The organism is Acetobacter sp. DmW_043 (assembly GCF_002153485.1).
GTDB lineage: Bacteria > Pseudomonadota > Alphaproteobacteria > Acetobacterales > Acetobacteraceae > Acetobacter > Acetobacter thailandicus.
Genome location: NZ_JOMN01000036.1, coordinates 1 through 56,981, shown reverse-complemented (window position 1 = coordinate 56,981; position 56,981 = coordinate 1). Strand labels below are relative to the sequence as shown.

Sequence of the window (56,981 nt, the reverse complement as noted above, 5' to 3'; positions counted from 1 at the left end):
GGGTATCATCCGCCACGTGTCTGTTAACGATCTGTCAGTTGGTCGTAACCCACAGGAAATCGTGCGTATTCTTGATGGCCTGCAGAGCGATGAGCTGTGCCCATGTAACTGGAACAAAGGCGACGACTTTATTAAAGTCTGATCTTCTTTGTGCGTCAGGGGGTGTTATGCTGCTCAGGCAGCATAGCATGCCTCTGGCATCCCTTCCTGTTGTGGTGGGGTTTTGATGGCAGAAGCGCCCTGCGCTGCCATTGTGCGTTTTCTGATTTCAGACAAAGCGCCCGTTTTTCTTTTTTATAACTGAGTCTGCTGCTGTCTGTTTCAGTGCAATGAAACAGTGTTTGATGTTGCCTGCTTTATTTTCCTGATAAGGATGGATCTGATGTCTATTGATGCTCTGAAAAATCGTATTCCTGATTATGCAAAAGACCTGCGTCTTAACCTTAGCTCTCTGGCAAACGATGTTACGCTGACACCGCAGCAGCTGGCTGGTACCTTTGTTGCCTCAGCCCTTGCGTCGCGTAATGACGAAGTGATTAAAGCTGTTACGGCTGAGTTTTCTGACCGTCTTTCTCCTGAAGCGCTGAATGCAGCAAAATCTGCTGCCGCGATTATGGGTATGAATAATATTTATTATCGCTTTGTTCATATGGCTGGTGATGAATATGCTAAAATGCCTGCACAGCTGCGTATGAGTGTTATTGGCCGCCCCGGGGTCGAAAAAGAAGATTTTGAACTGTGGTCTCTGGCTGTTTCAGCGATTAATGGCTGTGAGCTGTGCATTACGAGCCACGAAAAAATTGTGAGAGAAGCTCTGGGTGCTCAGGCTGTGCAGACTGCTGCACGTATTGCGGCTACCGTACACGGCGTTGCTGTAACGCTTGACGGTGTAAGCGCTCTTGAAAGCTGAGTAATAGTTTGTAGCGATTAAATGTGATCAGAGGCAGGCACCGCAGAGCGGGTCTGCCTTAAGTCATATGCTGATATGAAGTTACAGGCCAGGATACAACTCTGTGTCACATGGTGCGCTCATTCTGATAAAATTTTTAAGAGAATGGCGCGAGTGACGGGGCTCGAACCCGCGACCTCCGGCGTGACAGGCCGGCGCTCTAACCAACTGAGCTACACCCGCATTTTCTGACGCTCACTGTCGTTTCGTGTGCGTCGGTATGTCGCGTTTTATAGCGTTGTTTTTTTCTTTGGCAATATGCTTTTTTCAAAAAAATACGTTTTTGTGCATTTTTTTAAATTTATCGTTTTGAGGTGTTGTTACAATATGTCCATTTTGTTGCCTGAAAAGCAACATTCAGCATTTTATCGTTGCTAAAATGAAATTTTATTTATCTTTTGTGCTATTCTCTGTAATAATAAAGACTGTGCCTGTTTCTCTGTTAATGAAGCAGAATGACTGGCAAAAAAGCTGAAAAAGATGCAGTCAGAGGGAGGGCGCAGAATTGATCAGATATAGAGCACGTTATGCAGTAAAGTTTTTAACAACATTTACCGTTTCGCTCTGTTTCAGCTCTTATTCTTCTGTCCTGGCATCTGAGACTGAACATGCTTTAACTGCTCCTCCTGAAGTACAGGCTGTTACGAAGCCGCAATGGTATACGGGTTCTCTTGTCTCTCCTTCCGGCGCCATGACGCAAAAGGGCATCCTCGCGATCGAGCCTTATGTGACCTACAATCAGTCTGTGGGGTATATTGATAGTAACGGGAATATCTGGCCGTTACATCCGCGCACAAAAAATATCACTAATTTTACAATGATTAAATATTCTATCACGGACAACGTCAGTGTGCAGACATTGCCGACGTTCAGTTATCGCTGGGGCGGTCACGGGAACCAGACAAGCAGCGGGGTCAAGTTTTCTGATCTGCCGGTTGATGTGATGTGGCGTTATCTGGATGCGAATCCTGATCGTTTTATTCCGGCTCTGAGTGCTTTTGTGGGTATGGCATTTCCGACCGGAGATTATCAGAGAATCGACCGCACTCAGGATGGTGTAGGGTCAGGAACATATACTCTGCGCCTGGCTCTGACTGAGCAGTCCACTTACACATTGCCCGGTAACCATGCGTTGCGCCTGCGTATGTGGGCAACGCTGCGTAAGCCCCTGAACAAAGCGCAGTTGCATGGTATGAGCAGTTACGGCACAGAGCCCGGATTTCGTGGCAACGCCCGCGCCGGCCTTTTTGGTTCTGCAGGTTTCTCTCTCGAATATGGCATTAATCAGAAGTGGGTGCTGGCAATGGATATTGCCCGTGACTGGAGCAATGGCAGCCGTGTGCGTGGCGTCATGAAGGATGGTAGTATCATTGACAATATGGGCAGCCCGTCAGGTGACTGGCTGGCTGCACCGGCAGTTGAGTTCAGCTGGAGCCCCAATTTTGGCGTCATCTGTGGGTCATCAGTTTACTTTGCTGGCCACAATACCAGTCTTGTGGTGTCGCCCCAGTGTGCTTTGAATACAGTGTTCTGATTGATCTGTTCTGTGAGGGGTGAGGCCTGCGTTAGAGCAGGCCCCCGAGATTATCCGAAGCGGAAACCCGAGAGAGCTTTGCCAAGAACTGTGTCGCTATAAATACGCTCCCCCTGATCAGCTCCGGCTGCGCCGGCTGCGACCATCAGCGGGAGCAGATGTTCTTCACGCGGATGAATGACGCGTGCAGCGGGGGCTTCCTCCCAGTGTATCAGGGCGTTGTTGCGCTCTGCTTCGGGCAGGCAGGCTGCTTTATCAAGCCATGTGTCAAATGCTACCGCGTCCTGATCTGTCTTTGGGTTGGCTGTCATAAAGTGACGCAGATTATGGTAGCTCATGCCTGTGCTGACAATGAGTACATTCTGGTCTCTGAGCGGAGCGAGCGCCTTACCAGCCTGAATATGAAAGGCCGGGTCAAGGTCCTGGCGTAAGGAGAGCTCAACAACCGGGATGTCTGCATCAGGGAAAGCCAGCATGAAGGGAATGAAAACACCGTGGTCCAGGCCGCGATCAGGGTCAGATGTTGCGCTAATCCCCGCATTTTTGAGAAGCGAACAGATTTGTGTGGCCAGTGCCGGGTTGCCCGGAGCGGGGTAGCGTAAGGAATAGGTATGCTCAGGAAAGCCGTAATAGTCATAGATCAGCTCAGGTTTTTCTGACGCTGTTACTGTGAGTGTTTCCGTCTCCCAGTGTCCTGAAACGACCAGAAGAGCATCTGGCTTCTGAGGGAGTGTATGGCTGAACCCGCGCAGGAACTCTGCCATTTTGTCCCATACATCAGGCCAGTCCATAAAAAAGCAGGGGCCGCCCCCATGGGGTATAAAAACTGCTGGCTGGCGCTTATGCGTGGTTGCAGGAGAGGTGCTGCTCATGCGCGGCAATTCCTTTGTCGGATGGCGGCCTGCTATGTCAGGCCAGGATATCATGACAGATGGGGATGCCGTATGTTTATGAAAACAGTTCTTTGCAAAAAAGAATTAAAAAACCGGAGGGGCCCGATGTCAGGCCGCCTCCGGTTTCTCTGTTTATATCAGGCGTGACAGTACGTCAGGCTTATTTTTTTGCAGCTTCGAGAGCACTGGTAATGAAAGCACCTGCTTCATTGCGGTCACCCCAGCCGGTCACTTTAACCCATTTGCCGGGCTCAAGGTCTTTGTAGTGAGTGAAGAAATGTTCGATTTCTTTCACTGTCAGTTCCGGCAGGTCGGCAATGCTCTGCACTTTGCTGAAGATGGGGGAGATTTTATCATGTGGTACGCAGATGATTTTTTCGTCCTGACCTGATTCGTCTTCCATTTTCAGTACACCAATCGGGCGCGCACGAATAACAGAACCGGGCACAACATTAGACGGTGTTAGCACCAGGGCATCGGTCGGGTCACCATCAGCCGCCAGTGTGCCGGGAATGAAACCATAAGCTGTCGGGTAAGCCATTGGTGTGAAAAGGAAGCGGTCAACAATAACTGCGCCGCTGTCTTTGTCGACTTCGTATTTGACAGATGATCCCTGAGGAATTTCGATCACGACGTTAATGTCGTTGGGAACATCTTTGCCAGGGGAAAGTTTAGAAATATCCATTACTCAGGGTACTCCGGTTTTATCAGTCAGTAGAGAGGGCAGACCCTATCCGGCGCAAGGCTTCTTGCCAAGGCAGAACAGAAAAGATGACTTTTTATCGAAAATTCGCTCATCAGCTCTTGCCAAATGGCTCAGGTTGCGTAAATCAGAGAACACCTGCGCGCCCGTAGCTCAACTGGTTAGAGCGGGCCGCTCATAACGGCTAGGTTGCGGGTTCAAGTCCTGCCGGGCGCAGGTTTCTCTATAACCTCACGTCCCTTACCAGACGGCCTAAATTTATTATTCCATTGTGAGGAGTCTCATCTCGTGGCAGCTTATCAATACGTCTATGTGATGAAAGACCTGACCAAGGCTTATCCTGGTGGGCGTGAAGTATTTAAAGGCATTACGCTTTCCTTCCTTCCCGGCGTAAAAATCGGTGTTCTCGGCGTTAACGGTGCGGGTAAATCGACCCTGCTGAAAATTATGGCCGGCATTGATAAAGAATATGGTGGTGAGGCCTGGGCTGCTGAAGGTGTTAAAGTCGGGTATCTTGAGCAGGAGCCACAGCTCGATCCGACTCTCACAGTTGGCGAAAACGTTGCTCAGGGTTTCGGTGACCTGAAAAAAGCTGTTGATCGCTTTAACGAGATTTCCATGCGCTTTGCCGAGCCCATGGAAGATGATGAAATGACAGCCTTGCTGGCTGAACAGGCAGAGCTGCAGGAAAAAATTGATGCAGGCGATGGCTGGGAGCTCGACCGTAAGCTCGATATGGCGCTTGATGCACTGCGTTGCCCATCTGCCGACAGCCCGGTTGATAAACTTTCAGGTGGTGAGCGCCGTCGTGTGGCACTGTGCCGTCTGCTGCTTGAGAAACCTGACATTCTTCTGCTTGACGAACCAACCAACCATCTTGACGCTGAGAGCGTTGCATGGCTGGAAAAAACACTTCAGGATTACAGCGGCACAGTTATGGTCATCACCCATGACCGTTACTTCCTTGATAATGTGACCAACTGGATCCTTGAGATCGAGCGTGGCCGTGGCATCCCCTTCGAGGGCAATTATTCTTCATGGCTTGAGCAGAAACGCAAACGTCTTGCTCAGGAAGAGAAAGAAGAAAGTGCCCGTCAGCGCGCTCTTGCTGCTGAGCAGGAGTGGATTGGATCAAGCCCTAAAGCGCGTCAGGCTAAAAGTAAGTCACGTATTGCCCGCTATGAAGAAATGCTGGCGCAGAGTGCTGAGAAGCAGAACGGCGTTGCAGATATCGTTATTGCGCCCGGTCCGCGCCTGGGCAGTACCGTTATTGAGGCCGAAGACCTGAGCAAAGGCTTTGGTGAGCGTCTGCTTATTGATAACCTTAACTTCAAGTTGCCACCAGGCGGCATTGTTGGGGTGATCGGGCCAAACGGTGCGGGTAAATCGACCCTGTTTAAAATGATTATTGGCGCAGAAAAGCCAGATGCGGGTTCGCTGAAAATTGGTGAAACTGTTAAGCTTGGTTATGTTGACCAGTCTCGCGATGATCTGGACCCTGAAAAAACAGTGTGGGAAGAGATCTCCGGCGGCACTGATGTGATTTATCTGGGTAAACGGGCTGTGCCATCGCGTGCTTATACCGGTGCCTTTAACTTTAAAGGCTCAGACCAGCAGAAGAAGGTCGGCATCCTTTCAGGTGGTGAGCGTAACCGCGTGCATATGGCTAAAATGCTGCGCCAGGAAAGTAACGTTCTGCTGCTTGACGAACCTACCAACGATCTTGACGTTGATACCCTGCGTGCACTTGAGGAGGCTCTGGCTGAGTTCCCCGGCTGTGCTGTGGTGATCACCCATGACCGCTGGTTCCTCGACCGTCTGGCTACGCATATTCTTGCGTTTGAAGGTGATTCTCACGTTGAGTGGTTCGAAGGAAACTTCGAAGCCTATGAAGAAGATAAACGCCGCCGCCTGGGGCCAAATGCAACAGAGCCCAGCCGTATCAGATATCGCCCTATAGCGCGCTGATCAGGCTGAAAGCACTGGCGCTCTTGTGTCAGTGCTTTTTTTTTAGCTACGGTTGCTCGCTCGTGTTCTTTAGTATTGATGCCGGAGAGGCTTTTCTGAAAAGAGGGCTTGCCCAATGACTGATGCGCGTACCGTGCGCACAGGCCGACTTCTGCTAAAGCCTGTCAGCTGGTCTGATATGGAAGATATGGTGCGCCTGAAGCAGGATGGCAGTGCTTTTGGGCAGATGCTCGGTGGTGTACGGACACGGCAGCAGGCTGAGCAGGATATGGCTGACGATATTGCCTTCTGGGCATGTCACAAGGTTGGTATTTTTACTATTCATGAAGAAAACCGGTTTGTTGGTATGACCGGTGTGCACGACCGTCCGGATGGTCGTGGCTTTAGTTTGCGTTTTTCGCTTTACCCCTGGGCAAGCGGGCGAGGAATCGCACGTGAGGCGGCGAGTGCTGCGCTTAATTTTTCACATGATGCCGGTGTTGAACGTCTTATCGCCGTTGCTAAGGAAAGTAATCTTTCCTCATGCAGCATTCTTAAAGGGATAGGGATGCGGCAGTGTGATACGTTTGAACGTGATGGCCAGCGTATGCTGGTTTATGAAAGCTTCCGGCCAGCGCCGCGCCTGCCAGCGTTTTCTGACAGAAGAAGAGCGCGCCTGATACGTTAAATGAAAAATATCAGGCGTCGCTGTTTTACAAGATTACTGCTGCGCTGCGCTGTGGTTGGCAATCTGGCGTTTTAGTGCGCTGATTAGTGCGCTGACCTTGCCGCCGTTTCGGGCAATGTAAGAGGCATAATCCTGGCGTTGGGTCATGCGCAGGCTGGCGCCTTCGCCAATGACGTCAACGACTTTCTCTGAGCCCGATGCCCGGCTTACAATCCATTGCATTTTAGCAGGTGGCTGTTGCGGGCGGACGAGAGTAGTTTCTACGGAGTCTTCATTTCCTGATGAGGTCACCGCACCGATTGAGAAACTGACGCCGCGGTAATCACCAAGTTTATCGGTAATGGCACCGACCAGAGTCTGATGAAAAAGCTGCAGATATTCTTTTTGCTCTTCCGGGGTGGCGACTTTCCAGTAGCGACCGAGGCAGTAACGGGCAATGGCATCAATATCGACATTTTTTTGTAGCAGTGGCAGCACTTTCTCTCTCTTTTCAGGGAGAGAAATAGGACTATTAACGATTGTCACCAGTTGTGTGCCCAGGCTGTTAACAAAGTCCTTTGCGCTCTGGGCTGCCCATGCCGGTGCAACAAAAAGGCTGCATGCCATAAAGAGACTGGCAGATCTGAGAACAAATCGGCGGCCAGGCAAAAATTTCATCTTTGTTTTATCCCTGCTGTCGGTTCTTAACATGGTACCACAAAGGCACGGTGGCACGGTGGTCGTTTTTAATAGCTTCAGCCTGTGCTTTGCGCTGCTGCTGGTAAGCACTGCGAATAGTTGCATAAGGGTCGAGAGCGTCACGCTGGAGCGCGTCAAGGTCATCCAGATGTTCTGAACGACTATGGACGATACCCATCATGTTATAGGCCCAGTTAAAGCTTACAAGACCATATCCACGCGGGACATAATTCCACGGTGACAGGCCCTGATCAATACCATAGCCAATGCCATCACGGAAAGAGGAGGGGCCCATTGGCAGGAAAAGATAAGGCCCTGAAGCGATGCCCCAGTTAGCCATTGTAATGCCACCATCGTTATTATGATGGGGGTAGCCGGCCATTTTAGCGACGTCAATCAACCCGCCCAGCCCGGCTGACATATTAATGCACCAGCGTACAAACGCATCGCCTGCCAGGCGCGGTTTGCCTGCCCCGACATCGTTGAAGAAGACGGATGGTTCATTCATTGTTGTGATCATATTGCCGATGGCATTACGAACAGGGTGCGGAACAGACCAGACATAGGCTTTAGCAACCGGGTGAAGAACCCATTTATCGACCTTCATAGTGACGGTGAAGATCTTACGGTTCAGCGGCTCATACGGGTCGTTAGCCTGCTTATAGTCAGCCAGAGCGTCAGGGTCTGTTGGCACAGGTGCTTTAATGCTGCTGCATCCTGCCAGCACCATGAAAGAGCACGCCACGACAGCACTTCGTATGGCGAAACGGCCACGAGCCTGTGTGTGTGTCTGGTTCTGTCTGTTGCTTCTCTGAGCGTGAGAGCAGACCCTCGCACCGTTTCGTCCGGAATTCATTGTTACCTGTCACCTTTACTCTGCCATATCGCCATGAAAGACGAGATGCCGTAGTTAGAATACGGTCAGATCGTGTTGTAGTTCCCGTCTGGTACGCAACTTATCTAGCACGAGAACGGAGCCATGCAACGCAAAACACCCCTGCACTGAGAGCAGGGTATAAAAAAAGCAATATGGACTGAACAGATCATACGCTTTGCAGGTAAAATTTTACAGTCTTTGTTGCTTCATTACATCAGATCACAGAGCATTTTCTCCGGGTAGCGTTCTTGTTACCTGGTATCAGATGCCCCGTTCTTTTTTTACAATATCCCATGCTGCGTTGATTCGTGAAATTTTAGCCGAAGCTACTTCGATTTCTGCGGCAGATGCATTGCGTGCGGCCATAACATCAGGATGATATTGCCTTACGAGCATCTTCCAGTGCGCACGAATTTCTTCGTTTGAAGCAGACGACTCGATACCCATGATCATGTAAGCATCGTTTTCAGCCATTGCAGGGCTGGCCATGCCCTGATCTGCCCTGTCCCATGCGCCTTTTCCCAGACCAAACAGCGAATGGACCTGTCTGAGAAAGCGTAACTCTTCAGGGGCGAGAGGTTCACCGGCTTTCAGGTCAGCGCGGGCGATGGCAAATAAAACAGCCAGCAGGTTTTCAAGGGCCTGTTTATCATCAGCGTAGGTTTGCCCCAGTTCGCGGGCAAATTTATCATAATCATCCGTGCGCTGGCGTGACATATCAAACAGGCGCCCCAGTTCGCGCATATTTTCCTGAGGAACGCGAAAGCGGGCTTTGAAAGCATTAATTTCATGGCGGTTCACAGGGGCATCACATTTCGCGAGCTTGGCACATAAAATGACGCTGCACAGGCCGTAGAGCTGTTCTTTTTTACCCATAGCTGCGGCCAGCTTTGCAGCCATAAAGGTCGCTGCTCCACCAGGGTCAGGGTTGGTTCGTGCGGCAAAGCGGTCGCTCCATCCGCTCTCTGGCTGAAGCAGAGCACCGGTATCAGCCGCATGCCCCAGTGCGACTCCTAATGCCGCGCCTGCGGGTCCCCCAACAGCAAAGCCGGTAACACCCCCGAAAATTTTGCCCCAGATAGCCATCCTGTTTGTCTCAGTCCTCTGTTGCGTTTGCGAAGGCACACGGCCATGCCCGCTGGTAGCAAGTTATAGCAGTATAAAAAGGAGAGGAGAAGAAAAGCACCCTGTCAGGGAGAATTTTCCTGCAAAGCCGTCTGTGATGCATGGCGGCTGATGACTGTTGTCAGAGCATGCACGCGTAATGCGGAGGCCAGAGACTGGGGTGGTGTACGCTTTGCATCAATGGTGGCAACAAGCACAGGAACAGATTGTCTGTTGTCTGCAGCAATATCGTCAAGAACATCCCAGAACTCAGGCTCAAGAGCGACGCTGGTATCGTGTCCTGATAAAATAAGCGTGCGCTTACGCAAATGGGCACTCATGGCAGGGTCTCCTTAAGGCGAGTCTCTGCCCAGTCCGCAGCTTCTGCTACGATTGGGTCAGAATCATGCCGCAAGGGCTGTATAACAGAGCGCAGGTCGGTCTGGCCACTATTACCGATTGCAATGAGTACATTGCGAATAAAGCGATTGCGGCCGATGCGCTTAACGGGTGAGCCTGCGAATAATTTACGAAAAGCTGCGTCGTCAAGCTGAACCAGGTCTTTGAGGGCAGGTGCTGTCAGGTCAGGGCGCGCCTGAAGCTTGATATGTCGTGAGGTCCGGGCGAAGCGGTTCCAGGGGCAGGCGGCCAGGCAGTCATCACAACCGTAAATATGTGTGCCTATGGCAGGGCGTAAATCGTGCGGTATAGGACCGGCATGTTCGATAGTCAGGTAAGAGATACAGCGCCGGGCGTCCATTTTATAAGGCTCGGGAAAGGCCTGTGTCGGGCAGGCTTCAAGGCAGCGTGTACAGCTGCCGCACTGCCCCCCTGAAGGAGGTGATGTGGGGAGAGCAAGGGTGGTATAAATTTCTCCCAGAAAAAGCCAGCTGCCTTCTGTGCGTGAAACGAGGTTTGTGTGTTTACCCTGCCAGCCAAGGCCTGCCTGTTCGGCCAGGGGTTTTTCAGCAACTGGTGCTGTATCCACAAATACCTTGACCTCAGGGGGGATCTGGTCGTGCAGGTTTTGCCTGCTCAGGGTTGCTTTACCTTCGTTGACGACAAACTGTGCCAGATGTTTGAGCATGCCCTTAACAACATCATGATAATCACGGTGCCTGGCATAAACAGAAATATTACCGCATTCGGGCCGGGCCAGTGTTGCCAGCGGGTCACCTTCAGGGGCGTAAGACAGGCCCAGTGCAATGACGCTTCTGGCTTCGGGCCACAGGCTTTGAGGGTCAGCACGTTCGTCAGTGCGGGTTGTCAGCCAGCCCATTTCGCCATGATACCCCTGTGCCAGAAAATCTTTCAGGCGGTGGCGTACCTCAGGGCCAAGATGTGCCGGGCAAAAGCCTACAGCATTAAAACCGAGGGTGAGGGCTTTGTGTCTGATCCGCTCTGCCAGTCTGGTCAGAGCCGCTGGCGCAGTGTGGTCGGGCGCCGGCACCAGGTCAGGGTACCGGTGGTATTATCGGGCGAGGCATTTCATCTTCGCTCCAGTCATCCATAGCCCATTCTGCCCTGAGCCTGCTCGCCAGAGCATCAAGGCGTTTTTCAGTAATTGCTTCGCGGATCTGGCGCATCAGGCGCTGATAATAGGCAATGTTATGCCATGTCAGCAGCATGGGGCCAAGAATCTCGCGGGCGCGGAATAGATGATGCAGGTAGGCCCGGCTATGGCGTGAACAGGCCAGACAGTCACAATGAGGAGAAATAGGACGTGGGTCGTCAGCGTGGCGGGCGTTGCGCAGGTTGAGGGTGCCGCGCTCGGTATAGGCTCGTGCAGTACGACCGGCGCGGGTTGGCATCACGCAGTCAAACATATCGACACCGCGCATAACGCTTCCCAGCAGGTCATCAGGTGTGCCAACACCCATGAGATAACGCGGAGTATTTTCAGGCATTAGTGGCACGGTGCTGTCGAGGGTAGAGAACATCAGTTCCTGACCTTCCCCCACGGCGAGGCCGCCAATAGCATAGCCTTCAAAGCCGATATCGGTCAGAGCTTTTACACTTTCTGCGCGCAGGTCAGCTTCGGTGCCTCCCTGGACAATGCCAAACTGGCCGTAACCCGGGCGGGCGACAAAGGCCTCACGTGAGCGTGCAGCCCAGCGCATGGAAAGACGCATAGAGGCGGCAATGCTCTCTGTCGGTGCCGGCAGGGCAGGGCATTCGTCAAAGCACATTGTAATGGTTGCATCGAGCTTATGCTGAATGTCTGTCGAGCTTTCAGGGGTCAGGCGGTGGTATGACCCGTCAATGTGCGAGCGGAAGGTGACGCCGTCCTGGTCGAGCTTGCGCAAAGCTCCCAGCGACATGACCTGAAACCCGCCTGAATCGGTGAGAATCGGGCCTGGCCAGTCCATAAATTTATGTAGCCCGCCCAGACGCTGAACCTGGTCTGCACCCGGGCGCAGCATAAGGTGGTAGGTATTGCCCAGAACAATACCTGCTCCGGTTGAACGCACAGAATCCATCGTCATGGCTTTGACTGTGCCTGCCGTTCCCACAGGCATGAAAACGGGTGTGGCAACAGGGCCGTGGGCCGTGTGGAGTGTGCCGGCACGGGCTGCGCCATCAGTGCTTTCGCAGGTCCAGTGAAAACGGGTCATAGTCAGCCTCTATGATGACTGTGCGGGGGAGGGAGCTGTGTGTACAGAGCTGGCGCAGCGCAGCAGGCAGGCATCGCCATAGGAATAAAAGCGATAACCTGTCTCTACAGCATGGGCATATGCCTGGCGCATGCGTTCATGGCCGGCAAAGGCACTCACCAGCATAAAGAGAGTGGAGCGCGGTAAATGGAAGTTAGTCAGTAGCATATCTGCAGCACGGAAACGATAGCCCGGCCGGATAAAAATAGAGGTTTCCTGGTTGAAAGGATGAACAACTCCATGTTCATCAGCTGCACTTTCAAGCAGGCGCAGGCTTGTGGTGCCAACAGCAATAATGCGGCCGCCAGCCTGACGTGTCGCGTTGATACGCTCAGCAGTTTCGGGTGTAATAATGCCATGCTCGGCATGCATATGGTGTGAAGAAATATCATCACTGCGCACTGGCAGGAAGGTACCCGCCCCGACATGGAGCGTCAGAGTGCAGCGGCCTGCCCCTGTGGCATCAATGGCGCTGAGCAGAGCCGGCGTAAAGTGTAGCCCGGCTGTGGGGGCTGCAACGGCCCCTTTATGCTGTGCGAAGATGGTGGCGTAGTCGTGGGCATCCTGTTCAGTCGGGCCGTCAGGGCGGTGAATATAAGGAGGCAGGGCCAGTGTGCCTGCTTCGCTCAGGAAGGTATCAAAATCACTGCCCTCGGCTGAAAAGCGCAGGATGGCACCACCGCCTTCTTCACGAGCCAGCACCGTTGCTGTGTGGGCTGAGGTCGGGAAAGTCAGTGTATCTCCTGCTTTGACCCGACGGGCGTTGCGCAGCAGCACATGCCATGATGTATCTGGCAGAATGCGGTCAAGGGTAATGCCAATACGGGCTTCACCCCGGCAGGCCTGAATGCTGGCACGGATAACACGGGTATCATTTGCAACAAGCAGGTCGCCCGGTTTCAGAAAGCCAGGGAAGTCAGACATGTGTTTGTCAGAAAACGCACCATGCAGAGGCACATCCAGCAGACGTGCGCTCTCACGCGGGCGGGCGGGTTCCTGTGCGATGAGGGCATCGGGCAGGTGAAAATCAAAATCTTCGGTACGGTTGCTCATGACAGCTTGGGTTTACGCAATCGTGCGGGTGCGCGCCAGAGGGGTTGAATAAAAACTGTTTAATAGCCAGATTCCCGGAGCGTTTTATTTATATCTACAGGAGTGTGAAAACGATGTCTTATGCTTTGCTTGATGCTGCCCGCGTTGCCCGTGCAGCTAAAACATCACTTGGTGTGCTGCAGTCTGTCACAGAAAAAACTGAAGCCCATCAGCGTAAAGTGATTATGATTGAGCGTATTGAGGCACTGGCGCAGGCTGCATCAGAGTCTGATGCAGGAAAAGCGGTTACGCTGACATCTGAAGAATTCTGGCTCATCAGTCAGAACTGGTAAGATATTTAAGGAGCGCAGCTCATGACATTTGTTCTGACAAGCCCGGCTTTTACCGAAGGGCAGATTATGCCCCAGGCACAGGTTTATAACGGCATGGGGCAGAGCGGGGGTAACCTGTCTCCGGCTTTGTCCTGGAAGGGTGCACCGGAGGGCACCAAAAGCTTTGTTGTCACGGTTTATGATCCTGATGCCCCGACAGGTTCAGGCTGGTGGCACTGGGTCGTTGCAAATATTCCCGCTGATGTAACCAGCCTGCCTGAAGGGGCAGGTTCAGGCAAAGGGGGGCTGCCACCCGCTGCCGCTCAGGTCAGAACAGACTTCGGGGTACCAGGTTACGGTGGCGCAGCTCCGCCGCCAGGTAAACCACATCGCTATATTTTTCGTGTGGATGCGCTCGATATCCCCGTTATTGATGTCAGTGAGCAGACCAGCGCTGCCGCTGTTGGGTTTTATGTGCACCACCACACATTAGGGCATGCCACTCTGACAGCATTATATGGCGGAGAATAATTAAAAAATCACCCTTACTGCATCATAAAGTAAGGGTGATTTAATGATAAAAGCTGAAATTTTCAGGATGAGTTCTGAAAATTTATTTTGAATAAAGTAGTTCATAAACTGCCCTGTTATTAAAATAATGAGACAGTTTATGAAAGTTTTAGTTCAGAGCCTCAAGAAGCGGTGGCAGATAGTTTTCCAGCTTAACGCGCAGAGGCATCAGGTAGGCCCGCCCTTCTGTTTGTGACAGGGTACGTAATACCGCCTGTGCAAACCGGATATTTTCTTCAAGCGTTGGTATAAAATTATTAGGAAAAATCACATGGTTTGTCGTTTCCCAGTAAGAGCGTGAGCGTGGGCCAATAACCGGTGACAGACCCCAGAATACAGTTTCACCTTCAAGCCACTCCTGGCAGAGGTCAAACAGTTTAAGGTCAAATACAGGTTGTGTAAAAAAACCCTGTGCTCCGGCTTCTTTTTTACGGGCAATATCTTCAAGCTCCTGCCATGGTGCCCGACGATACGGGTCAAAGGCAGCATAAACTTTCAGATGCGGCGCTTCTTTGCGATACCGACGTATAATGGTCTCTGTGCTGTTTGGATATGTGCGGTAAGACAGATCAGGTGGCGGATCACCATGAATGATCAGTACTTCGCTCAGACCTTCCTGTTCAGCACCGGGCAGGGGAGCGTCAGGTGCGATATCAATGGCACGAATATGCGGAATAGCCTGTGCAAACAGCGGGCGAACGAGATCAGTCGCCTGGTAGCTGCGGAGCGCAAATCGCCGCAGATCAGGAATATTCAGTGTGTCAGCAGCAGGAAGCAGAGCTTTAACCTGAGCAACATCTTCCAGCAGATGTTCGGGACTGCGGGGGATCAGTTCAACAGACAGGCGTGACAGGCTCATTCTGCCTGTCCTGTGACCAGAAGCTGCGCTGCTGTTAGTGTGTTTTTCAACAGACAGGCAATCGTCATAGGGCCAACACCGCCTGGAACAGGCGTAATGCGCCCGGCTGTCCTGACGGCCTCATCAAACACAACATCTCCGGCAAGGCGTGTTTTGCCGTTATCAAGTGTGATGCGGGTAATGCCGACATCAATGACCGTAGCACCCGGTTTAATCCAGTCCCCTTTTACCAGACCCTGCACGCCGGTCGCGACAACCAGAATATCAGCCTGCTGTGCCAGTTCTTCAGGGTTTTTAGTGTGAATATGTGCGACAGAGACCGTACAGCCTTCTTCGAGCAGCAGCAGCGCGAGGGGTTTGCCTACCAGGTTTGAGCAGCCAATGACAACAGCATGTTTGCCCTTCATGTCGCCCAGCTCATGCCTGAGCAGCATAAGGCAGCCCAGCGGTGTGCAGGGGATCAGGCCTGGCTTACCCGATGCCAGGCGGCCTGCATTAATCTCACCCAGACCATCAACATCTTTTTCAGGCAAAATGGCATTTGTCACGGTGCGCGCATCCAGCCCGGCAGGCAGGGGCAGCTGTACCAGAATACCATGAATTTCAGGGTCAGTATTCAGGCGCTTAATCAGCGTGAGCAGCTCTGCTTCTGTCGTTGTTTCAGGCAGCATGTGCATGAAAGAGCGCATGCCTGCGTGGTGTGTCTGAATGGCTTTGTTGCGTACATATACTTCGCTGGCAGGGTCATTGCCTACCAGAATGACAGCAAGTCCCGGGGTGACATGATGCTTATCGTGAAAGACGCGCACGTCTTCGCGAATGGTCTCACGCAGGCCGGCAGCAAAGGCCTTGCCGTCAATGAGAGAGGCGTGGTCGGAGGAGGGAGAAGAAAGAGTTGTGCTCATCGTTCCTGCTATACAAGGGAAACAGAGGGAGAGGGTGCACCTTTTAGTGGGTGACGCATACGCAAAAAATGCAGTGACGACAATGGTCAGCTTTCGTCACTGCGATAGGGAGAGAGCGTATTAAGCTCATCAATACGCTCTTTTATGGCCGCACGCTCATGCTCAAGGAAGGTCGAAACACTGTTGCGAAAGGAAGAGTTGCACAGCCAGTGTGCCGAGTGTGTCAGCACAGGCTGATAGCCACGCTGTATTTTGTGTTCACCCTGCGCACCGGCTTCAACACGTTTGAGCCCATGGGCAATGGCAAAGTCGATTGCCTGATAATAACAGAGTTCAAAATGCAGAAACGGCCACTCTCCTTCACAGCCCCAGTTACGACCATAGAGTGTGTCAGTGCCCATGAGGTTGAGTGCTGCGGCAACAGTACCTGTGTCCGAGCGTGCCTGCATCAGAACTACACGCTCCCCCAGTCTTTGAGAAAGGAGGGTGAAAAACTCTGGTGTCAGGTAGGCGCTGCTCCATTTGCGGTCGATCGTGTTTTCATAAAAACGGTAAAAATCGGCCCAGTCAGCTTCAGTAATGTCCGTGCCTCGCAGCACATGAAAAGTCAGGTCAGCAGTAGCATCACGGCGTTCACGTTTGATAGTTTTACGTTTGCGTGAGGAAAGAGCGGCCAGAAAATCATCAAAGCTCTTATATCCGTTATTATGCCAGTGATATTGCACACCAAGGCGGGGCAGCCAGTCACGGCCTGTCGTGATGTTACTTTCCTCCACGGTGCAAAAGGTAATATGAGCGGATGAAAATTCCAGGCTTTCGCAAATCTGACGTATGGCATCTGTCATGATGACGGATGTTTCTGCCGGAGCATCGGGATGTATAAGCAGGCGCGGGCCGGTTACAGGCGAGAAGGGCACAGCGCTGAGAAGCTTGGGGTAATAGTGCCCCCCGGCAGCTTCAAACGCCTGAGCCCACCTCTGATCAAAAACATATTCGCCCCATGAGTGCATTTTGAAATAAGCAGGGCAAAGGCCAGCCAGAGTGCCGTCTGGCGCATGCAGGGCAATGTGCCGTGGCATCCATCCGGCATCAGGGCAGACAGATTTACTGTCTTCCAGGGCGGAGAGAAAAGCATGGCTGATAAATGGATTATCAGCCCCCGCACAGCCATCCCATATCTCTGCGGGGATGGCATGAATGCCCTCGTGGAGTTTGACAGACCAGTCGGACATTCTGTGTCTCTCCTTTTGTCGTCAGCCTATTTCGAACATACCTTCAACTTCAACAGGTGCGTCAAGCGGCAGCGAGGGTACACCAACTGTTGAGCGTGCGTGGCGGCCGGCATCACCAAAAACTTTAACCGCCAGGTCTGATGCACCATTCATTACAGCTGCGTGGTTTGTAAACTCAGGAGTGCAGGCAATAAACCCGCCCAGGCGCACCACACGTTTAACACGGCTCAGGTCACCTGTGGCGGCTTTGACCTGGGCAATGACGTTAATCATGCTGTGATAAGCTGCTTCAACGGCTGTTTCGACAGAGACTGCACCGCCAAGTTTGCCTGTGGCAAACAGCTTGCCATTCACCAGAGGCAGCTGCCCTGAAACAACCAGAAGGGAGCCGCTCTGTACGTAAGAAACGTAATTGGCTACCGGCGTCGCGGGGACAGGTAAAGTAATATGTAATTCTGCAAGACGTTCTTCAGGTGTGGTGCTCATTTTAGACTCCGTTCAGGTGGCTGACGCGGAAAAGGAAGTGCGGTGTGCGTCAGCTTACGACGAGGCGAAGCCCCCGTCGGTGTGGTGGAGGGTTGCCGTCATCGTCGGCAAAATCAAGGGGAAGAAGCGGATCAGGGTCAGTTTCATGGGCATCAGGCGGGCTGTCGGGCATACGTTTGCCCAGGTAAGCATCTGACAGGGCACGAAAAGCATAATCGAGCATTGACGTTGCATATTCTGCCACAGGGTCACCCTCAACTGTACCGGCCGGTCCGAAGCAGGAATAGGCAAAGCTGTTGATATATTCCTCAAGCGGGGCACCATATTGCAGGCCAATGCTGACAGCTTCACCAAAGCTTTCCATCAGACCTTTTGCCATAGCACTTTCGCGGGTGGGGGTCAGGGACAACTCACCCAGGGTGCCGTCATCATATTCTCCGGTGCGTAAAAACAGCCGGTGTCCGCCAATCGTGGTTTTTTGTACGAATCCACCATGACGGTGAGGCAGAGCCCGTCTCATACCGCGCTCAAGATGGCGGTTAAGAGGCGGGGCTTCCGGGTCGGGGCGTGCAGGCATATGGTCTACAAAGCCGGTCAGGGCGCGATACATCGCCATATGGGCAGAGGCCGCGGGCAGGGGCAGAACTTCCTCGCCTGCCAGAGCCGCAGCCAGAGCCGTTTCGGCTGTGAAATTGCGTGCACGCAGGCGGTCGAGCGTGCTTTTTGCCAGTTGTCCGCTGGGGCGCAGCAGTGAAAAGACCGGCGCCAGACCGCAGGCTTCAGCGCCGAGCAGGCCATCAACCGGGCCTGGGGCAGAAAAACCTGTCTCGACAGGGAGCAGAGGAGTTTCTGTTTCTGTTGCTGCCTCATTCCAGACTGCGCGCAGGCTCTGGTCAAGGCCAGGTAAAACAGTACGTACCGGCGGCAGAGGCAGGGAGTCGGGGCCACAGCCACAATGGGTTGTCAGTGTAGCCAGGGCGGCAATGGCACAGGCGGCTGCACGTCCGTCCTCACTGTCATAACCAAGACCGACTCCGGCCAGGCAGGCGTCCAGGTTGGTCAGGAGGATTGTGCCTGCTGTGGCAGGAGCCTCCGGCAGAGTTTCTTTTTCTTCGCTCTGGCGATGAGCGGGGAACATCTCAGGCAGGGGCAGCTCACCATTACGCAGTTCTGCTTTTGAGCGTGTGGTTTCGCGCAGAATTGAGCAGAGCAGACGCAGTGCCGCTACGAATGTTTCTGATGCAAACCCTTCGCCTGGTGTGACAAAAGCTGCGAGATTGACAACAAAACCGGGAGAACGGTCAAAGCTGCATGACCACAGGCTTTCAGTGGGGGCAGCCTGCCTCATAAGTAAGAGCCAGGTGAGAGAGCGGGCCGTTGCTTCATCATGAGTCAGCGCCTCAACCCAGCATGATGCTGCAGCTGAAATGTTGACGGCTCCGCGTCCAGGCACAAGCTGTGCCAGAGCAGCGGCGGCATCGGTGTCCCATTCTGCGGGCAGCGTAACGGAGCGGAGAGGGGCATCCGGGTCAGCTGCGGTCTGGTGTGTGTTCATGAGAACACCATTCCAGTGATGTCTGGCTCTTGTCATAGGTTAAGTTTACGCCCCCTGTATGGGGCAGTGAAACCCGTCAGGAGGCAGATTCTGTCCCCATAATATCGGGTATTACGAGGATATGGGGGATAACTTTTTTCAGCTCAGCAGATGGTGATGAGAATAAAAGTTAAAAGAGAGTAGACCTTCCCCCCGTGAGCGCATTAAAGTTCAGACATGGCAAATCTTGGAACACGGCTTTACACACGCCGCAAAGGACGCCTGGTTGGCAAAGATGACCATGGGCGCTGTTATTACGAATCGACTGGCCCGGCGCGGCGCGGTGGTGGCACCGACCGTGTTGAGCGCTGGGTGATCTACCTTAAGGGGGAAGATCCTTCAGCCGTGCCGGCAGAATGGTGGGGCTGGCTGCATCATACCTTTGATGCGCCGATTCCTCAGGCTGAGCGTAAGCCCTGGCAGTTGCCGCATGAGCCGAATCTGACGGGCACAGCAGAGGCCTATCGTCCGCCGGGCAGCCCGTATAAGACAGGGGTAACCCCGCCGGGTACGGGAGAATATGACGCCTGGTCACCAGAGACGTGATCTGACAGGCACTCTCTGTTAGAGAGTTCAGATAAGACAGACAGGGAGTGCGGAGTAGTCATGGCTTCGGTAGTAAAAGTGCAGGGGCGGCGCAGTGCGGCAGAACTTCTGACCGGTGTAATCGTTTTGCTCGCTCTGGCGATCATGCTGGTTGTTGCTGTTGTCAGTGAAGGGCGTAGTACAGACAGTACAGGTTATGTGCTGCATGCCAGTTTTGACCATATTGACGGTCTGGGTCCTGGTTCAGATGTGCGTCTGGCCGGGGTCACGGTCGGTCAGGTTACATCAGAGCGGGTGAATCCCGCTAACTACAGGGCAGAAGTGACTTTTACGGTCAGGCCGGATATTAAATTATCGGCAGATACCGGGGCGATTGTCACAAGCGACAGCCTGCTGGGTGGTAAGTATATTGCCCTTTCTCCGGGGGGGGATGACAAAAACCTGAAACCTGGCGACACATTGACCCAGACACAGGGTGCGATCAGTCTTGAACAGTTACTGAGTAAGTTTATCTTTTCTGTAACCGATACACTGACGCGCGCTAATAAAGATGCTGCAAATAAAAACGGAGCTGATGCGCCCTGACTGCTCATCAGTTCATGACGCCGGAGATAAAAGAGTCAATGACTGTCGCGCCTGAGCTCTGGTTGCAGGAGAACGGACACCCTGTAACATGTGTTGAAAAGATACGGGTTTTGCAAGAGAACTGGTCAGAGCTCAGGGATGTCATGCAGGATGCTTTCGATGATGCCCTTCTGATGGGTGTCGGAGAACAGGTTATGCGCGAGCACCTGATAAATCTTGTATCCTCACTGACTTCGCCTCAGAGGTCAGGCGACGTATGAGGCGCTCTGTATTGCACAAAAATACGGTGTTCATAGCAGGTTGTTTTATAACAGCTGTTGCGCCTGTATCCGCTGCACTGGCGCAGCTGACGCCACTGGCCCCGCCTGCGATTTACCCCGCTGATACGTGGCAGGGTAAGTCAGTTGCAGTTGTCAGGGTACTCGACAGGCTTGATGCTCATGTCGAGCTGGTCACTGTGCCTGTTGGCACGACCGGGCATTATAAAAGTCTCGATATAACGCCGCGTCGCTGCCTGCAGCGGCCGCCAACTCTGTCACCTGATTCAGCTGCATGGCTGGATCTGCATGATACCCGCAAAGAGGGTGCAGTCTTTAATGGCTGGATGCTGGAGGCAGAGCCATGGGCTGGTGTATTTGAGAGTGCTGGCTATGACGTGCGTATGGTGCGTTGTGAAGGGCAGGACGCGTCGCCGGCTCTGCCAGCTTTGCCTGTGCCGGCAGTTCCGTCACTGAGAGCTGCGCCACCGACACTCGACGGATCATCGTCAGGTTCAGCTTTGCAGTCTCCTGCCGAAGCGCTTCCTTCTCCGTCAGCGGGGCCGGAAACAGGTGGTGAATATTAAGGGTCTGTCACTCATCTGTGATTACAATTGTGCAGGCAGACCATTTTTAAGACAGGATGTGTCGGTATCTTCTCGGAGAAGATGGTTTTGTGTGACAGATGTCGCGTGGAGCCGACATGCGATATGCAATAAAGAGGTATAGCACGTGAGTGGTCCAGTTTCAGAACACGAAAGCCCCCTTCAGATCCCTGCACTGAGTCAGGCCGCATTTCTTCTGGATTTTGACGGAACTCTTGTTGATATTGCCCCGACCCCTGAATCGGTCATTGTGCCTGAGACATTACCGCAGGTTTTGCGTAAATTGCGTGCGTTGTGTGGTGATGCCCTGGCTGTTGTGTCTGGCAGGCCTATTGACCAGATAGATCATTTTCTTGGTGATATTCCGTTTGCTGTTGCGGGTGAACACGGCATAGCTATTCGTCATCGTCCGGGCGGAGAAATTGAGAAAGCAGCTTTGCCTGTTGTGCCCCCACTGTGGCTGGCAGAAGCACAGAAGCTGACTGATGCCTGGCCTGGCACACGCCTCGAGCATAAGCAGGCTGGTTTTGTGCTGCATTACCGTGGGGCACCTGAAGCCGGTAACATACTGAAGAAAGAGGCTTCAAACTGGCTTACGAGCGCAAAGGGAGCATTTCACCTGCAGGCAGCCAAGATGGCGTGGGAGGTAAGGCCCACCGGTATTGATAAAGGTTATGCTGTTGCCGCTCTGATGGAACATTTCCCGTTCGCCGGGCGTAAGCCGGTTTTTGTCGGCGATGATGTAACTGATGAGGATGGTATTGCCGCTGCAAAACGACTGGGCGGTGTTGGTTTGCGTATTCCGACCAACTTTGCAAATCCTGCTGCGTTACGCGCCTGGTTATCAGCCCTTGTTAAAGAGGAGGGATAGGAGTTATGGGGCGTCTTGTTGTTGTTTCGAACAGAGTTCCCTCTTCATCTGATCGCCACCATCCGGCCGGAGGGCTCGCTGTTGCGTTGCAGGACGCATTACGGCGTGGCGAATCGCTCTGGTTTGGCTGGTCTGGCAAACAGGTTGCGGAGGAAGAAAAGCACAGCCGCACGGTAAGTCAGGAACAGGTGGAGAATGTAACATATGCCACAATTGACCTGACACACTCTGAGTTTGATGGGTTCTATCAGAAATATTCAAACGGCATTCTCTGGCCTCTGTGTCATTATCGGGCCGGCCTGATGGATTTTATTCGCAGAGACAGGGAAATTTATCTCGATGTGAATAAATTTTATGCCCGTAAGCTCAGTGACCTTCTGCGACCTGACGATATTATCTGGGTGCATGATTATCACCTGTTTCCCTTTGCTCAGGCTCTGCGCAATTTGGGTGTGAAGAATAAAATTGGCTTCTTCCTGCATATTCCGTTTCCGCCATGGAGCCTGATGAAGTCCCTGCCGAGTGCTGTCTCGCTGCTGAAAAATATGCAGGCATATGATGTCATCGGTTTGCAGACAGAAGATGATGCCCGCAACATGAATGACGGGTTTATGCAGTGCGGGTTTGGCCCGCGTGCTCAGGCTTTTCCTATTGGTATTGATCCTGATAGTTTTGCCCGGCAGGCTGAAGCCGGTGAGCATGATGCTGAAGTACACCGCCTGAAGGCCAGTCTGCGCGGTCGTCCTCTGGTTATCGGGGTTGATCGTCTTGATTATTCTAAAGGTCTGCCTGAGCGTTTTCTGGGATATGAGGCGTTTCTTAAACGTTTCCCGGAGCATAAAGGTAAGGTGATGTATTTGCAGATCACGCCTGTTTCTCGCGGGAATGTGGCGGATTATAAAGCACTGAAGCGTGACCTTGATGAAACTGCAGGCCGTATTAACGGCATGTATGGTGATTTTGACTGGACGCCTATTCGTTACCTGACACAGTCAGTGCCGCGCCATCTTCTGGCGGGGTTCTATCGCCTGGCAGATGCAGCATTGGTGACACCGCTGCGTGACGGGATGAATCTGGTAGCAAAAGAGTTTGTTGCTGCGCAGAAGGAACATAATCCCGGTTCGTTAATTTTGTCGCGTTTTGCCGGTGCTGCAGCCGAGATGGAAGATGCTTTACTGGTTAATCCGCATGATCCGGAAGAAATTTCGGATGCGCTTCATCGTGCGCTGATTATGCCTAAGGCTGAAAGACTTGCACGCGGTAAAAAGCTTAGAGAGAGCGTCTGGCGTGTCACTGCCAGCAGCTGGGCACGTGATTTTCTTGAGGAATTGTCAAAAGACAGGCCTGAGTGAGAGGTTTTGATGTCACGTAGAACAGGTTTGTTTCTGATCGCTGCCTCCTGTATGGCGCTGGGGGTGGCGTGGTTTGTTGAGCATGTGATGTCAGTTATGCCGTGCGAGCTTTGCCTGGCTGAACGCTGGCCCTGGCGTATTCTGCTGGTTATTGGTCTGGTTGATGTTTTGTTGCCTGGAGCCGCAGGAGGGGTAGTATTGTGGCTTGCCGCTCCGGTTCTGCTTGCTTCCTGCGCTCTGGCTGTTTGTCACGCCGGGGTAGAGTGGCACTGGTGGCCAAGTCCGTTCCCGGCGTGCCGGGCTCCGCATGTGACAGGCACTACAATGGCAGAGCGGCTGGCTTCGATGCCACGTTTCCCGTCTAAACCGTGTGATGCACCAACATATCTTATTCCTGACCTGCCTGTTTCTATGAGTGTTATGGGGGGAGGATATGCGGCTGTTGTTCTGCTGATATTTGTAAAACTCAAACTGATGAAAAAGCGGGTTTTTCGTTAAATTATTTGCGTCAGGCTCTTTGTTGGGGAAGCCTGACGTGTGGTTACCTCGGGTTTTTCAACCAGCTGACACGGTGTCCCATTAAAGCCAGTGGGATGAAAAAAGTACTGCCAGCACAGAATATTATCGACATAAAACAGCTAACCTGAAAATCTAATAATTCACTACTTTGATTCTCTGTAAAATGTGGTGGGAAATTATAAACAATTATTGTTGAATAATAAGCCTGTAATATATAAAGATATTGATAAATTGATAAATTTCTTCATTTTCTTTAATAAAATAATTCTCTTTTCGTTGTCTTTTGTTTTTAATGCTTTTCGTGAGTTTTTCTGCACATAATATGCAAATCCAAATGCTGTAAATATGCCTATTGTCATTGCATGTTTTGCATATTCTGGAGAAAAAACCTTCAATCAAAGATATAATAAAAGATGAAATTCCCAGTCCGCCAGGTACTATCATTCCGAATGTAAGAATAAAATTCTCTTTTGCTGTAATGTCAATCTGATATCCGAGCGATTGTAAGTGTTATTTTCTTTTCATTTGTTTTTATTGCTACAAATAAAAGAGAAGTGATGTTTTTTAATATTTCGTGCAATCATGTCATTGTTGGTAGGGGCTGGTGCATCGCTGGTCATGCTTTCTGCCCCGTATGCTGTTAACCCTGGTGACAGGCCCTCTTTATTCATTAATCGAACAACATTGGCTTGGAATAACAATCTTGCTTTATCTGCTTTTTGCAAAGTACGCTTAGTAATTTGTAAAAGTTTTTGGCTGTAAAATACCCGGCTGACTAATACTCCTGGCAGGCTGAAAAATCTTTTTCAGCCTGTTTGATAGTGCCTTAGCGAATTAAAGTGTTTGTTCTGTCCTGTTCAGCAACACGTATGGCCAGATTATACAGGCCTGAACTTGCCTGGGTGCCAAGCTGGCCAATCTCAGTAAGAGAGAACCAGCGTGCTTCCATGGCATCGTCGCTGGCTGCAACGGGTGTTTGTTCATCTCCTGTCTCGATGCAGCAGATAGCCGTAATCACATAATGAAAGAGCAGTGTGCCGTCAGCGGCATGGCGTATGGTTTCGATAATATCAGCGATATGGGTCGCTGTGCTGGTCAGGCCGGTTTCTTCTTTTAACTCGCGCTCTGCTGCGCTGAACAAACGTTCGCCCGGCTCGACTTTTCCTCCGGGAAAGCCCCATAGCCCTGCGTCAGGCGCATTCAGGCGCCGGACAAGCAAAAACAGGTTTTGTCTGCGCACAACAGAAATCACGCCAGCACGCGGCACGACTGGTGGCTTTGTCGGGTCTGCATGGGTTTTTGAGGTAGCTTTCGCTTTTGTCTGAGCTTCAGTCTTTATTTTTGGGCGCGTATTCGTCTGGGTTTCGCCTGGCGTTATACGAGTCGACTGACTGTAGGCGGATGACGGAGAAAGTCTCTGATATTTCATGAATCACACTACATTTAAAAAACGGTGCTATAAATCAGCATATTGAATGGAAATATTGTCTGGTTATCATTTAATATTAACTTTTATTAATATAGTCGTAAAGACAAACGCATAAAAATATACGCCTGCTCATACACCCTTGCAGGTCAACTGGTTAAGCGCCATCTTTGGCACATGGCAACAAAATCCTCTCCCCGTGCAGCGTCCCGGCGTTCTTCTCTGAGTGAGAGAGCCGCAGCTCTTCCTCCGGTTACCTTCGCGCCGGAAAAGCAGTCGCCTCGTCCCAAGCTGCGCAGAATGGAGGTTGTGTCTGAATACGAGCCTGCCGGTGATCAGCCGCGTGCTATCGGTGAGCTTGTGGCCGGCGTTGAACAGGGGGAGCGCGATCAGGTTCTGCTGGGGGTTACGGGGTCGGGTAAAACCTTCAGTATGGCTCAGGTCATTCAGGCTACGCAAAAGCCAACGCTTATTCTTGCTCCTAATAAAACACTGGCAGCTCAGCTTTATGGCGAGATGAAGCAGTTTTTCCCTCATAACGCAGTCGAGTATTTTGTCAGTTATTATGACTATTATCAGCCTGAGGCTTATGTGCCGCGCTCTGATACATTTATTGAAAAAGATAGTCAGATTAACGAGCAGATTGACCGTATGCGCCATGCTGCGACGCAGGCTTTGCTTGAGCGTAACGACGTTATTATCGTTGCTTCGGTGTCGTGTATTTATGGTATCGGCTCACCTGAAACATATTCGGATATGGTTATCAGAGTAGTCAATGGTGACGAACTGAACCGTGAGCAGCTGATACAGCGGCTGGTCGAATTGCAGTATCGTCGTAATGATATGGCTTTCGCGCGCGGGTGCTTTCGTGTGCGTGGTGAGACGATCGATATTTTCCCTGTGCAGAACGAGGATCGTGCCTGGCGTATTTCGCTGTTTGGAGATGAAATTGACGGTATTACTGAATTTGATCCTCTGACAGGCGAAAAAACGGCTGATTTGCAACATATCGCTATTTACGCGAACAGCCATTATGTCACGCCCAGACCCACGCTGAAGCAGGCCATGGTCGGGATTAAGGATGAACTGCGTGAGCAGCTTGATCTTTTTAACCAGCAGGGCAAGCTGCTTGAGGCTGAGCGTTTGCAGCAGCGCACAACCTTTGACCTTGAGATGCTTGAGACCACGGGCGTATGTAAAGGTATCGAAAATTACTCCCGTTATCTTTCAGGGCGCAGGCCGGGCGATCCGCCCCCTACGTTATTTGAATATCTGCCTGAAGATGCTCTGCTGATTGTTGATGAAAGTCATGTCACTGTGCCGCAGATTGGTGGTATGGAGCGAGGGGATAATGCACGTAAGTCAACACTCGCTGAATTTGGTTTCAGGCTGCCTTCCTGCCTGGATAACCGGCCTCTGAATTTTGCTGAATGGGATACTTTCAGGCCGCAGACTATTTTTGTCAGTGCGACACCTGGTCCGTGGGAGATGGAGCGTACCGGTGGTGTGTTCGCAGAGCAGGTAATTCGTCCGACAGGGCTGGTTGATCCGGTCACAGATATTCGTCCGGTTGAGCATCAGGTGGATGATCTGCTTGCCGAGTGCCGTACTACGGTTGAAGCCGGCGGGCGCATTCTGGTGACGACGCTGACCAAGCGCATGGCAGAAGACCTGACCGAGTATTTGTCTGAGGCCGGAGTCAAAGTCAGGTATCTGCATTCTGATATTGATACACTTGAGCGTATTGAGATTATCCGTGACCTGCGTATGGGCACTTTTGATGTGCTGATAGGTATTAACCTGCTGCGTGAAGGGCTTGATATCCCCGAGTGTGCTCTGGTCGCCATTCTTGATGCGGATAAAGAAGGTTTTTTACGCTCCCGTACATCTCTGATTCAGACCGTAGGGCGCGCAGCCCGTAATGTGAACGGGCGCGTTATTTTCTATGCTGATAAAATGACTGATTCCCTGCGCTATGCGATTGAAGAGACGGCAAGGCGGCGTGAGAAGCAGATTGACTGGAATACAGCGCATGGCATTACCCCCCGCAGTGTGCAGAAAACCGTAGGAGAGCCCGTAGCAGCTGCTTTTGAAAAAGCTGAGGCAGAAACCACCAGGGCAGGAGAAGTAATGACACCACACATGCCCACCGGGCAGGAGCTGAGTGTGGTGATTGCCCGGCTTGAGAAAGAGATGCGTCAGGCGGCGGCTAATCTGGAGTTTGAAACTGCTGCCCGCCTGCGCGACGAAGTTAAGCGGCTGGAGGCTTTGCAGCTGGGTATTGAACCACCACCACCTGTTTTTGATCCATCAGCGCAAATCGCGGCCAGAGCGCCGGGTAACCGGCGTAAGAGAAAGTGACAGGTTTATGCCTCGTGTCATGGCAGAGAAAGAGCACTGACTAATGGTTTGATTTTGATGAGGCTATAAAGGTTGTGAGTAAAGAAAAAATTGAGAACTGATAGAGCAGCCCTGTAAAAATCTCACAACCGACAACAAGCCGTGACAGGTCGGCGGTAGGATATATATCTCCATATCCTGTTGTTGTAATGGTGATAAGGCTGAAATAAAGAGCAATAGGAAGAGAGAAATATGTTTCCGATGAGGGAATGGCAAAAGAATGATCTATATTGTCGTTTAATATAAGATATATTATAGCGAAGGAAACGCATGTAAATAAATAAGTTATAAAAGTAAAAAATGAAGCGACGATCTTGGGTGGATTATGTTTTGTAAAAAGCCTTGTGCCAACAACAAGGCTTAATATCGGGCTGGCAAGGGATGTTATTATCCCTATAAATATTGAAAATTCTTTCGTTATTAAATTAATGCTGTATAATAATATCGATACAGCCTGAATTGATATTATTATAATATAAATTATTGAAAATAATGAGATTTTTTCATTTTTTATATAAAGAAATCTCATTTTTAAGAATCTTTGTGGTTTTTCTGTAATATAATATTAACCTTGCAGGGCCTGCTCTCCGCGTGCAGAACAAAGAAACGAGAGACCGAAAAGAGACTGGTTTTCTGTTTTGTTTCTGTTCTTATCATGGTGAACCTGATTCCATTGTGTCGTGTGTATCATCAGATGCAGGAGTAACCGGAGCTGAAGTCTCCAGCCAGCTTTTTATCAGAGTATAGGTTACTGATAAAATAACAGGGCCGATAAAAATACCAATCAGACCAAAGCCTGTAAGTCCACCCATCACACCAACCATAATGAGTATGAGTGGAATACTGGCCTGTTTACGAATCAGGTAGGGGCGCAGCAGGTTGTCAATTGCGATCGTTACTATCGTTATGGCCATCAGGATGGTCGCTTTCAGTGGGTTCCCGGCGATAAACATCCAGATAACAATAGGGATAAGTGTCAGGCCCGGACCAGCCTGAAGCAGGCAGACCATAAAGGTAATAGCTGTTAATACCGTGGCTCCTGGTACGTCAGTTGCAATCAGCCCGGCGCCGGCTACGGCTGTTTCAGCCAGAGCAGTAATTGTTACAGCAATAGCAACACCACGAATGGTATGCCCGGCCTGAAGCATCATATTCTGGCCTTTTATTCCTGCCAGGGAGTAACCCAGCCCCAGCATAACCTGCGTAATCTTTTCTCCCTTTGCATGCATAAACGCCATAATGACCAGCATAAGTAAAAACTGAATGGTGAGCATGCTAAAGCCACCCAGGTTATTGAGCAGCCAGCGAAGAATTTCATTTGTGCTAGGCAGGTGCCCGGTTAGCAGTTGTGGCAGGCGGGTATTTTCTATCCGGTGCCATGCTGAGTGTGTATATGGCCCGATATAAGGCATGTTGGTCAGCCATGCGGGCTCAGGGGGGATGCGAAAAGAGGCGGTGCTATGCGCGAAAGCAATCAGAGTGCTGCTGTATTGTATGACAGTGAGAGCTGCCAAAAAAAAAGGTAAAACAAAAACCATAAGTGCAAATAAAGTAGTCACAGCGATGGCAAGAGGCCTGCTGCCCCACAGTATTTTTTGCAGGCTTAGCAATAAAGGCCAGGTGGTGATGCCAATTGTCATGGCCCAGATTGTTGCGGGTAAAAATGGCCGTATGACCCACAGTGAAAATAAAATCATGACGCATGTCATCATAGCGCCCAGAACGGCTCGGGTCAGATGCGATGAGGGGGGAGTAACACTCATTAAGTGGCGCTCATAATGGAGGTCAGAGGTATTTAAAAAATGTATGACGACTGAGATAAAGATATTTCTTCGCGTTAATCATCTTAAGGTCGTATCTTAATACATTATTGAAAAATTATAAAATGAAGGAATATTTTTTGTGGATAATAAAGATTTAAAAAAGAATTTTTCAGGTGATTTTTCATGCTGATGCAGCGCAGGTTTCTTCCTTTTTTATATGCTGCTTATATGCTTGTGGCAGGTTTATTTTGTATTATTCTTACTCCCCCTTTTCAGGTTGCGGATGAACCTGCTCATTTTATGCGTACATTTCAGATTGCGGGTGGAGGGCTTGTTGGTGTGAAGCGCTCCTCGTCTGAGAGTGGTGGTGTTTTGCCTGTTTCTGTCAGGCAGCTGATCGACATATTTCAGGATAGCGGCGGCACAGATAAAACACAGATTATGGCGGGGAAGATTGCGGCTTCTATGGTGCTTCCCTTTAATAAAACAACTGAGTTTGCAGGCTTTCCAAACAGTGTGCTTTATCCCCCGGTTTCTTATACAGGTGCAGTTGCAGGTGTATTAGTGGGGAAAAAGCTGCACTCGAGTATGCTGGGCATGTTTTATCTGGCACGTGCGGGCAATCTTCTTGTTAATACAGTAGTTGGCACACTGGCATTATGTATTGCACAGGATTGTACGGCTGTTTTGCTGCTTCTTATCCTTGCGTTGCCAATGAGTGTGAGTCTGACGGCATCCTGCTCTCAGGATGGTATGGTACTGGCGCTGATGGCTCTTGCCGTTGCGCTGTTGTCATATTTTTGCGGGTTATCTGCACAGGCCCGTCTTTGTCAGGGGAAAATTCTCATTATTGCCGGGCTGGTTTCAGGGTGTGTGGCGGCAGCAAAAATGCCGTATGCTTTATTTCTGTGTCTTCCTTTTTTATGTGCAGGGCATAAGAATTTTTTGTCAGCATTACTGGCCTCACTCACCGGGTTTATAGTTTTTGCGTTGTGGGCATTGTTTGGCAGCGGCCCCGTTATCATTAATTTTCAGGTGCCTGGCGTGATGGCAGCTGACCAGATGATTTTTGTGCTTCATCATATCCCGTTTACACTCCATGTCGTATTGCACACCGTGCATGTACGCTGGTGGATTATGCTGCGTGAGAGTGTTGGTGTTCTGGGGTGGCTCAATGTGCTGTTGCCTGTGGGCTTTTATACGCTGGCATACTGGGTGTCGGGTATTGTGTTTGTGTTGTCCTTTTTTTTGAGGTGGCCAGTCGGCCTGAGCCGCTCGGGGCTCGCTCGTAGCCTGGGGTTGCTTGTTGTTCTCGCGATGGTGTGTCTGGGTATTTTCGTTGCATTGTACGTGACCTGGACAGCTGTGCAGGCGCCCATGGTTCAGGGGGTTCAGGGGCGTTATTTTTTACCTGTGCTGATGGCATTGTCTTTGTTGCCGGCTTTGTTAAGTATGTCAGATAAGCCTTTTACCCGTTATGAGTATAATATTTCGTTTCTTTCTGATGTTCTGATAAATATCACGGTTATTGTTTTCATATGTGCGTCGTGTATCACGCTTTATAAAACGCTTATTGCTCAGTACTGGTAAGGCATTTAAAGGTGTTTCATTCTCAGTCAAGAAAGGTGTTTTGATGTCTCAGGCGGTTCCTGCAGTGGCGGCATTACCTTCATGTCTGTTAAGAAACGCCCGGCTCCTGTCATCGCGTGATGATATTCTGCCTCTTCTGCCACGCCATGCTCACATTGCTGAAATTGGCGTGATGAAGGGTGATTTTTCAGAGAAATTTCTAAAAATCTGCAAGCCCTCTAAGTTTTATGCCATTGACGAATTCATGGTTCATAAGCTGCCGGAAGTATGGGGGCAGAAGACATCAGATCTGTTTGAAAATAAAACGCACGGGCAGTTTTTTAAAGATCGGTTTGCTTCGCAGGTCGCCAGTGGTCAGGTTGTGGTTATGGAAGGTGATAGCGGAACGATGCTTGCATCCCTTGCGGATGAGAGCCTGGATGTCGTTTATCTTGATGCCGACCATAATTACCATGCTGTGGTGCGTGACCTGGAGATTGCCCGTAAGAAAATGAAGCCTCACACCGGGCTTCTTATTCTTAACGATTATATCATGAGTGACGGTGCCAGCCCTTATGGTGTTATCCAGGCCGGGCACGAGTTTATGCTGCATCACGGATGGGAGATGGTTGCTTTCGCGTTGCACGACCATATGTATTGTGACGTTGTGTTGCGCAAAATGCCTGTCAGGCGGGCACGCAGGCTGGCGCAGCGTTTTGCTCTGGCCTGCGGTTATACAAAGCTGGGACGTTTTTAAAAGGCTGGTTGTGTAGTCAGGTGCTTAACTGTCTTCGGTCCGGCGTGACAGAAATCGTGCCAGAGTTGGCCCGGTGATCAGAACACAAAAGAACCTGGCAATCTGCATTGCAATGACAAATGGCATATCAACCTGCGTAGTTGAAGCAATAATTGCCACAGAATCTGCCCCTCCCGGACTGGTCGCCAGGTAAGCCGTTAGCAGATCAACATGTGCTATATGAGCGAGAACCACGGCAAAGCCGAAGCAAATAACAATAAGAGCAATAATTGTGCTCAGCAGACGTGGTAACACCCGGGCAGCATGCAATAAAATATCAGGTGTAAAACGCATGCCTATAGCCCAGCCGACAACAGCATAAGCGACGACGCGCAGAAGGAATGGCTGTTCAAGGTGTATTGAAAAACCAAGTCGCGCAATCATGCCCAGTGCCATGGGGAGCAAAAGCCCCCCGGCGGGAATGTTCAGCCATAACCCTATAGTGCTGCCCGTAAGCACTAGCCCCAGACCTGTCAGTATAGTGGCCGGCGAAATGACATGTGCAGCACTTTGCGCAACAGCCGGAGTGCCAAGTATACGCGCCATACAGGCTGCTATTACAGCGCAGCAGACAACCCTGAGATATTGCATGAAGGCAACAAGCCGCATATCAGCACCATAGGAGGCAGACATGAGCGTCATGACTGTCGCTGCCCCTGGTGAAAAACCCCATATAGCAGTCGTGCCCGGCAGCATTTTTGACCGTGTAAGGAACCAGCCCAGAAATGCTGCAGCTGAAAGGGTTGATAACGTGCCACCCAGAAAGACGGGCCAGTCAGACAAAATTTGCTGAAAGATTGTATGCGGAAGATAGCTGGCGATCATGACCCCGACAACGCCCTGGGCATATACAAAAGCAGGCTTGGGGAGTTTAATTTTCTGACCTCGCATAGACAGCATCACTGCTGCGGCGAGTGGGCCAAGGAGCGGAGCCGCAGGTAAACCGAGCCATTCAAGGAAAACAGAAAAAATAAGAGAGAGCAGCAGCAGAGCGCCCCAGCGTAAAGGTAAAGACCATGCTAAATCTTCTGAAGCTGACATGATGTTTATCCTTATATCTAAGAGCTGTAACGAGTGTGATCAGCGCATTATATTATGCGGGGAAACAGGAGATAATGTGCCCGAACCACTCGTATCGGGCAGGTTAGTTTTTCTGACATATATCAGTAAAATTATAATGAAAGAAAGTCAGGGTAGGGTGGGCTCTCTCCTTTGTGTCAGCAGGATGAGCATTTAATTAAAATGGCCCTGTGACTGGGAGATATTCCGGTTTGCCTGATTTTATACTTTTAAGAAACGTAATGTGAGTGTTCAGGCAGTCAGGTTTGTGCATGAGGTAGGCAAGGTATTTATCTTACCTGATGTCTTCATGCTTTATTGAATATGTGAGAGCGCTTATCAGTAAAATTCAAAAAAGAGGACGTTTTTATTCAAAATGTCCTCTTTTAAGTAATTAATAAGAGAGGGCCGTATTCGCGTCATTTATTCTTTCAAAGACGGGCTTTTTCGCGTCGTGAAATGCCTCGAGAGAGAATTTTTTGTAACCGATATCACTGTAACCCCGAATAAGCATGATACCATCGCTCAGGTCTGTGAGAGAGGTCCAGACAGTATATTCTGACAGTGTTTTACCTGTTTTTATGGTTGATTCGCCGCCAAGTGTATCGGTTGTGATGTTTTTCATCCGGTCAAAGCGGTTCATAATGTGTGCCAGAACATTGAATGAATCGCCGGTGGATTTAGCAACCGGTGCGTACGTTGTATAATACACACCACGAATAAAACGCCCGACTGATGTGTCAGAGGAAGGAAGTGCTTCTGCTGCAATGCCACTGTCAGGCTGAACCAGTTTCAGGGTGCCCAGCACGGCCTCTGACCGGTCCTTGTTTGTAAGTTGCGTGTAGTTATTCAGGTTTTGCAGATGCCACGGAAAGTCAGGACCATTGGTCATAACTTTTGTCGGGTTATCATAGACGTGAAATGTGCCGTTAAGGGCCTCAACAACGATACTGCCGCCCTTTTTGTCGTAAAAAGCAAAGTGGAATGGTGATTTCACGCCGCCAAGACGTGTCAGCACGGGGGACCAGAAATGCCCTTTTTTTACGGCTTCTCTGACTTCTTCAACAGTGGCAAAATTTGCCAGTGCCCACTCCCCAATTGAGGTAACAGGAACAGATGTTTTATATTCATCTTTGGTCAGGGGTGTCAGGTTGGCTTCGGGTACCATGTTGGCACTGAACGAAAGGCCGGCTCCGTTCACACCTTCAAGCATATTATGGTCATCACCATCCTGATAGACTTCGGTTGTGACGGACAATACAGGGTATAATGCCTGGTAACTTGCCGCATTGCTGCCATCAGGTGCTTTTTTCTGAAAGGCTGTACCTTTAGGGTAGTAGGTCAGCCATGAAGGCAGATCTTCAGACAGTTCAAGTGTGCGGCCGTGAAAGACGTGCCCGCTGCCATCTGTAATTGCCAGACTGGAACATGCCTTCCCGGGTAATGGCATGAGCAGTAGTGATGGGAGAAGCAGGTTCAATAAGGGTTTTACTTTCACGCATTCTCTCCGGAAATGTCAGGATCAGGGTATTATGTCCTGAAGCAGGGTTGTATAACACTAGACCGAATTGCTTATTATAAGCTAACAAATAATTTCAGGAGAGAGAACTCTGCTTATCATCCTTGTTCGGTTTTTAATGACAAAAAAAATGGTCATGATATGAATTCTTGTCTGAAACAGAGAACAAGACACGGAGAGCCATAGGGTAAAGGCTTACGTGAGTATAAGGAAAAAATGATGTTTTCTCGTTTTCTCGTGCAATCTGGTGCAGTCTGCGCAGGTATTATGCTGCTAAGCGCCTGTGCCAGTCAGCCTCTTAAAATTGCTCATAAAGAAGATCATCTGGCAGCGGCAGGCTTTGCCTTTCACCCGGCTAATACAGTTAAGCGTCAGAAAATGCTCGATAAACTGCCAGCGCACCGCTTTATCAGGCGTATGCATGATGGTAAGGTTTTCTATGTTTACGCTGATCCGACGATTTGTGACTGCCTGTATGTCGGTGACCAGAAAGCATATGACGCTTATGAGCAGTATCGTCAGCAGCAGGCTCTGGTTAATCAGCAGCAGGATACTGCAGTTGAGTATCAGGATGGCTCGTGGAACTGGGGAGACTGGCAGGCTGGTCCGGCCTGGAATAACTGGAATCCCTCATGGAATCCTGCATGGGGTAACTGGGACCCCGGTATAGGGCCGTTTGGTTTCCAGGATTAATTAGTTTAGTCTTTTCAGTTGTTCAGAGTGTGGGTACCCGTTTTCCACAAGGGTGCCCACATATTCATCCCCGAAATCTGTGGATAAATGCAAAAGACAGGATATGTATTTCTTTAGCTTCTGTATCGTAAGAGTGCCCCGTCAGGTGGGAACGGAAGTGCCTGACTGGTTGTGAAAATCTTCTCGTTTTGATTGATGTGCAGCAATTTGCTAATTCCTGTGGTTACCTGGGAAGGATGGTATAAAGTCGCATGATTTTTCTGGCGCTGAAGAGTGTCCTGTTGCTTTTTCATGTGAAGCGCGCAGGTAACCTCCGACTTTTTTCCGGGGAACAGAGCGTATCAGAGCTTATGTTGGGTTTTTACTTTAAATTTTGTTTTTCTGACGGAGTAAATATTTTTTATTTGGATTAAAGGAACAATATTTTAAAGTATAATAATTCTATATTTCTTATTATATTGAAAATTACATAAGAGAGAAAAGAACGATTATTATAAAATATTAATTATTAAAAATCAGTTTTTAAGATGTACACGTAGCATGTCTCTTTGCGCTGGATGCTGCTAGCTGATACAACCAGAAATATAAGAGCGTGATATTATGGATGCGGAATAATGTGATGCCATCGATTCAGAGTGACCCTTTTCATATTAAGAATACAATTTCTTCTTTTCATGCCGCACGTAAAACAGACCTTATGAAGGCTGGTCACACAAAACTTATTCCACCCGCTGAGGCTTACCCCTCTCAGAATATGGATGATTTTCGGTGTGGCCTGAGTTTTTACGGTGCGCGCCTTGTTGGTGATTCAGAATATATCAGCATCAGGCAGACAGTATTACGGCTGCTCACTGTTGAGAACGGGCGTTTTGTTATAGGTCATGGTCTGGATGGAATGATTATTGATAATCAGGACCGGGTGATGTCAGAGCCATCCTGCTTTTGTAATCATGGTCTTTATAATGTTTCAAAACGCCTTCCTGATTTGCCTTATCATGAACTGAATGACGATGTGTTTCTGAGCTTTGATGGCGCAGCACGCAATTATTATCACTGGCTTTTATATGCTGTTTCAAAAATGCAGATAGCAAAAAGAATTTTGCCGGATTTTGTAAAATTTATTATTCCTGATGCTATAAAAAGTTTTGCTACGCGTAACCCGGCATTTTCACAGGAAGTTTTTAACAGCTCTCTGGCCGTTGCTGGTCTTAGTGATAGGGTGACGCCGCTTGAAGATGGCATTTATAGAGCACGACGTATTCACTACCTCTGGCACTCACCTACAATGCCAGAGCTTTATTTGAATATGGAAGCTCCGCATCGCTTGTTTGATCTTTTCGATGTGCCCCATAACCCCGAATTGCCAGAGCGCTTTTATGTCGGTCGTGCTATGGACGGAAGCGGGCGTATTACACCAGATGAGCAGGCTTTGATTGACCCGATCCTTGAACAGGAAGGGTATACAAAAGTGTTTCTGGAGGGAATGGACTTCAGGACTCAGGTTGCTCTTTTCCGGCAGGCCACAAGCATTATAGCTCCTCATGGTGCAGGGCTTGCTAATCTGGTTTTTTCCAGAAAAGGTACAAAACTTCTGGAATTAAATCGCAGACTGGATAACCAGAATCATTTGAGAAACTGCTTTTATCTTATCGCAGCTAATCGTGGTATTCACTATAAATTTTATAATATGGGTGGCAGTCCGATAACAGCTGAGAGGTTTTTGTCAGCGTTGCATGCATGACCACAGAATATTAAAAAACTGTGGTCTGGTTATGGAAGTTTATTTTAGTCTGTGACAGGCCTGGTTTCTACGAGAATTATTTCTGCATCTTCAGTTGCAGTAACGGTGATGGTATCAGTTTGTGAGATCGCTGCGCCGTCCCCTTCGTTAGCAGTCTTGCCGTCGATAACGACTGAGCCTTTTGCGACAACCAGATATCCTAAGTTTTTATCAGGAAAATTATAGTCTAGGCTTTCATTTTTCTTAAGTGATGCCCCCATAACACGAGCCTGTGCATTCAGGGGAAGAGCTTCTTTATCCTCCTGATATCCAGAGGCAAGAGCAACAAATTTTCCGGCCCGTTCTCCTTTGGGGAAGGTACGTGTACCCCATGAGGGCGCATGCCCTGAACGGTCAGGAATAATCCAGATCTGAAACAGGCGGGTGGTGATATCTTCCAGGTTATGTTCACTATGAAAAATACCAGTGCCAGCTGACATAACCTGTACATCTCCGGCTTCAGTGCGGCCTTTGTTCCCCAGGCTGTCCTCGTGAGTAATAGCGCCTTCCCGAATGTAAGTAATGATCTCCATATTTTTGTGCGGATGCTTACCAAAACCTGTGCCGGGCGCAATCGCATCATCATTCCACACACGTATGGCACCCCAGTGCATACGTGCAGAATCATAGTAGTCAGCGAATGAAAAATGATGTCTGGCATCAAGCCAGCCGTGGTTAGCGTGGCCAAGCTGGTTATGGGGGCGAATATCGATCATGTAAGCCTCTTATTTAAAAAGATCTGAGAGCTGTTGTCTGAAAATATACCTCCAGGGTGATGGGTGCGTATATGGAAATTATGGAAAAGGATTGTTTCTGATTTTTGCCAAGCAGGTATTTTTGTCTTAGGCTGGCTTTATTGTTTGTGGTGCAGGGGAGAGAAGATGCGTCTGCCAGATTTTGAAGCCTGGGCTGTGTTTGCAAAAGTGGCAGAATTTGGTTCTTTTGCCCGTGCTGCTGAAGAAATTCAGCTTTCTAAACCTACAGTTTCCAAAGCGGTGAGTCGTCTTGAGCGTTCGCTGGGGATATCGCTGTTTAATCGTAATTCGCGGCATATGTCACTGACAGAAACAGGGCGTAGCCTGCTGGGGTATGCCAGTCGTATCGTGGCAGAGGCCGAAGCGGCAGAGGTGCAGGCGCGTGGCGATATGCAGCGCCCTTCAGGGCGTCTTCGTCTTGCAGCACCTACAACATTTGGAGTGCGCCATCTCGCACCGGTGCTGCCTGGTTTTCTGGAGCAGTATCCAGCTATTAACCTGTCAGTCGATTTTAGTGATGCTGTTGTTGATCTGGTAGCAGATGGATATGATGCGGCTTTGCGTATTGCCTCGCTGGCAGATTCATCATTGAGAGCCCGGCGGTTATGTGATGTCAGGCTTTTGCTTGTTGCGGCGCCATCATGGCTTGAAAAGAGTGAGCGGCCAGAGCACCCGCGCGACCTCGAAACCCGTAAGAGCTTTGTTTATACAAATAATGCTGCGCCAGGTATGGTGCGTTTACGAGAAAGTAAATCAGGAAAAGAGTATGTTCTGGCTCAGAAATCGAGTTTCAGCGCAGATAACTCTGAGGCTTTTTTACCTTCTCTTGAGGCAGGCCTGGGATACGGGCTGTTTCCTGAATTTATGGTGTGGGAGGGCCTGCGCACCGGCCGCATTGAACGTTTGCTGCCTGGGTGGGAAGGGCCTGTGATTACGTTATATCTTGTAACACCAGCCAGTACCGTGAGGCCAGCCCGGCTAACAGCGTTGCTTGATTATCTCGTGAAGGCGTTTGAACATCCGCCATGGGCAAAGGAGGAGAGGCAGGCCGAGACTTGCCTCTGAAGACGATAAGACCGTTTTCTCAGCGGTCGTGAGCCGTAACGTCAACATCAACGTTGACTTCAAGCGCTACCCACTGAGGTGACTGCCATGGCCCTAAACCAACATTAAAGGTCGTGCGGGCCAGTTGAAGACTGCCTCTTGCATGCAGGCCGCTTGTGCCTGCGATATCGATAGAAAGAGGCAGAGTCACAGGTTTGCTGACACCTTTAATGGTGAGGGTGCCTTCGGCATTATAGTGATTGCCACTCTGGTGTTTGAAGGTGGTTACGTCAAACACAGCATCAGGAAAGGCTTTTACGTCAAACCAGTCATGGCCAGGCAAAGCTTCGTCACGTTGTTTGTCTCCGGTAACAGCGCTGGCCATTTCTATGATAATTTTGGCATGTCCTGCTTCAGGCTGTGCGGGGTCAAAAGAGATCGTGCCATGATAGCGGGTGAAATGGCCATGAAAAGTTTTGCCGGTTTGTGTGCCGGAAAAGCCTACAACACCGCTGCCATCCTGAAGTATCCAGTCTGCGGCCATAGCCGGAGCAGAGAACAGTGTTGCTCCTGCTATGAACGCGGGGAGAAGAGTGCGCAGAGACGTCATGATGTGTGATCCTTCCGGCGTGATAGAGGCACTGATTTCTTCAGTGAGGGAAGCATTTGTGCAAGAACTGAATCGTGTAAAATAAAACGGTGCCGGAGTGCGGCTGCAACGTGTGCTGTGATCAGAGCCAGAAGCCCCCAGGCAAGCCAATGATGCACTGTTTTTAGCGCGTCCTCAACCGGTGCTTTATTTTCAAGTGTTGGCAGAACAGGCAGGTCAGGCCAGGGCACAACACTAAAGAGTACTGTTGGTATGGCAAACACTGATACTGAAACCATTGCCCAGCCACTGAGTGGCAGGATGATCTGCAATACATAGAGAGCCAGATGCGCCAGATGCGCCAATTTTTTCTCTGTCACCGGCATCGTGTCAGGCAGGGGAGGAGCACGGTGTAACAGGCGCCAGCCAATACGTATGATAACGAGCAGAAGAACTGTAATGCCGATAGATTTATGAAGCTGATAAAGCTGGAACACACGCATGGGGTCGAGATGAAGGTGATCCATGATCAGCCCCATTGCGATCAGGACCAGTATCCCGAAGGCGATCATCCAGTGCAGGATGATCGCAACCGTTGAGTAGCGTGTGCTCCCGGCGTTTAAGTGTGCAGGGAGCGTCATGGCTGTTAGTCCTGTTTTTCGAATGCGCCGGCAATATGCAGGCGTACTTCGTCAGAAACGTAAGGAACATACATTTTTACGCCAAAGTCGCTGCGTTTAATGGTGGCTGTTGCTTCAAACCCTGTTGTGTATTTTTTGTCGAGTGCGTTAACGCCAGCACCAATGAAATGTACTTTCAGGGTTTCTGGTTTTGTTACACCATGCAGGGTCAGGTTGCCGGTTACAGTGGCGTCGTTATGACCATTCGTATGCACAGATGTTGAGACAAATGTGGCATCAGGGAATTTTGCAGCATCAAACCACTGGTCGCTTTTCAGTTCTTCATCAAGTTTTGTGCTGGTTGTCTGCACAGAGCTGACAGGAATGGTTACTGACAATGTCGATTCTGCCGGTTTTTTGGCATCGAGGTGCAGAGTGCCTGAAACGTTTGAGAAAACACCCTGATAGTTAGTGAAGCCAAAATGCAGCACAGAGAAGCCAACCTGTGTGTGGCCAGGCTCAACAGCATAGGTGCCGGACTGAACCTGAGAGGCATTGGTTACAACCTGAGCAGAAGCAGGGGCAGCGGTAAGGCCCAGTGCAAGTGCAGCAGCGGGGAGAGAAAGCAGAGAGAGTTTCATGAGGAAATTACTCCGTAAAACAGAAAGTGGCAGGACAAAAAACGCGATGTTCTGGCGGAACAGTGAGTGTGAGGTCTGTTCCTTCTGTGCCTTTTTTACGGGGTATTGATAATGTAATAAATAACAATAATAGAAAACTAATGTTTCTGTTTTTTACATAATGGTGGTTTACGGGCAGGTTCGGTAAGGGGGTGTGTCAGAGTGTTGTTTCCTGGCCGCACCTGAAGGTATTCTTTTGATAATACGTGTAAAAAATGAATTTTTATACATTACATATTTTACATGTTATCTGTGTAAGCTTAAGACAGCTGTTCTGTCGCCAGGTAAAAGCGCGATGAAAATAATCTGAAATAATCCGGAGCAGTCGCCTGATGGCTCAGAGAGAAGACTATACGCCACATGCTTTATTGCAACCTGTCACGGAAGAACTTCCACAGGGTACAGACCCGCGCCTCGATATTTCACCATCGTCGCCTTATTTTCAGCTGCGTGATGCACGGTCAGATGCCCGAGCGGCAGAAAGACGAGGAGAGTATGATCCGGCTGAAAGTGCTGCGGCTTTGCAGCACTGGGTAGCTGTACGTAATTTCTCTGCGAAAATTCTCCGGTCGGTAGGGAAAGATATTGAAGTCTCTTCCTGGTTGATTGAGGCGCTGATTCGTCTTGATGGCCTGAACGGACTGGCTGACGGCATAGATGTTGCACTTGGGTTATTTACTGATTACTGGCCTGACTTCTTCCCTGGGAACGATGAGGATGGACCTGAGGCGCGTTTTGCAGCACTAACCGGGCTGAATGGTGTGAGTTCAGATGGGAGTCTGATGCAGGCTTTACGAAAAACTCCTTTGTTTGCTCGCGCAGATGGAACCCCTTTTTTATTATGGCAGTATGAACAGTCAGAAGAGGTGCAGGGTATAGGTGACACGGCACGACGCAAACAGCGTCTTGCTTCAGGTATTCTGCCTTTTTCTGAGGTTGAAGATGAAGCTGCCCGTTTAGGGCAAACCACTTTGTCGGAGGTTTATCATGATAGCAGACGGGCTTTAAAAAGCTGGAAAATGCTTGATAAACTGATGACTGAACGTCTTGGTCACGATTCACCGCCTACCAGTCGGATTATGGCTCTTCTGACAAAAGCTGAGAAAATAGCAGCTCGTTATATTACGCTTCCTGTTGTGCAGGAGGCTATATTAACTGAGCAGGAGCTGAAACAGGAAGAGAGTATTGCAATAACAACAGGAAGAGAGACTTCTTCAGAGTGTCTTTCTGAGGCGCAGTGTATGACAAATCCTAAAGAGCCAACGCGTGATGATATGCTTAATCATCTTATTTATGTAGCTCAGTATTTTGAAAAAAATGAGCCTCAGTCACCAATTTCAGGAACATTATATGAAGCGGTAAGGCGTGCACGACTATCATGGCGTGAGCTTCTGGTTGACCTGATTGAAGACGGGAGCACACGCGCTGCTATTCTGTCTAAACTTGGTATTACACCGGCAGCTTCCGATGAAAAATAATATAATAATTTTTAAATATCGTTATTTGAAGGCCATTTTTCTTCATCTTCAATGCTGACAACGATAGCTGTAACATTGTCGCGTGCATGGTTTTGCAGAGCAGTTTTTACCAGAAGATCTGCAGAGTTCACTCCTGTTTCAAGGCATTTAAGAATGTTGCTGTCATTAACCGATTTTGTCAGGCCATCAGAACATAATAAAAACCTGTCGTAAGGCAGAAGCGGGCCTGTGCATTTATCAATCATAAGTGGCTGTGACCCCGCACCAATGGCTTTGATAATGACATTTGCCTGGGGGTGTAATTCCATTTCCTCAACACGCAGAAGGCCTGCATCAACTAAAGCCTGTGTGTGGGAGTGATCTTTTGTTAATTGAATTAACTCACCATCCCGCATCATATAAATACGGGAATCTCCCAGCCAGAGACAGGCAAAATACTCTTCCGTTAAAATTAGAACAACGATAGTCGAAGCCATACCTTTCTGGCTGTCACGTCGCAGTGCTTCCATTTTCAGCTGTTCATGTGCCATTGTCAGGCGGTGTCGAATACGCTGTAAAAGTTCGCTGGGCCGGAGATCAGCAGGGAGTGACGCCAGGCTGTCAATGACCCGTTGTGCCGCCCACTGTCCGTCATCATGCCCGCCTGCACCATCTGCGACGGCAAAAATCTGCAGATCAGGACGGCATAGATAGGCATCCTGATTTTCAGCTCTGACAACACCCTGATGTGTTGATGCGGAGTATCGTATTGTTTCAGTCATGCCCAGAACAACTTTGCAAAAAGTTCCTGCTCGGGGAGCTCCTGATATGTCAGAGTCTGGGCAGGGATAGTGTTATTACCTTCTGTCATCCACAGACCCTGTTCCGTCATACAGGATGTTTCCTCGGGAGCAGGAATATTCTGTAGCTGAAGAAAAAGTTCATCAGGTTCTATAGTATGCATCAGAGCATCACGGCAGGCATGTTCCATCTCATGCCAGAAAGAGCCGGTGTTGATAGCCGCAGAAATACCTTCCACTCCGGCAAAAAATGGGAAATAGCGACCGGCTTTGTCAATACTGGGCATTATCAGACCACTTACGGGCTGCTCAGATAAATACCCGGCAGGAAGAGATAAACGCCATAGCGGCGCGATAACCCAGCCTTTTATCCACTCATCCTGAGTAATAACAGTGTGAGTATAGGCCAGGTTGCGGGCTACCCAGTTATCCCAGCATGAGACCAGTGTTTCTGAAAGCCCTCGCCGGATAAAGTCTCCTCTGGCGGGGAGTTTGCCACAAAATCCGGCCTGTTCAGGCATAGGTGGGTATTCCTCAAGGTTCTGCATGAACTATTGCAGTATCGGACAGTGAAAATGTGAGAAAAGGGTATGATCAAAAACCTGTTCAGGTGTTGATGTTTCCAGATCATAGGTAACGCTTCGGTCTCCTGAGCGGAAGGTTATGTCGAGATGATCAGGTTTGCCTGTCGGGGTTATTACTCCGCTGTCGAGGAGATGGAAGAATGCCCAGCTGCCCTGCTGGCGGCGAGGAAAGGCGGCCTCTGGCACAAAGTCGAGTGCAATATTGGAGATATTATCACCAGGCCATGTCATTGATGCACCAAGCGCCTGTCCAAGAGTGCCGTTGACGCCGGCTTTCCATACGACATTGAGTGAACCAAATCTGAAATTTACTATTTTTGACAGCGGGTCAGCTGCCAGAGGCGTGATGTGCAGATGTATTGCAGGTACTGCCATGTTACCAGGGAAGAGAAGGGAGCGAATTCGGGCTGCCTGCTGAAACTGAGCGAGTGCCGCAGCCGAAACCGGAGGTGGAGTGTTGCCAAGGCTGTGAGCCCGCCAGACAGGCCCTTTTGTATCGACATAGGCAGCAAGCTGTGTTGTGAAATACGTGTCCAGCACACCTCCGGGGGTAAACAGACGAATAAACTGATCAAGAGGTGCATCCTGCTCGGCATTCGGGTCAAACGGGTAGTGATTTTTTACGACTGCCATACATAACTGAGCAGGCCCCTGCGCGCTGCTATAGGCAGCGGCTGCTGTGCGTTTTGCATCACCTGCCATTGTGCTGTCACCTGCCGTTGCGATCTGGTTAAGCCAGCGGGAAACAGGCTGTGGCTGCCGCAGAGATTCTGCCTGAATAGATTGTACAGGGTTTTGTGTTGACTGTAGCAGCTGCGCAGGATTATCGGCATTAGGTAATTGGGCAATGGCTCCCTCGAACTGGTTCAGGATTTGCATCACTCCATTAATTGGAGGAGCCTGGCCAGTACGTCCGGTAAAGATCACCAGAGGAGCAAAGTGCAGATCAATCTCTGTGCCAGGCACAGGGGCTGCAGGGTTACTTCCTTTTGATCTGTTGAAAAATGCTCCAAGACGGCTTTTTTCGGGGTCAGTTTTTTGTTTATCTTCACCACGCTGTTCATTTTGTGCATCTGTAGCCGGTGTAAGTTCATGAGTGATCGCGACCAGGAAGTCACGCATGGGTGATTGTGGTGATGACAGAACATATAACCTCTGTACCAGGTCTGAGTGACCTGAAAAGGGTACAAGGGCCAGGTCGTTCAGCATATCATCCCAGTGGCGAATGTAGTCGGCAGTATACAGGTCAAGAACGCCGTTTTCCAGGCTCGCAGGTGTTGTGCCATTGAGACTATGGTCACTGCTGCCCAGTACCCAGCTTTCGCTTGCGACATCCTGCGCGGCAGAAGGCAGAGCCGGCAGAAGAATCTGCCTGAAACCAGCACTGGTGTAAAAACCGGGGATTGTGTCTGTCATGGGACGACCCGACAGGCGCGTAAATTGCTTTTGCCCGTGGCCCAGTGCGGTCTCAGGTGACCAGTCGGGAACCGACATGGCACTGGCTCTGATGCGGCCATAGACCCGTTCAGCCGGGCTGACACGACTAAAGGCAGCACGAGCCTGTTTTACCATGCCCCCGTTAACCTGAAGGCTTGGGAGAGGCGTTTCAAGCAGAGCATTGAGATGCTCCATCAGCTGGTCACGCTGTATTTTTGCACTTGGGCCAGGAAAACGACTTTCCCAGTCGAGCAGCATCCAGTCTCTGATCATTTCAGGTTCAAGTGAACCCTGGTTGCTGAGCATAAGGTAAATACGGGTTGCTTCGTAAAGAAAGGCTGGCTGGCTGAAATGTTCCTGAATCTGATTTTCCAGGCGCCACATCAGACGAGGCAGTAGAAGCCGCTGGAGCGCCGCCTGATAAATCAGGTGGTTCGTCATGCCGATGTCAGCATCTTCGTTAAAGGCCATTCCTGGCCAGACACGATGACGGGATGCCAGTGTACGGGCATCAGGCAGGGCGCGGGCGGCATTGAGAGCCGGAAGGACGGCTGGCAGGTTATCGTCTGCCACAGGGTCAAGGTGCAGGTTCTCCAGCTTGCTGCGATAAATGTTAATTGCGTCTTCGTTGTGGGCAATAATCTGTCGGTTTTCAATATTACGTTGCCACAAAAAGATGCAGGATAAGACAGTAACAAGCGCTACAGCAGCAAAACCTGAGCGACGCAGAATCAGGCGGCGGCGTTGCCGTGTGGGAGAAGACGAGACGAGACGTGCTTCACCAAGAATCACCTCGCTGAGCAGACGTTCGACAAAATAGGCGCGTTTTGTATCTGAACGGAGGGCCGGCATACGACGCTGGTCGATGCCAAAGCTGCGGGCCAGCATGCTGCTTAGCCGGTCAACCGGTGTGCCTTCCTGTGCACTGGAGGTAAAATAAATGCCACGAATAAAAGGGGCCGGGTCGAGACGTGTGCTGCCAAAAGCAGCATTCAGAAATTCGTTGAGTGCATCATTGAGTGTTTCCATCTGTAATGGAAAAGAAGCAATAATGGCACGCCTTGCAGGAATACGTTCCTGCTGAAGCCGTTCAAACAGGCGGTCATTCAGGCGGTTTGTCAGGAGATGAAATTCGTTCGTAAAGTCTTCGATACCATGCTGAAGCTGAAATGTCATGCCCCAGACCTGACGGCGATAGTCGCGGTCGAGATCATCAAAAAATTCTGTAAAACCAGCAATGCGGTCTGCTTTGGTGAAAATAGCATAAACCGGGATACGTACGCCAAGGCGCTCGGTCAGTTCACGGATACGGTCACGAATCATGCGGGCATGAAACAGCCGTTCGCTTTGTGAGACTGTGACCACATCGGCCAGCGAGATCATTACAATGACCCCGTTAAGCGGCTGTCGTGAGCGGGTGCGCTTTAGCAGGCCCAGGAAGTTCAGCCAGCCTGAACGGTCAACTGTTTCGTTGGAATCCTGTGTGGTAAAGCGACCGGCAGTATCGATCAGTACAGCTTCATCGGCAAACCACCAGTCACACAGGCGCGTGCCGCCAATACCAGCTACTGCGCCAGGTGCCAGGCCACCGATACCATCGGGCTGTGCCAGTGGAAAGCGCAGGCCCGATTGAGTGAGCAGGGTTGTTTTGCCGCTGCCGGGAGGACCGATCAGAACAAACCAGGGCTGCTCGTAAAGATAGCCGCGTCCTTTGCGTGTTTTTTTCAGAATCTGGAGTGATTTTTGAAGTCGTTCACGCAGGTTGCGGGCTTCTTCCTGGGCCTCTGCCTGTGCTGCCATCGCGTCATCAGAGTTATCACCTTCTGTGGCGCCTGCCATCAGGGTTTTATCTTTGTGTCTGGCGCGCCATGACAGCAGGCTGTTTACTCCCGCCCATATGATGAGAACGATAATAACACAGATAATGCGGGCTGCAGGTGTACGCAGGCCAGGGACAAGCTCTCCCAGGAACCAGATGAGAGCACCAGCCATTGCTGCTCCCATAAAGCTCATACTCCAGCGTCCGGCTATGGCTGAGAGGAAAGGAGGGATATTACCGTCTGAAATAAGGCTCACGGCTGCTTGTCCTGGTCTGGCGTCTGGCGATGCAGAACAATTTCGATGCGGCGGTTCATTTGCTGCCCCTGAGGCGTATCATTGGAAGCGATGGGGTTAGAGGCACCGGCACCCTGAATATGGAGTGGCATACCAGTGCCTCCTGTTTCACGAATGAAGGTAGCAGCGGTTTCTGCCCTGGCGCGTGAAAGCTCAAGGTTGGACGGGAAACGAATGGTGTGAATAGGCCGGCTGTCTGTATAGCCGATAATCTCAGCCCAGCCTTTTTCTGTGGCGAGGGCCAGACCAATACGGTGCAGGAGTGGTAGCGTATTACGGTCAAGCTGTTCATTACCAGACAGAAACATGCCTTTACCCATTATGCGTATAACAGGAACGGCGTCTGTGCCTTCAATAGAGACCAGTTTTTGCTGCACTTCAGGGGCTAGGAAAGTTTCCAGGCGTTCGCGTTCCCCGTGAACGGGTTCAGGAGGAGGAGGCAGGTCTTCAACCGGTGCAACGCGGGCAATCTGAGGCTGCTGCCCTGGCGGGATGGAGAGGGCTGAGGCAAACAGGTTTGATGAAAGGCGTGCCGCTCCCAGTGTGACCCACACATAAATAAAACTAATCAGGGTCAGGCCGGCCACGGCAGCAAGCCATACCGGCACGCCAAATCGTTGCGGGCGGTAGGGTGCGCTGACTCCCTGCCAGTGCGGTGAAAGTTCGCGCTCTACCGCTGGCCTGTTGCGCATAATGAGAATGAATATTTCTTCGCGTATACGATCCAGATCAGCCGGGCCGCGGGGGGAGAGGCGATAACGCCCCTGCATACCGAGGCAGATGCAGAGATACATCAGCTCCAGCACACCAAGCATACGACCAGGGCTGCGCGAAATACGTACCAGCACGTCAAAAAAACGTTCACCCGACTGCACTTCCTGGTGGAAGGTGGAGACGAGGGAGGCTGCGCTCCATATCCCCTGACTACCCCAGGGGGTAGAATGCACTACGTCATCCATGCTTGCGCAGAGCGCATAATGTGCGGGGCGGATTTCATCCATTGGCACATTATTATCACGCAGAACCTGTTCAAACTGTTTCAGGGCAGCAATTGCATTTTGTCTTAGTTGCGTGGGGTCAGGGGCAGTGTAGGTGTTATGAATACGGCTCAGAAAACTCAGGCACCCGGCAGCAGCGGCAACAATGATGGATTGTGATGAATGCTGAATATCTTCAAAACGCAGCGCATTTGCCGATTGTACATTTATCTGCTGCTGTGCGGGACTGAGAGGTTGCTCCGGCTCAGTTTTTTCGGGCTGGGGAGGGCGCCCTCCAGGTAAAGGGCGGATAATGGTCTGCTCGTTATCATCGGGCTCAAGAAAAGGGTTGCCGGTCATGAACGAATTGCCCAGAGTTCAATTTTCAGACCGGGAAAGTCACCGGAAACATGAAGAGCAATACCCCCTGAACTGTTAAGGCTCTGCCAGGAGGGAGAGTTGCGATCAAGCTCAAAATAGGTTGCGCCCGCATAAAATGGCATTTGTCGCGGAGCAACAGGAAGCGGTCGTAAGCCGATGCCTGGCATAGCAACGTTAACAAGCTCACGGATATGCTCAACAGCACCAATTTTAACAGTATGAGGAAAAAGGCGGCGAAGTTCTTCTGTTGGCATCTCTGCTGTAATAGCAAGGATAAAACTGGCTTTAGCCAGAAGCGAGCGGTCATGAATAGTGCCCGTGCGAATGCCATGACGACGCAGATTGAGCTCGATCATTACGGCAGTCTGTTCATACACAGCAGAAAGTGAACGGCGTATATCAGCAACAACAGGTGCGAAACTCGCCTGGATATCTTTGTGGCGATAGGGTTGGTATTGTGAAGGACGTTTGTCCGGAGCTGTAAATGTTGAGAGCTCTCCGGCAACACAGATCAGAAAACGATAAAAATCTTCGGGATGAACAGTGCCTGTTTCAGCAAAATGTGACATCAGATTTTGCCAGCCATTGATTGACTGAAGCAGGAGAAAGTCTGCAACTTCAGCACTCCCTTTGCCGCCAGGTGATGTCAGACGGGCCGCAATAGCATTGCCGCGCTGGTTGAGCATGCCAGTCAGCTCGATAGCCAGGGCAGAGAGCTGTGTCGTTGCATAACAGGTCAGAGACGGAGGGATCCATCCCTGGTCAAGCACGACCTGCTGGCTGGGCAGAACTTCGCGTACGCGTGCGACAGGCAGGCACAGATACCCTTCGTGATCACTGTTTTCTGTCAGAAGTATTGTGCTCAGACGCCCGATATCAATTTCACTTGGCTGGGAGGAGCCTGATTGTGTGTCAAATGCTTCGAAGGTTGATACAGCATAACGCCCGTCTTTTCGGCCGTCGGCAATCATCTCCATTGCGCCCGCCTGACGAACAGGCAGAGCGAGATAAATCAGCGCATCGCGTGTTGTATCTGGTATCTCAAGCGGTGGGGGCAGATCAGCTTCTCCGGGCATGCTGAAAGGGGTGCCATCATCAAATACTCCGGAGGCATATGTCAGGGCGAAGCGTCCGGATGTCAGGAGGTCCTGGCTGATTTGCAGGTGTACAAAACCCCATCCATCGGGTCTGACAAAGCGTAATGTCTGGCGTATCTGTTCTTCTGTCCAGCGGTCCTGTTGCTGGAAATGTTGTGCACGGAGGAACATGCCCTCCTCCCAGGCGACACGGTTGTTCCAGCTCACTGTGCGTCTCCATCGGCAGAAGGAATATTTTTTTCAGCTTTATGGGTGGTATTTTTTAGTGATTTTTCTGCACTGGTCAGTGCTTTTTCATAAGAACGTGCAAAATCTTTGCCAAAACTACTGTCAAAATCGTCTTTCAGGGCAGAAGTCAGATTTTTATGTGTATCTGCATAGAATGCAAAAGCGCGTCCGGCTTTATTGGCCGGAAGGAAGTCGAAAAAGCGGTCTCCGGCATCTTCCGTAAAACGTGCAGGTTCCATACGGGTCAGCATATGTAATACGGCGCTTTGCATTGCATTAATCACCGCAAATTCATGTAAGCTCATATCATTAAGAGATTCGGTAATGGCCTGCGACGGTGGCATACCGCTCCTGCGACCTATACCAATCATGGCCATGAGGGCATCGTCATCATCTGATGAGAATTTCAGAGGATTATTGCCAGCTGCCTGAATCATGGTTTGCTCAATGCGAAACTCTCCTTTGATGGTTGCTCTTGCAATCATGATCTGACGCAGACCATGAATCATTGCCCGAAAACTTTTGCCAAGTTCGTTCATGATCTCAGGGGTCAGATCAGAGAGATCAATAATCTTTTCCATCCCGGCTCCCTGTAAAAAAGCCTTCAGAGAAAATGCATTGTAATCAGATATACGGTCATCACATTGCTCTGAATCAGGAGTGGCAGAGTCAGTAAATATACCCGCTTGTATGTTTTCCTCAGCATGAGGTGAAACTTCTTCGTGGATAAATGTATCTGACACAGATGATGCCCTGTATTCTGCCTGGATATCTTCATAGGCAGGGGCCTGTTCATATTCTGTTACAGAACTGGCAGAAACAGAGGTTTGTGTATCTGGATAATAAAAAATATCCTGATCAGAAGGGGATGTTTGTTCAGCCTCAGAGGGTGTCAGATCATGTTCATCAGAGAGATAGTTTTTTATGACATCGCTATCAGAAAAATCATCTTTTTTACTAATAACTTTATCATCTACAGGATCTTCATCCCAGTTGTCACTGATAATTTCATTTACAACATTGGGTGGTTTATATGCTTCGTGTATCGGGCTGTTTTCTCGCTCAGATGGTGTTGTATCAATATATGGAATTTCGTTAATAGAGATACTATCCTTTGATATCAGGAGATTTTCATTTGGTGGAAAAGCAGAGAAATCATCGGTAAGATTTGCTAGTGAGCTACTGAACTCGTTTCCTGTAAAAGAGTTATTATGAGTATTTTCTGATAATGAAGGATAATTTTCATTCTTTATAGTGATATTGTCTGGCCCACTTATTATGGCTTTAATTTTATATGATGCAAATTCAATAATATCTCCATCCTGCAGGCCATGTTTTTTCTTTTTTAATGGCATAGTATCCTGGTTAACAAACGTTCCGTTTGTGCTGGTGTCACTCAGGCACCATCCTTCACCATGGCGTTCAATAACGCAGTGTTTTTTTGATAAAACACGGTTTGTATCTGCAAGGCACCAGTTACAGCCAGGATCCCGGCCGATTATAAATTTTTCATCTTTTATAATCTGGTCTTTTGAAGATATTCCTTCTGGTGCAGAAATAACTTTGAGTGTTAGTGCGGTCATGGAGAATGCTCTGTTTTTCAGATTAGCCATTTAGATGAATAGTCGAGCCGAGGAAGGTAATTGTGTTGCCGGCTGTGCCCGTTATTTTGTCGCTGTTAAGGGTAATACCATCCTGCGTCAGCCGAAGTGTTGACGCACCAACCTTAAGTGTAATTTCAGTTTCGGCCTGGATGGTTACCGCTCCGGTTTCAGAGGTAACTGTCATCGATCCTTTTTTTGTTGTCAGGCTGACATCTTTTTCAATATTTGTCGTGCTATAGCCATCGATATCAGTTTTGCGATCATTCAGAACGTAGGTTTGCAAATCACGCTGGGATCGCAGGTATATTTTTTCCTGACCTTTATTATCATCGATAGAGAGTTCGGAAAATTCTGATGAACTTCCATGCACAGAGCGACTTCGGAAACCACTTTTTGTCTGCTCGCTGGGTACAGCAAAAACAGGCTGCATTGACTGGTTATATAAACCACCGATAACAACGGGTTCATCCGGATCACCGTTCATAAAAGCAACGGCGACTTCAGTGCCAACGCGGGGTAAATGCTGCCAGCCCCAGCTATCGCCAGCCCAGGGTTGAATGACACGCACCCAGGTTGCAAAGCCTGATGATGTTTCTTTGCGGTGATCAAATATAATCCGTACTTTGATACGTCCCAGAGAGTCTGCGTGAATTTGCTGCCCCTTAGGGCCAATGACGACGCCTGAGAAAATACCTGTCATGGCAGGACGTGCGTTGTTTGCAGGCTCGCGCCAGGGAGTGGCCTGAAGAAAACAGGAAAAACTGCAATCGTAATGTGCCCCTGAAGACTGACCCGCCCAGGTATTATCACTGGCCAGATGTGAGACAGACTGCAAAGCATATTCTGTCATTTCATTACCAGTCAGAGGGTCGCTTTCGATCTGAAAACGTCGGCCGGGCATAAACTCAGGATCGTACCCGTGCCCGCGGCAAAGGGATGAGGAAGCCTCAGCATGCTCTATATGGCTTCTGGCCCGGCGATCTGCGGTTTTCTGATCTTTTGTCAGGGCTGGCCAGCGTGCTACTTTGCGGGTTGCAGCGCCTGCTGTTGTTGAAAGTGTGACCTCCTGCGCATGAATAGGTACCGCGGGGCGGGAGGGGTCGTAGTCGGTCAGAGTGACCTGACCGTGCGCTGTGGCTGAACCCCCGCCCCACTGGTCGATGATATCGACATTATTACCTTTGGGTACAACCCGGTGCAGCGGCCTGGAAACAGGAAGAAATGATTCGTTACGGTCGGTAATAATAAGCTTATGTTCGCTTTTACTATGCTCAAAAAAGTAAAACCAGCCTTCTTCCTGCAATAAACGGTGCATAAAGCCGAGTGTAGTTTCATTAAACTGTGTGGTGTACTCACGTACAGGTTTATCGCCATAAATTTTGAATTCAAAAGGCTGAATCCCATGCTCAGACAGCAAAGTGGTCAAAATCTGGTCAACAGACTGGTTTTGAAAAATACGACAATCCTCAGACTGCGAGAGAAACCATAATCTTGGTACAATCTCCAGCTGGTATGTCCAGCGTCCGCGCTCAGTTTTTCCGACCGGTGTCATACGCTGCACAACGCCGTTAAAATGACGATCTGCAGAGGGAGAGCGTTTAATGGTCACACAAAAAGGATTGTAAAGCAGCAGATCAGGAGACAGCTGCCCTGCTGTTGTGACAATGGTCAGAGAAACATGAAAAGGCTGGCTTATGCTTTCATGTGCATTGAGGGCAATGGCATGTAATGAGCCTGACTGATTAGGCAAAAAATCTTCACCCAGAGGTGAGCTGGTTTCCATAAGGGGTGAGAGCGGATCAGCTCCCGATATGCTGTCCAGTACACTTCGCACCCCCTGAACAGCATCACGTGCCTGCGAGGCTTTGTTTGCAGTGCCTGATATCGATGTAGGGGTTGTTGAAGACATAGAGCATTATCCCTTTCAGGTACGTGTAGTCGCAGCAAGAAGATTACGGAAACGCTCCTGATCTCCCTGATGTTTGATATAAGTCTCACACAGCGCGACAAATGACGGATAATTTTTAGCCCGGAGAGAGGCTCTGCGCAGGACCGGTGTAGCAACAGGTCCAAGCACATCAGACAGTGCGGCACTGACCTGGATAATATCTTCATCTGTAAGGGGCGGATCTTCTTCCTGCTGAATGTAAGGAGGTTCCTCATAAGATAATTCTTCAGGATGCTGATCATTCTGGTGTTCAGGTATGATCTCAGTCTGAGGAAGAGGTGCCTCTTCAGCGGTATTTTGTAATTCAACTATATTTTCAGTGGGCGTTTCGTTTTCTTCTGAGTGAATAGCCTGTTCATTTATAGGTTGTGCCGGCAAAAACAGAGCGAGAAGATCTTTTTTGCGGCGTTTGTTTTTGAGTACTAATGCCAGGATTTCTTCTTTTGTTTCTGCCTGTTCACAGGCCTTCCTTAATGACTGACGACTTGCCGGGCCATAAAGGTTCAGCAAATGCGCCTCCAGGGCATTCAGCCATTCAGTTTCTGCTACAGGATGTGATAACGGAGGCAGGTTATCTTCCGCGGCTATTATAACAGTTGCATCTCCGTCATAATCATCATCGTTATCATCCGGAACGAGAGATGCATCATTTTCAGATATTTCTTTATGGTAAGATGTATTTTCAGCTGTATCATCAGAAATATTTTGCTCTGGTGCAGAGTGAAACTGCTGTTGAGGCAGAGGCAGTGGAGAGCTTAGGTCAAACTGTGGTGTCGCGCGCCTGAGAACATCAGAAAACTCACGGGCAGATGAAAACCTGTCATTGGGATCTTTTGCCAGAATGCGACTAAGTGCTGTTGCGATTCCTGCCGGGAGGTCAGATCTCAGATCACATAATGGTTCTGGTTCAGTGTTAAGGATCAGGAGTGAGGTGTCGCTATATTCACGGCCTTCAAAGGCTTTTTTGCCACTGAGCATTTCATAAAGGACACTGCCGAAAGAGAACAGATCACTTCGTGAATCGACAGGGCGGCCTGCACATTGCTCGGGAGACATATAGTTAGGTGTGCCGATGAGTAGCGGTGTGGTCTCAGCCTCAGAGAGCAGAGCACTGTGAGATACACCAAAGTCAGTAATTTTCAGGCGCCCCTGATAGGTCAGGATAATGTTAGCAGGTTTGACATCGCGGTGAACGATGCCCTGCATATGTGCGTATTCAAGTGCAGCCAGTACCTGCAAAGCAATAGGGATTACTTCGTCCAGGGGGAGCTTTGTTCCTTTTGGCAGAGCTTTATTGAGCCCCAGTCCGTCAACATATTGTAATACGAGATAAGGTTCTTCGTCAGATCCACCCATATCATAAAGGGAGACAATATTGGGGTGGTCACACAAACCGCCAAGACGTGCTTCATTGAGAAAGCGAGCAAGATAGTCAGCACGTTCCTGACCTTCCAGCAGGTTATCGCGGACCATTTTAATTGCGACATGACGGTGTACAAGAGGGTCCCATGCTTTATAGACCACACCCATTGCACCCTGCCCAAGCAAAGCTTCAATGCAATATCGTCCGGCATTTGTTGGAAGATCAGGTGTCATCATTATTCGTCCAGCATGCTGAAGGCACTCTCAAGGCTGCGCCGCAGGCGCGTAAAGGCGCTGGCGAGAGGTGCAAGTTCATTATGATCATTAATGGCCAGCTCTGGTGCGGTCATATCACCGCGGCTTACCCGACCGGTAATGGCTGACATTTCATGTAGCGGCCGCAGAAAGGCGATTTCAATAATGATATTGATTACGGCAAGAATGATCAGGAATAAGGCACTCAGGCACAGAATAATTTTCCAGATTTTGCCCGTAGCTTCAGCCTGAAGTGCGCCAACAGGAATACTGATAATGCTGGCGCCGACAGTCTCCCCTGGTTTCCAGCCAAAGCCGTTCTGGCTGCCGTAGGTATCAATCATTGTTCCAGGAGCAACGGCCGGATCAGAATGGCAGGTGAGACATCCTGAGTTTGTCACACGAATGGGAGTTGCGAGTAAAAGAGTCGGTTTTCCAGTTGAGTCAGTAGAGTTCGAAAGCAGCATAGCTGGTGCAGAAGGGCTACGCAGCCGCTCGATAAGGTTTCTTTCAACCGGGGTTGGGGCATCAGCCGGGTTTGTCGGGTTGAGTGCAGTGGCCCTGATGTTCAGGCCAGCGTGATCCTGTCTGAGAAGTGCACCAAGATGTGAGACAGCATAAAAAGGTACACTCTGAGGGGGGAAGTCAATGCTGGTGCTCTGAAGGAGCTGAGGTGTAATTTCTTTTTCGTTATACTGTTCGGTAATCTGACTTACCTGATTGAGGAGCTGTGCCTGACTTATCGCAGCATCATAGGCTGTCTGACTCAGGGTGCTACGCAGCAGAGGTACGAGAACGGCCAGTGTTATCAGAAAGCCTGTTACGAGAGTCAGGTTGAGTTTTAATCTGAGTGTCATCTTAATGTACCGCACTGAAAAGAGCTGCAGCCTGATAATCTGTCAGGTTTCCTGTCTGAGGCGCATGCATGGATTTTTGAAATTTTTTGATCGCATTAATAGTTTCTGGTGTTTTTATCCCATTGATAACACCACTGTAGTACCCTCTTGCCAGCAGGTTTACCTGTAGTTGCCTGACAGCCTTTTCCCGCGCTTTTACAACCTGTGTATTTTCTTTTTTAACCGGAGGAGGCGAGGGAGGTGTTACGGCTGTAGGTTGCTGAGACGTATTATTATTTACTGCGGCAGAAGGAGAGGGAGAAACTTCTTTAACTGTGGAGGTATCGGTAGCAGTTACAGAAGAATGGGTGGGGGCTGGGTCCTGGCTATCAGGTACTGACGGGAGGGGTGCCTGTAAGGGGGGTACTGGCGATGCTGCAGGGGGAGAAGGGATTGTAGTATCTGGTGCAGGATTTGATTTCTGATTTAATCCGTTATCATGCGTCAGATTAGCCAGATTATTCCACTGCCAGCCTGGTTGCATGGCGGAAGTCAGCTCATCTATGACCGGGTCTGCTGCCGGGGATTGCACAATCGTTGCTGTAAGAGATGGTGAGGTATCAGTGCGGCTTTTAAGCAGGGCGACAGCGCGTGAAAGTTCCTGACTTTGTCCGGGGACAGGGTGTAGTTCGAGAAAAACGAAACCGTTTTGCTTATCCGCTGCGCGAATGAGTGAGTCAGCGACAACAGCATTGCGCAGAAGATCACTTTTTTGTTCGTCACGGGAAAGGAAAATACGGTCGTTTTGTACCCATGCCATGCCGCAATAGGCAATGACAGGTCGTTTATTATCAACGTGTCTTGCAAACCCGGATAAACTAACGCGCAGTTCAACACTTGATGGGTTCAGGACCTCAAATACATTGTAATTCTGAGATTTTAGCTGACCCGAGAGGCGATGGGCTGTTTCTGAACATGAAGGCAGCATTGTGCTACTGCCTTCTGTGTGTCCGTTTCCAATAATCAGGAAAGTTGGTGGTGGGATTATGGATTGAGCCTGCGCACCGGGTTGACCTGATGCTACCGATGCCAGCATAATAGCTGCAATGCTTCTCCGGCAAATACTGAGGTACGTCGGCAAGGCTGGTTCTCTCCATTCAGTCCGGACACGCTGACCTGTGCAGTGATATGCCTGCATGCCTTTTAAAAACGGACTATTATAAATGCAATTTCATATTATGAATTATAGTTTATACTTTGTTGCTGTTATGTCAGCAATGATAATTTAACAAAAAAATAAATTGTTATATAAAAATAAAAAATATTAATTATATGTTTTTATATGTATAATTAATCAAAGAAAAAGAATTAAAAATAATTTATGATTTATTTTATAGGTAATTATTTTATTATTATAAATAAAATAATTTTTTAA

General features: G+C 49.8%; 54 protein-coding genes and 2 tRNA genes (1 of these 56 running past the window's edge). 22 read left to right on the top strand and 34 right to left on the bottom strand.

Going from position 1 to position 56,981, the window contains the following annotated elements; translation table 11 throughout:
• Both HK11_RS10015 and HK11_RS10010 read left to right on the top strand, forming a co-directional pair.
• A protein-coding gene (locus HK11_RS10015; RefSeq protein ID WP_086555207.1) for a peroxiredoxin crosses the window boundary here: on the top strand, positions 1-142 show its final stretch. The gene continues 401 nt to the left of window position 1, outside the view; only the last 142 of its 543 coding nucleotides appear in the window; its start codon lies off the left edge, out of view; the stop codon is at positions 140-142.
• Between the two features lie 240 nt (positions 143-382).
• Entirely contained in the window at positions 383-910 is a 528-nt protein-coding gene (locus HK11_RS10010) for a carboxymuconolactone decarboxylase family protein (RefSeq protein ID WP_086555206.1), read from the top strand.
• Positions 911-1,055: 145 nt separating this feature from the next.
• Here the strand turns inward: HK11_RS10010 and HK11_RS10005 are convergent.
• Positions 1,056-1,132: transfer RNA gene (locus tag HK11_RS10005), tRNA-Asp, on the bottom strand.
• Positions 1,133-1,538: 406 nt separating this feature from the next.
• On the opposite strand from HK11_RS10005, the gene HK11_RS10000 reads away from it, so the two are divergent.
• Positions 1,539-2,483, top strand: coding sequence for a hypothetical protein (locus HK11_RS10000; protein WP_233133423.1), 945 nt, complete (start codon positions 1,539-1,541; stop codon positions 2,481-2,483).
• A gap of 50 nt (positions 2,484-2,533) precedes the next feature.
• Here HK11_RS10000 and HK11_RS09995 read toward each other — a convergent pair whose 3' ends face one another.
• On the bottom strand, positions 2,534-3,355 hold the full coding sequence (locus tag HK11_RS09995) for a class III extradiol ring-cleavage dioxygenase (protein ID WP_086555205.1): 822 nt from the start codon (positions 3,353-3,355) through the stop codon (positions 2,534-2,536).
• A gap of 181 nt (positions 3,356-3,536) precedes the next feature.
• Complete coding sequence (gene ppa / locus HK11_RS09990; protein ID WP_086555204.1) at positions 3,537-4,061, bottom strand: inorganic diphosphatase; 525 nt, start codon at positions 4,059-4,061, stop codon at positions 3,537-3,539.
• 160 nt (positions 4,062-4,221) lie between these two features.
• Between ppa and HK11_RS09985 the strand changes: the two genes are divergently transcribed.
• The 3 genes from HK11_RS09985 (at position 4,222) to HK11_RS09975 (ending at position 6,714) form a co-directional block, all read left to right on the top strand.
• Positions 4,222-4,295: transfer RNA gene (locus HK11_RS09985), tRNA-Ile, on the top strand.
• 72 nt (positions 4,296-4,367) lie between these two features.
• The gene (gene ettA / locus HK11_RS09980) at positions 4,368-6,047 is read left to right on the top strand and encodes an energy-dependent translational throttle protein EttA (RefSeq protein WP_086555203.1); all 1,680 of its coding nucleotides are present in this window, start codon (positions 4,368-4,370) and stop codon (positions 6,045-6,047) included.
• A gap of 115 nt (positions 6,048-6,162) precedes the next feature.
• Positions 6,163-6,714, top strand: coding sequence for a GNAT family N-acetyltransferase (locus HK11_RS09975; RefSeq protein WP_086555202.1), 552 nt, complete (start codon positions 6,163-6,165; stop codon positions 6,712-6,714).
• Positions 6,715-6,747: 33 nt separating this feature from the next.
• On the opposite strand, the gene HK11_RS09970 is transcribed toward HK11_RS09975, so the two are convergent.
• From HK11_RS09970 to queA, 7 genes are all read right to left on the bottom strand, one after another.
• Positions 6,748-7,371, bottom strand: coding sequence for a phospholipid-binding protein MlaC (locus tag HK11_RS09970; protein WP_086555201.1), 624 nt, complete (start codon positions 7,369-7,371; stop codon positions 6,748-6,750).
• A gap of 7 nt (positions 7,372-7,378) precedes the next feature.
• Positions 7,379-8,122, bottom strand: a complete 744-nt coding sequence (locus HK11_RS09965; protein ID WP_369822950.1) for a VacJ family lipoprotein — start codon at positions 8,120-8,122, stop codon at positions 7,379-7,381.
• Positions 8,123-8,530: 408 nt separating this feature from the next.
• Positions 8,531-9,355, bottom strand: a complete 825-nt coding sequence (locus tag HK11_RS09960) for a TerB family tellurite resistance protein (protein WP_086555199.1) — start codon at positions 9,353-9,355, stop codon at positions 8,531-8,533.
• Positions 9,356-9,459: 104 nt separating this feature from the next.
• A complete protein-coding gene (locus HK11_RS09955; protein ID WP_086555198.1) occupies positions 9,460-9,714 on the bottom strand; it encodes a ribbon-helix-helix domain-containing protein in 255 nt (84 codons plus the stop codon).
• Complete coding sequence (gene queG / locus HK11_RS09950; protein ID WP_233133417.1) at positions 9,711-10,823, bottom strand: tRNA epoxyqueuosine(34) reductase QueG; 1,113 nt, start codon at positions 10,821-10,823, stop codon at positions 9,711-9,713. Before queG ends, HK11_RS09955 begins: the two co-directional genes overlap by 4 nt.
• A 4-nt stretch (positions 10,824-10,827) precedes the next feature.
• On the bottom strand, positions 10,828-11,988 hold the full coding sequence (gene tgt / locus HK11_RS09945; RefSeq protein ID WP_086555197.1) for a tRNA guanosine(34) transglycosylase Tgt: 1,161 nt from the start codon (positions 11,986-11,988) through the stop codon (positions 10,828-10,830).
• A gap of 9 nt (positions 11,989-11,997) precedes the next feature.
• Positions 11,998-13,080 (bottom strand): tRNA preQ1(34) S-adenosylmethionine ribosyltransferase-isomerase QueA, encoded by a 1,083-nt coding sequence (gene queA / locus HK11_RS09940; RefSeq protein WP_086555196.1) that lies wholly within the window; start codon positions 13,078-13,080, stop codon positions 11,998-12,000.
• A 113-nt stretch (positions 13,081-13,193) separates the two neighbouring features.
• Here queA and HK11_RS09935 point away from each other — a divergent pair, with 113 nt between their 5' ends.
• The gene (locus HK11_RS09935; protein ID WP_086555195.1) at positions 13,194-13,412 is read left to right on the top strand and encodes a hypothetical protein; all 219 of its coding nucleotides are present in this window, start codon (positions 13,194-13,196) and stop codon (positions 13,410-13,412) included.
• A gap of 21 nt (positions 13,413-13,433) precedes the next feature.
• Positions 13,434-13,922, top strand: a complete 489-nt coding sequence (locus tag HK11_RS09930; protein ID WP_086555194.1) for a kinase inhibitor — start codon at positions 13,434-13,436, stop codon at positions 13,920-13,922.
• 148 nt (positions 13,923-14,070) lie between these two features.
• Here HK11_RS09930 and HK11_RS09925 read toward each other — a convergent pair whose 3' ends face one another.
• The 5 genes from HK11_RS09925 to HK11_RS09905 all read right to left on the bottom strand — a co-directional run bounded on the left by HK11_RS09925 (position 14,071) and on the right by HK11_RS09905 (position 18,998).
• On the bottom strand, positions 14,071-14,820 hold the full coding sequence (locus HK11_RS09925; protein ID WP_086555193.1) for a methylenetetrahydrofolate reductase: 750 nt from the start codon (positions 14,818-14,820) through the stop codon (positions 14,071-14,073).
• The gene (gene folD, locus HK11_RS09920) at positions 14,817-15,725 is read right to left on the bottom strand and encodes a bifunctional methylenetetrahydrofolate dehydrogenase/methenyltetrahydrofolate cyclohydrolase FolD (protein ID WP_086555192.1); all 909 of its coding nucleotides are present in this window, start codon (positions 15,723-15,725) and stop codon (positions 14,817-14,819) included. Before folD ends, HK11_RS09925 begins: the two co-directional genes overlap by 4 nt.
• A gap of 86 nt (positions 15,726-15,811) precedes the next feature.
• Positions 15,812-16,957 (bottom strand): GNAT family N-acetyltransferase, encoded by a 1,146-nt coding sequence (locus HK11_RS09915; RefSeq protein WP_086555191.1) that lies wholly within the window; start codon positions 16,955-16,957, stop codon positions 15,812-15,814.
• Positions 16,958-16,978: 21 nt separating this feature from the next.
• On the bottom strand, positions 16,979-17,443 hold the full coding sequence (locus HK11_RS09910; RefSeq protein WP_086555190.1) for a RidA family protein: 465 nt from the start codon (positions 17,441-17,443) through the stop codon (positions 16,979-16,981).
• Between the two features lie 49 nt (positions 17,444-17,492).
• A complete protein-coding gene (locus HK11_RS09905; RefSeq protein ID WP_233133415.1) occupies positions 17,493-18,998 on the bottom strand; it encodes a vitamin B12-dependent ribonucleotide reductase in 1,506 nt (501 codons plus the stop codon).
• Positions 18,999-19,214: 216 nt separating this feature from the next.
• Here HK11_RS09905 and HK11_RS09900 point away from each other — a divergent pair, with 216 nt between their 5' ends.
• The 7 genes from HK11_RS09900 (at position 19,215) to HK11_RS09870 (ending at position 23,751) form a co-directional block, all read left to right on the top strand.
• A complete protein-coding gene (locus tag HK11_RS09900) occupies positions 19,215-19,583 on the top strand; it encodes an NADH-ubiquinone oxidoreductase subunit NDUFA12 family protein (protein WP_086555188.1) in 369 nt (122 codons plus the stop codon).
• 60 nt (positions 19,584-19,643) lie between these two features.
• Entirely contained in the window at positions 19,644-20,168 is a 525-nt protein-coding gene (mlaD, locus tag HK11_RS09895) for an outer membrane lipid asymmetry maintenance protein MlaD (RefSeq protein ID WP_086555187.1), read from the top strand.
• Positions 20,169-20,206: 38 nt separating this feature from the next.
• Positions 20,207-20,428 carry a hypothetical protein gene (locus tag HK11_RS09890; protein WP_086555186.1) on the top strand — a complete coding sequence of 74 codons (222 nt, stop codon included), beginning with the start codon at positions 20,207-20,209 and terminating at the stop codon, positions 20,426-20,428.
• On the top strand, positions 20,425-21,012 hold the full coding sequence (locus HK11_RS09885) for a DUF2155 domain-containing protein (RefSeq protein ID WP_086555185.1): 588 nt from the start codon (positions 20,425-20,427) through the stop codon (positions 21,010-21,012). Before HK11_RS09890 ends, HK11_RS09885 begins: the two co-directional genes overlap by 4 nt.
• 145 nt (positions 21,013-21,157) lie before the next feature.
• Positions 21,158-21,901 carry a trehalose-phosphatase gene (gene otsB, locus HK11_RS09880; protein ID WP_086555184.1) on the top strand — a complete coding sequence of 248 codons (744 nt, stop codon included), beginning with the start codon at positions 21,158-21,160 and terminating at the stop codon, positions 21,899-21,901.
• A 5-nt stretch (positions 21,902-21,906) separates the two neighbouring features.
• The gene (locus tag HK11_RS09875) at positions 21,907-23,253 is read left to right on the top strand and encodes a trehalose-6-phosphate synthase (protein ID WP_086555183.1); all 1,347 of its coding nucleotides are present in this window, start codon (positions 21,907-21,909) and stop codon (positions 23,251-23,253) included.
• A gap of 9 nt (positions 23,254-23,262) precedes the next feature.
• A complete protein-coding gene (locus tag HK11_RS09870) occupies positions 23,263-23,751 on the top strand; it encodes a disulfide bond formation protein B (protein ID WP_086555182.1) in 489 nt (162 codons plus the stop codon).
• A gap of 847 nt (positions 23,752-24,598) precedes the next feature.
• On the opposite strand, the gene HK11_RS09860 is transcribed toward HK11_RS09870, so the two are convergent.
• Positions 24,599-25,201, bottom strand: coding sequence for an NUDIX hydrolase (locus HK11_RS09860; RefSeq protein ID WP_086555180.1), 603 nt, complete (start codon positions 25,199-25,201; stop codon positions 24,599-24,601).
• A gap of 174 nt (positions 25,202-25,375) precedes the next feature.
• Here HK11_RS09860 and uvrB point away from each other — a divergent pair, with 174 nt between their 5' ends.
• Positions 25,376-27,559 carry an excinuclease ABC subunit UvrB gene (gene uvrB, locus HK11_RS09855; protein ID WP_086555179.1) on the top strand — a complete coding sequence of 728 codons (2,184 nt, stop codon included), beginning with the start codon at positions 25,376-25,378 and terminating at the stop codon, positions 27,557-27,559.
• 40 nt (positions 27,560-27,599) lie between these two features.
• Here uvrB and HK11_RS12740 read toward each other — a convergent pair whose 3' ends face one another.
• A complete protein-coding gene (locus HK11_RS12740; protein ID WP_086555178.1) occupies positions 27,600-28,127 on the bottom strand; it encodes a potassium channel family protein in 528 nt (175 codons plus the stop codon).
• A gap of 124 nt (positions 28,128-28,251) precedes the next feature.
• A complete protein-coding gene (locus tag HK11_RS09845) occupies positions 28,252-29,361 on the bottom strand; it encodes an AI-2E family transporter (RefSeq protein WP_086555177.1) in 1,110 nt (369 codons plus the stop codon).
• 183 nt (positions 29,362-29,544) lie between these two features.
• Between HK11_RS09845 and HK11_RS09840 the strand changes: the two genes are divergently transcribed.
• Complete coding sequence (locus tag HK11_RS09840) at positions 29,545-30,951, top strand: DUF2142 domain-containing protein (protein WP_086555176.1); 1,407 nt, start codon at positions 29,545-29,547, stop codon at positions 30,949-30,951.
• Positions 30,952-30,994: 43 nt separating this feature from the next.
• Positions 30,995-31,687: a class I SAM-dependent methyltransferase gene (locus tag HK11_RS09835; RefSeq protein WP_086555175.1), complete on the top strand. Its 693-nt coding sequence runs from the start codon at positions 30,995-30,997 to the stop codon at positions 31,685-31,687.
• 24 nt (positions 31,688-31,711) lie between these two features.
• On the opposite strand, the gene HK11_RS09830 is transcribed toward HK11_RS09835, so the two are convergent.
• Positions 31,712-32,767: an AbrB family transcriptional regulator gene (locus tag HK11_RS09830; RefSeq protein WP_086555174.1), complete on the bottom strand. Its 1,056-nt coding sequence runs from the start codon at positions 32,765-32,767 to the stop codon at positions 31,712-31,714.
• A 412-nt stretch (positions 32,768-33,179) separates the two neighbouring features.
• A complete protein-coding gene (locus tag HK11_RS09825; RefSeq protein ID WP_198943254.1) occupies positions 33,180-34,283 on the bottom strand; it encodes a linear amide C-N hydrolase in 1,104 nt (367 codons plus the stop codon).
• Between the two features lie 237 nt (positions 34,284-34,520).
• Here HK11_RS09825 and HK11_RS09820 point away from each other — a divergent pair, with 237 nt between their 5' ends.
• Together HK11_RS09820 and HK11_RS09815 are read left to right on the top strand one after the other, a co-directional pair.
• On the top strand, positions 34,521-34,997 hold the full coding sequence (locus tag HK11_RS09820) for a hypothetical protein (protein ID WP_233127538.1): 477 nt from the start codon (positions 34,521-34,523) through the stop codon (positions 34,995-34,997).
• 619 nt (positions 34,998-35,616) lie between these two features.
• Positions 35,617-36,738 carry a DUF563 domain-containing protein gene (locus HK11_RS09815; RefSeq protein ID WP_158092817.1) on the top strand — a complete coding sequence of 374 codons (1,122 nt, stop codon included), beginning with the start codon at positions 35,617-35,619 and terminating at the stop codon, positions 36,736-36,738.
• 44 nt (positions 36,739-36,782) lie between these two features.
• Here the strand turns inward: HK11_RS09815 and HK11_RS09810 are convergent, their stop codons facing one another.
• Positions 36,783-37,493 (bottom strand): pirin family protein, encoded by a 711-nt coding sequence (locus HK11_RS09810; RefSeq protein WP_086555172.1) that lies wholly within the window; start codon positions 37,491-37,493, stop codon positions 36,783-36,785.
• 165 nt (positions 37,494-37,658) lie between these two features.
• On the opposite strand from HK11_RS09810, the gene HK11_RS09805 reads away from it, so the two are divergent.
• Complete coding sequence (locus HK11_RS09805; protein ID WP_086555171.1) at positions 37,659-38,597, top strand: LysR family transcriptional regulator; 939 nt, start codon at positions 37,659-37,661, stop codon at positions 38,595-38,597.
• A gap of 19 nt (positions 38,598-38,616) precedes the next feature.
• Here HK11_RS09805 and HK11_RS09800 read toward each other — a convergent pair whose 3' ends face one another.
• Genes HK11_RS09800 through HK11_RS09790 form a run of 3 tightly spaced genes read right to left on the bottom strand, consistent with a single transcriptional unit; the run spans position 38,617 to position 40,426 of the window.
• Positions 38,617-39,186, bottom strand: coding sequence for a YceI family protein (locus HK11_RS09800; protein ID WP_086555170.1), 570 nt, complete (start codon positions 39,184-39,186; stop codon positions 38,617-38,619).
• The gene (locus HK11_RS09795) at positions 39,183-39,806 is read right to left on the bottom strand and encodes a cytochrome b (protein ID WP_086555169.1); all 624 of its coding nucleotides are present in this window, start codon (positions 39,804-39,806) and stop codon (positions 39,183-39,185) included. The genes HK11_RS09800 and HK11_RS09795 overlap by 4 nt, the downstream gene beginning before the upstream one ends.
• Before the next feature lie 5 nt (positions 39,807-39,811).
• A complete protein-coding gene (locus tag HK11_RS09790) occupies positions 39,812-40,426 on the bottom strand; it encodes a YceI family protein (protein WP_086555168.1) in 615 nt (204 codons plus the stop codon).
• Positions 40,427-40,797: 371 nt separating this feature from the next.
• Here HK11_RS09790 and tssA point away from each other — a divergent pair, with 371 nt between their 5' ends.
• Positions 40,798-41,943 carry a type VI secretion system protein TssA gene (gene tssA, locus HK11_RS09785; RefSeq protein ID WP_086555167.1) on the top strand — a complete coding sequence of 382 codons (1,146 nt, stop codon included), beginning with the start codon at positions 40,798-40,800 and terminating at the stop codon, positions 41,941-41,943.
• A gap of 11 nt (positions 41,944-41,954) precedes the next feature.
• Here the strand turns inward: tssA and HK11_RS09780 are convergent, their stop codons facing one another.
• The 10 genes from HK11_RS09780 to HK11_RS09735 are packed head-to-tail and all read right to left on the bottom strand — an operon-like array spanning position 41,955 to position 56,534.
• Positions 41,955-42,704, bottom strand: a complete 750-nt coding sequence (locus HK11_RS09780; RefSeq protein ID WP_086555166.1) for a PP2C family serine/threonine-protein phosphatase — start codon at positions 42,702-42,704, stop codon at positions 41,955-41,957.
• Entirely contained in the window at positions 42,701-43,243 is a 543-nt protein-coding gene (tagF, locus tag HK11_RS09775) for a type VI secretion system-associated protein TagF (protein ID WP_158092816.1), read from the bottom strand. The genes HK11_RS09780 and tagF overlap by 4 nt, the downstream gene beginning before the upstream one ends.
• 30 nt (positions 43,244-43,273) lie before the next feature.
• A complete protein-coding gene (gene tssM / locus HK11_RS09770; protein WP_086555164.1) occupies positions 43,274-46,819 on the bottom strand; it encodes a type VI secretion system membrane subunit TssM in 3,546 nt (1,181 codons plus the stop codon).
• Entirely contained in the window at positions 46,816-48,195 is a 1,380-nt protein-coding gene (gene icmH / locus HK11_RS09765; RefSeq protein WP_086555163.1) for a type IVB secretion system protein IcmH/DotU, read from the bottom strand. Before icmH ends, tssM begins: the two co-directional genes overlap by 4 nt.
• On the bottom strand, positions 48,192-49,520 hold the full coding sequence (gene tssK / locus HK11_RS09760) for a type VI secretion system baseplate subunit TssK (protein ID WP_086555162.1): 1,329 nt from the start codon (positions 49,518-49,520) through the stop codon (positions 48,192-48,194). Before tssK ends, icmH begins: the two co-directional genes overlap by 4 nt.
• Positions 49,517-51,124 carry a type VI secretion system-associated FHA domain protein TagH gene (gene tagH / locus HK11_RS09755; protein WP_158092815.1) on the bottom strand — a complete coding sequence of 536 codons (1,608 nt, stop codon included), beginning with the start codon at positions 51,122-51,124 and terminating at the stop codon, positions 49,517-49,519. The genes tssK and tagH overlap by 4 nt, the downstream gene beginning before the upstream one ends.
• A gap of 22 nt (positions 51,125-51,146) precedes the next feature.
• Entirely contained in the window at positions 51,147-53,054 is a 1,908-nt protein-coding gene (locus tag HK11_RS09750) for a type VI secretion system Vgr family protein (RefSeq protein WP_086555160.1), read from the bottom strand.
• Positions 53,055-53,069: 15 nt separating this feature from the next.
• Positions 53,070-54,692, bottom strand: a complete 1,623-nt coding sequence (locus HK11_RS09745) for a serine/threonine-protein kinase (RefSeq protein ID WP_086555159.1) — start codon at positions 54,690-54,692, stop codon at positions 53,070-53,072.
• A complete protein-coding gene (locus tag HK11_RS09740; RefSeq protein WP_086555158.1) occupies positions 54,692-55,567 on the bottom strand; it encodes a DUF3365 domain-containing protein in 876 nt (291 codons plus the stop codon). Before HK11_RS09740 ends, HK11_RS09745 begins: the two co-directional genes overlap by 1 nt.
• A 1-nt stretch (position 55,568) precedes the next feature.
• Entirely contained in the window at positions 55,569-56,534 is a 966-nt protein-coding gene (locus HK11_RS09735; protein ID WP_158092814.1) for a peptidoglycan-binding protein, read from the bottom strand.
• Positions 56,535-56,981 lie beyond the last annotated feature (447 nt).

Bases quoted from the DNA above. Each gene is read 5' to 3' on its own strand.
- HK11_RS09930 (WP_086555194.1), top strand. From the start codon at position 13,434: ATGACATTTGTTCTGACAAGCCCGGCTTTTACCGAAGGGCAGATTATG.
- HK11_RS10010 (WP_086555206.1), top strand. From the start codon at position 383: ATGTCTATTGATGCTCTGAAAAATCGTATTCCTGATTATGCAAAAGAC.
- HK11_RS09960 (WP_086555199.1), bottom strand. From the start codon at position 9,355: ATGGCTATCTGGGGCAAAATTTTCGGGGGTGTTACCGGCTTTGCTGTT.
- HK11_RS09750 (WP_086555160.1), bottom strand. From the start codon at position 53,054: ATGTCTTCAACAACCCCTACATCGATATCAGGCACTGCAAACAAAGCC.
- HK11_RS09740 (WP_086555158.1), bottom strand. From the start codon at position 55,567: ATGACACTCAGATTAAAACTCAACCTGACTCTCGTAACAGGCTTTCTG.
- HK11_RS12740 (WP_086555178.1), bottom strand. From the start codon at position 28,127: ATGAGATTTCTTTATATAAAAAATGAAAAAATCTCATTATTTTCAATA.
- HK11_RS09860 (WP_086555180.1), bottom strand. From the start codon at position 25,201: ATGAAATATCAGAGACTTTCTCCGTCATCCGCCTACAGTCAGTCGACT.
- tgt (WP_086555197.1), bottom strand. From the start codon at position 11,988: ATGACCCGTTTTCACTGGACCTGCGAAAGCACTGATGGCGCAGCCCGT.
- HK11_RS09970 (WP_086555201.1), bottom strand. From the start codon at position 7,371: ATGAAATTTTTGCCTGGCCGCCGATTTGTTCTCAGATCTGCCAGTCTC.
- HK11_RS09820 (WP_233127538.1), top strand. From the start codon at position 34,521: ATGATGTTTTCTCGTTTTCTCGTGCAATCTGGTGCAGTCTGCGCAGGT.
- icmH (WP_086555163.1), bottom strand. From the start codon at position 48,195: ATGACCGGCAACCCTTTTCTTGAGCCCGATGATAACGAGCAGACCATT.
- HK11_RS09925 (WP_086555193.1), bottom strand. From the start codon at position 14,820: ATGAGCCTGTCACGCCTGTCTGTTGAACTGATCCCCCGCAGTCCCGAA.
- HK11_RS09915 (WP_086555191.1), bottom strand. From the start codon at position 16,957: ATGTCCGACTGGTCTGTCAAACTCCACGAGGGCATTCATGCCATCCCC.
- HK11_RS09910 (WP_086555190.1), bottom strand. From the start codon at position 17,443: ATGAGCACCACACCTGAAGAACGTCTTGCAGAATTACATATTACTTTA.
- HK11_RS09795 (WP_086555169.1), bottom strand. From the start codon at position 39,806: ATGACGCTCCCTGCACACTTAAACGCCGGGAGCACACGCTACTCAACG.
- HK11_RS09845 (WP_086555177.1), bottom strand. From the start codon at position 29,361: ATGAGTGTTACTCCCCCCTCATCGCATCTGACCCGAGCCGTTCTGGGC.
- HK11_RS09735 (WP_158092814.1), bottom strand. From the start codon at position 56,534: ATGCTGCCTTCATGTTCAGAAACAGCCCATCGCCTCTCGGGTCAGCTA.
- HK11_RS09885 (WP_086555185.1), top strand. From the start codon at position 20,425: ATGAGGCGCTCTGTATTGCACAAAAATACGGTGTTCATAGCAGGTTGT.
- HK11_RS09905 (WP_233133415.1), bottom strand. From the start codon at position 18,998: ATGAACACACACCAGACCGCAGCTGACCCGGATGCCCCTCTCCGCTCC.
- HK11_RS09800 (WP_086555170.1), bottom strand. From the start codon at position 39,186: ATGACGTCTCTGCGCACTCTTCTCCCCGCGTTCATAGCAGGAGCAACA.
- HK11_RS09805 (WP_086555171.1), top strand. From the start codon at position 37,659: ATGCGTCTGCCAGATTTTGAAGCCTGGGCTGTGTTTGCAAAAGTGGCA.
- HK11_RS09975 (WP_086555202.1), top strand. From the start codon at position 6,163: ATGACTGATGCGCGTACCGTGCGCACAGGCCGACTTCTGCTAAAGCCT.
- HK11_RS09830 (WP_086555174.1), bottom strand. From the start codon at position 32,767: ATGTCAGCTTCAGAAGATTTAGCATGGTCTTTACCTTTACGCTGGGGC.
- HK11_RS09900 (WP_086555188.1), top strand. From the start codon at position 19,215: ATGGCAAATCTTGGAACACGGCTTTACACACGCCGCAAAGGACGCCTG.
- HK11_RS09780 (WP_086555166.1), bottom strand. From the start codon at position 42,704: ATGACTGAAACAATACGATACTCCGCATCAACACATCAGGGTGTTGTC.
- HK11_RS09935 (WP_086555195.1), top strand. From the start codon at position 13,194: ATGTCTTATGCTTTGCTTGATGCTGCCCGCGTTGCCCGTGCAGCTAAA.
- uvrB (WP_086555179.1), top strand. From the start codon at position 25,376: ATGGCAACAAAATCCTCTCCCCGTGCAGCGTCCCGGCGTTCTTCTCTG.
- tagF (WP_158092816.1), bottom strand. From the start codon at position 43,243: ATGCCTGAACAGGCCGGATTTTGTGGCAAACTCCCCGCCAGAGGAGAC.
- HK11_RS09995 (WP_086555205.1), bottom strand. From the start codon at position 3,355: ATGAGCAGCACCTCTCCTGCAACCACGCATAAGCGCCAGCCAGCAGTT.
- HK11_RS09745 (WP_086555159.1), bottom strand. From the start codon at position 54,692: ATGATGACACCTGATCTTCCAACAAATGCCGGACGATATTGCATTGAA.
- HK11_RS09875 (WP_086555183.1), top strand. From the start codon at position 21,907: ATGGGGCGTCTTGTTGTTGTTTCGAACAGAGTTCCCTCTTCATCTGAT.
- HK11_RS09955 (WP_086555198.1), bottom strand. From the start codon at position 9,714: ATGAGTGCCCATTTGCGTAAGCGCACGCTTATTTTATCAGGACACGAT.
- HK11_RS09810 (WP_086555172.1), bottom strand. From the start codon at position 37,493: ATGATCGATATTCGCCCCCATAACCAGCTTGGCCACGCTAACCACGGC.
- tagH (WP_158092815.1), bottom strand. From the start codon at position 51,124: ATGACCGCACTAACACTCAAAGTTATTTCTGCACCAGAAGGAATATCT.
- HK11_RS09835 (WP_086555175.1), top strand. From the start codon at position 30,995: ATGTCTCAGGCGGTTCCTGCAGTGGCGGCATTACCTTCATGTCTGTTA.
- queA (WP_086555196.1), bottom strand. From the start codon at position 13,080: ATGAGCAACCGTACCGAAGATTTTGATTTTCACCTGCCCGATGCCCTC.
- HK11_RS09870 (WP_086555182.1), top strand. From the start codon at position 23,263: ATGTCACGTAGAACAGGTTTGTTTCTGATCGCTGCCTCCTGTATGGCG.
- HK11_RS09840 (WP_086555176.1), top strand. From the start codon at position 29,545: ATGCTGATGCAGCGCAGGTTTCTTCCTTTTTTATATGCTGCTTATATG.
- folD (WP_086555192.1), bottom strand. From the start codon at position 15,725: ATGAGCACAACTCTTTCTTCTCCCTCCTCCGACCACGCCTCTCTCATT.
- HK11_RS09815 (WP_158092817.1), top strand. From the start codon at position 35,617: ATGCCATCGATTCAGAGTGACCCTTTTCATATTAAGAATACAATTTCT.
- ppa (WP_086555204.1), bottom strand. From the start codon at position 4,061: ATGGATATTTCTAAACTTTCCCCTGGCAAAGATGTTCCCAACGACATT.
- mlaD (WP_086555187.1), top strand. From the start codon at position 19,644: ATGGCTTCGGTAGTAAAAGTGCAGGGGCGGCGCAGTGCGGCAGAACTT.
- HK11_RS09965 (WP_369822950.1), bottom strand. From the start codon at position 8,122: ATGGTGCTGGCAGGATGCAGCAGCATTAAAGCACCTGTGCCAACAGAC.
- tssA (WP_086555167.1), top strand. From the start codon at position 40,798: ATGGCTCAGAGAGAAGACTATACGCCACATGCTTTATTGCAACCTGTC.
- HK11_RS09890 (WP_086555186.1), top strand. From the start codon at position 20,207: ATGACTGTCGCGCCTGAGCTCTGGTTGCAGGAGAACGGACACCCTGTA.
- HK11_RS09790 (WP_086555168.1), bottom strand. From the start codon at position 40,426: ATGAAACTCTCTCTGCTTTCTCTCCCCGCTGCTGCACTTGCACTGGGC.